Genomic DNA, 57,671 nt, shown 5'->3' on the forward strand with positions numbered 1-57,671 from the left:
CGCCGTTGGCGATGTCGAGCACGGTGAAGAACTTCTCGATGTCGGTGGTCTGCTCACCGGCCACCAGCGGTAGTTTCGGCCGCACCCACACCTCGCGTCCGGCGTCCGCATCGGCCGAGGCCAGCCGACAATCGAGGGTTCCGACAAATCCTCGGGTCGCCCATTCGCCGACCAGCGGCCCGATACCGGTCATTCCGGGTACTGCTTCGATCTCGTCCGGCGCGGGAGTGATCAGTGGCACCGGCATGTGTGCGACCTCTGACGTCTGCGCTGTCGCGATCCGCCAGCCCTGAGCGCGGGCGGCGATCCGGTACGTGCCGTCGGTCTGACGGACGGACAGCTCGGATTGCAGAAGGCTGATCTGCTTGCCGGGCCGCAGTACCGTCGTCTGAATCCGGTTCTCCGTCATCCCGATCGCACCGAGGATGTCGACCGTGATCCGGGTGAACTCCTGCGCAGGATCTGGCTGGTGCCGCAGTAGTGATCGCGCCAGCAGCCCGATGGGCGGACCGCCATGCTGCAGTTCATCGCCCCACACACTGACCGTGTGTTCGGTGGGCATGAAATGTTCGTGATCGCCGTTGCGACCGAGCGGAAGATAGTAAGCGGCTTGTTCGGACACAGTCGTCGATCTTGCCATCCGAGTGGTTCACCGCTCCGGAGTGCCTAACCGCCGGCGATGGGTTCGATACCGGTCGCGCCCGGGACCGTCGGCCATCCGGGATAGGGGAGAACGGTGCCCCCGAACTCGGGACAGTGCGCTTTGTGGTCGCACCATTGGCACATCCGGCTCTTCTTGGGCTGGAAATCCCCGGTCTCGCCTGCGGTCAGAATCGCCTTCCAGATCGCCTTCAAGGTTTTGGCAAAGCGTTCCAGCTCGGCTTCGTCGGGTGTGTAGACCAGCGACTGGCCGTCGGCGAGATAGAGCAACTGGAGCCGTGCGGGCACGATGCCGCGGAGGCGGAAGATGGCCAGCGCATAGAACTTCATCTGGAACAGCGCACGCGATTCGAAACTCTCACCCGGCGAGCGGCCCGTCTTGTAATCGACGACCCGCACCCGGCCGTCGGGCGCCACATCGATCCGGTCGACGAACCCACGCAGGAGGACACCGTCCTCGTCGCCGTCACCGGCCAGGTCGACCTCGACCCGCAATTCGCACGACTCCGGCGTGAACGCGGTGGGGTTCTCGAGTGTGTAGTAGGTGGTGATCAGCTTGTGCGCGTCGGACAAGAACTTGTCGACCTGATCGTCGGGGACCAGGTCATGCAATTCGGGCGACTGCTCGCAGAGAGCGCCCCACGCGCCGTCGACGAGCAGTTCGGCGGATTCCGGCACCCGCAGCCCGGCCGGCATGTCGAACAGGTTCTCCAAGGCGGCATGCACAACCGTGCCGCGCACCTGGGCCTGCGTCGGGGTTTCGGGGAGCCTGTCGATGGCTCGATATCGATAGAGCAGCGGGCACTGTTTGAAGTCTCCGGCCCGGCTCGGAGACAACGCCGGGACCCGTATCGGGTGTGCACCCGGGGTGGTCTCCGACTCACTCTCGGGGTGGGATTCGGTACTCACGCTCACACCTGGCAGGGTATGCCTGACCAACGACAACCCTCATCATTTGCGCCGGACCTGCCGCAGGCGATGTCATCACGCTCTGACATCCCCGGTATTCGCGCTGCGTGTGAGGGAAGTTTTCCGCTGTTCGCCAGGAAGGCACGCTCCCGTAATGTCCACCACAGGCCCGTTTGCCATCGGGGATCGTGTCCAGTTGACCGATGCCAAAGGCCGCAAGTTCACCGTGCGCCTCGAGGCCGGCAAGAGCTTCCACACCCATAAGGGCGGCATCGCCCATGACGACCTCATCGGCGCCGACGAGGGCATCGTGGTCACCTCGACCTCCAACACGCCGTACCTCGCCCTGCGGCCCCTGCTCGTCGACTACGTCCTGTCGATGCCGCGTGGCGCCCAGGTCATCTATCCCAAGGACGCAGCGCAGATCGTCATGGAGGCGGACATCCATCCCGGGTGCACCGTGCTCGAGGCCGGGGCCGGCTCCGGCGCCCTGACCTGTTCACTGCTCCGCGCCGTCGGCGAACACGGGACCGTCCGTTCCTACGAGGTCCGCGACGACCATGCCGAACACGCCGTCCGCAACGTCGAAGAGTTCTTCGGCGGACCGCCGCACAACTGGGATCTGACCATCGCGGACCTCTCGGACTACCCGGGCACCGCGGACGTCGACCGGGTCGTCCTCGACATGCTCGCGCCCTGGGAAACACTCGAAACCGTCAAACGCGCATTGAAGCCAGGCGGGGTCTTGGCCGTTTATGTGGCAACCACCACCCAGCTCTCCCGGGTCGTCGAAGCCCTTCGCGAGCAGACCTGCTGGACCGAACCCCGAGCCTGGGAATCGCTGGTCCGTGATTGGCACGTTGTCGGCCTTGCCGTTCGGCCGAGCCACAAAATGCAAGGTCACACCGCATTTCTGGTGACCGCTCGCCGCCTGGCCGAAGGGACCGTCGCACCACGCCCCCACCGGCGTCCGAGTAAGAACCAGCCGATCCCGGAGCAATCCGAGTAAAGTCGGAAAACCTTGCGGCGACAGACAATTAACACATCGACAACATCACGGTCCGCGAGGCATGGGGCACGGCGGACGTTTCGCCGGTAGCCTCGGGTTACAGGATCGACCGTACGTTCGCCTGGTGATGGTGACGCCGAGTCGACTCGCCGGAGAGGAGTCAGAAATGACGGAATCAGGCAGCAACGAGCCCGTGGGGGGCGACGGTCTGAACGCGGACGTCACGCCCGAAGGAGAGTGGGGTTCGCCCTCACACCGGCCGCCGAGCGTGCCCCGCTCGGATCCCCCGTTCGGACGGGCCGCGAGCGACACCGACCTGCAGGCCCGCATCGAAACGCTGACCACCCGCAACGCCAAGTTGCTCGACACCCTCAAAGAAGCGCGTCAGCAACTGATCGCCCTACGTGAAGAAGTCGACCGTCTCGGACAGCCGCCGAGCGGATACGGCGTGCTGCTGGGTGTGTTCGAGGATTCGACGGTGGACGTGTTCACCTCCGGACGCAAGATGCGCCTGACCTGCTCGCCGAACATCGATGTCGAAACCCTCAAACGCGGCCAGTCCGTCCGCCTCAACGAGGCCCTGACGATCGTCGAGGCCGGCGAGTTCGACTCCATCGGTGAGATCAGCACGCTTCGCGAGGTCCTCGACGACGGGAACCGTGCGCTGGTGGTCGGCCACGCAGACGAGGAGCGGGTGGTCTGGCTGGCCGAGCCGCTCAGTGCTGCCGTGCTGGCCGAAGAAGAGGGCAACCGCAAGCTCCGGCCCGGAGACTCGCTGTTGATCGACACGAAGGCGGGCTTCGCCTTCGAGCGCGTCCCCAAGGCCGAGGTCGAGGACCTGGTCCTCGAAGAGGTGCCCGACGTCGGTTATGAGGACATCGGTGGTCTCGGCAGGCAGATCGAGCAGATCCGCGATGCCGTCGAGTTGCCGTTCCTGCACAAAGACCTGTTCCGCGAATACGATCTCCGGCCCCCGAAGGGCGTTCTGCTCTACGGTCCTCCCGGTTGCGGTAAGACGCTGATCGCCAAGGCCGTCGCCAACTCGCTGGCCAAGAAGATCGCCGAGGTCCGCGGCGACGACGCCCGTGAGGCGAAGTCGTACTTCCTCAACATCAAGGGTCCCGAGCTCCTCAACAAGTTCGTCGGTGAGACCGAGCGTCACATCCGGCTGATCTTCCAGCGGGCCCGGGAGAAGGCGTCCGAAGGTACCCCGGTGATCGTGTTCTTCGACGAGATGGACTCGATCTTCCGGACCCGTGGTTCGGGTGTGTCCTCCGACGTGGAGACCACCGTGGTGCCACAGCTGCTCAGCGAGATCGACGGTGTCGAAGGCCTCGAGAACGTGATCGTGATCGGCGCCTCCAACCGTGAGGACATGATCGATCCCGCGATCCTGCGACCCGGCCGTCTCGACGTGAAGATCAAGATCGAGCGTCCCGACGCGGAGTCGGCGATGGACATCTTCTCGAAGTACCTGGTTTCGACGCTGCCGATACACCCGGACGACATCGCCGAGTTCGGTGGCGATCGCAACGCCTGCATCAAGGCGATGATCGAGCGGGTGGTCGAGCGGATGTACGACGAGAGCGACGACAACCGTTTCCTCGAGGTCACCTACGCCAACGGCGACAAAGAGATCATGTACTTCAAGGACTTCAACTCCGGCGCGATGATCCAGAACGTGGTGGACCGCTCGAAGAAGTACGCGATCAAGTCGCAGCTGGAGACCGGTCAGTCGGGTCTTCGCATCCAGCATCTCTTCGATTCGATCCTCGACGAGTTCGCCGAGAACGAAGACCTGCCGAACACCACGAATCCCGACGACTGGGCTCGTATCTCCGGCAAGAAAGGTGAGCGGATCGTCTACATCCGCACGCTGGTCACCGGAAAGAGCTCGGGCGCCAGCCGGGCCATCGACACCGAGACCAACACCGGCCAGTACCTGTAACCAATACCCGAGGTTCGAACACGGAACAACGCTCCGCATCTGATGATGCGGAGCGTTGTTCTGTTCGGCCGACGGTCAGCCGGCGACCTTGACGACCCCGAGTTCAGCTGTGCTGGTGAGCAATCGGTGATAGGGCATCACCCGCACCGTGTAGCCGACGGGACCGGTCATCGGCAGCGGAACCGACACCTCGAAGATCGCCTCTCCACCCGGCTCTGCATGTTCGGTGACCAGGGACATCGCCGGCGTGGCGACGTGCGTCAGGTTCTCGGCCTCGTCGACGCGCCCGATGACGGCCTGTACGACCACCTGATCGGCGCGCAGACCGGCCAGATCCACATGGGCGGTCAATGTCATCGTCGAACCGAGCAACGGTGTGTCGTCGAGACCTGCGCTGTCCACGTCGAGGATCTTGACCGACGGCCACGACCGGTCGATCTGGGCGCGGAAGCGGGCGAGGTCTTTTGCGCCCTCGAAGTGGTTCTCCGTCGTGGCCTGTCCCGAGATCGCGGCGGGCGCATAGTACTTCTGGGTGTAATCGCGGACCATGCGCGAGGCCAGCACCTGCGGACCGAGCGTGTGCAGGGTGTGCCGCACCATCTCGACCCAGCGAGCCGGGACACCATCGGAACCGGAGTCGTAGAACTTCGGGACCACCACGTTCTCGAGCAGTTCGTACAGTGCGGCCGCCTCGAGGTCGTCGCGGCGCTCGTCGTCGGTCACGCCGTCCGCAGTGGGTATCGCCCAACCGTTGGCGTGGTCGGACATCTCGTCCCACCAGCCGTCCATGATCGACAGGTTGAGGCCGCCGTTGAGTGCGGACTTCATGCCCGAGGTCCCACACGCTTCCATCGGGCGCAGCGGATTGTTCAGCCACACATCGCATCCGCCGTACAGGTACCGCGCCATCGCCATGTCGTAGTCGGGCAGGAACACGATCCGGTGCCGGACATCGTTGGCGTCGGCGAACCGGACGATCTGCTGGATGAGGGCCTTGCCGCCGTCGTCGGCGGGGTGGGCCTTGCCCGCGACCACGAGTTGCACCGGACGATCCTTGTCGAGCAGGAGCGCCTTGAGCCGGTCGGTGTCACGCAGCATCAGTGTCAGCCGCTTATATGTCGCCGCCCGCCGGGCGAACCCGATGGTCAGCACGCGCGACGAGAAAACACCTGCGGTCCAACCCAATTCGGCGGCGGAGAATCCACGTTCGAGTCCGGATCGCCGGAGTCGGCGCCGAACTTCGGCGATCAGTTCGGTACGCAGCGTGTTGCGCGTCGCCCAGAGTTCGGTCGACGGCACGTCTTTCATCGCGGCGAGTGTGGCGGACTCGTCGGGCACATCGTCGCCGCCGTTTGCCGCGAGTTCCGTCCAGCGCGGTGAACACCAGGTCGGCGCGTGAACGCCGTTGGTGACCGATCCGATCGGAACCTGCGAGGCGTCGAAACCAGGCCACAACGCGCCGAACATCTCCCGGCTGACCGCGCCGTGGAGTTTGGAGACACCGTTGGTCCGTTGTCCCAGACGCAGTCCCATGTGGGCCATGTTGAACACGCCGGGGTCGCTTTCGCTGCCCAGTGCCAGGATCCGGGACAGCTCGAGACCCGGCAGGAGAGTCGACTGCCCGTGATCGTCGCCGAAGTACCGCCGCACCATGTCGACCGGGAAGCGGTCGATACCGGCGGGGACCGGGGTATGGGTGGTGAAGACCGTCGACGCGCGGACGGCGGAGAGGGCGGAATCGAAGTCGAGCGCGGCCCCGTCGGGCGAGACCAGCTCCCGAATACGTTCGGCGCCCATGAATCCGGCGTGACCCTCGTTCATGTGGAAGACCTCGGGATCGGCAAGACCCTGGATCCGCGTGTATTCGCGCACCGCGCGCACGCCACCCACGCCGGCCAGGATCTCCTGCTTGATCCGGTGTTCCTGGTCGCCGCCGTAGAGCCGGTCGGTCACCCCGCGCAGGTCGGTGTCGTTGTCGGGTATGTCCGAGTCCAGCAGCAACAACGGGATTCGGCCGACCTCGGCAATCCACAGTCGGGCCCGCAGGACGCGGTTGTCGGGCATCGGCACGCGGATCGTCACCGGGTTGCCGCCCGCATCGTTGACCGTTCGGACCGGCAGCCCTTGCGGGTCGAGGTTGGGGTACCGCTCGGTCTGCCAGCCGTCAGCGGTCAGCGACTGCCGGAAGTAGCCACATCGGTAGAGCAGGCCGACGCCGATCAGCGGCAACCCGAGATCCGACGCCGCCTTGAGGTGGTCGCCGGCCAGGATGCCCAGACCACCCGAGTAGATCGGCAAGACCTCCGAGACGCCGAACTCCATCGAGAAGTAGGCGATGCCGGTCGGGAACCGGTTGCCCGCGGCGACCTGTCCCTGGAACCACCGGGGCTCGGTCAGGTACTCGTCGAGGTCGGCCGAGAGCGCGCCCAGACGGGCGAGGAAGTCGCTGTCGGCGGCAAGTTCGGCCAGCCGGTCGGGTCCGATGTCGCCCAGAAGTCGCAGGGGATCTTTGAGCGTGGACCACAGGGCGGGATCCATGGACGAGAAGAGTTCCTGGGTGGCCGGATGCCACGACCAACGGAGGTTGGTCGACAGTTTTGCCAGGGGCTGGAGGGACGAGGGCAGGTGGGCGCGGACGGTGAAGCGGCGCAGTGCTTTCACCGCGCAAACCCTACCCATCCGTACGCTCGTCCGCGACCGGAAGATGATGCCCCGCTACGCTCAACCCCATGCAGCGCATAATCGGAACCGAAGTCGAATACGGAATCTCGGCTCCGAACGATCCAGGTGCCAACCCGATCATGACCTCGACGCAGGCCGTGCTCGCGTACGCGGCCGCGGCCGGAGTCCCTCGTGCAAAGCGCACGCGGTGGGATTACGAGCCCGAATCGCCCCTGCGTGACGCTCGCGGTTTCGACCTCGGGCGCGGGTCCGGACCGGCTCCGATCATCGACGCGGACGAGGTCGGTGCCGCCAACATGATCCTGACCAACGGCGCCCGGCTCTACGTCGATCACGCCCACCCCGAGTATTCGGCGCCGGAGGTGACCGACCCGCTCGACGCGGTCATCTGGGACAAGGCGGGCGAACGGGTCATGGAGGCCGCGGCCCGGCACGTGGCGAGCGTTCCAGGAGCCCCGAAACTGCAGTTGTACAAGAACAACATCGACGGCAAGGGTGCGTCGTACGGGACGCATGAGAACTACCTGATGGCCCGGTCGACACCGTTCAACGCGGTGATCACCGGTCTCACACCGTTCTTCGCCTCCCGGCAGGTCTTCACCGGTTCAGGCCGGGTCGGCATCGGTCAGTCCGGCGACGAATCGGGCTTCCAGCTGAGCCAGCGCGCCGACTACATCGAGGTCGAGGTCGGTCTGGAGACCACGCTCAAGCGCGGGATCATCAACACGCGCGACGAGCCGCATGCGGACCCCGAGCGGTACCGCCGGCTGCACGTGATCATCGGTGACGCCAACCTCGCCGAGACCGCCACCTACCTGAAGGTCGGCACCACCTCGCTCGTTCTCGACCTGATCGAGGCGGGCGTCGAGCTGCGGGATCTCGAACTGGCCCGGCCGGTTCACGCCGTGCACGTCATCAGCCACGACCCGACCCTGCAGACGACGGTTGCGCTCGCCGACGGACGCGAGATGACCGCCCTTGCGCTCCAACGGATTTACCTCGAACGCGTCAGTGCGTTCCACGACGCCAATCACAGCGATGACGCGCGCGCCAAGGATGTCATCGACACCTGGGCCGACGTGCTGGACAAACTCGAACGCGACCCGATGGAATGCGCAAACCTCCTGGATTGGCCCGCGAAGCTCCGGCTGCTCGAGGGTTTCCGGCAGCGCGAGAACCTGGCCTGGTCGGCGCCGCGACTGCACCTCGTCGACCTGCAGTACTCGGACGTGCGACTGGACAAGGGACTCTACAACCGGTTGGTCGCCCGCGGATCGATGAAGCGGCTGACCACCGAGCAACAGGTGATGGATGCGATCGGCAGCCCGCCGGAGAACACCCGCGCGTACTTCCGGGGTGAGTGCCTGCGCCGCTTCGGTGCCGACATCGCGGCCGCGAGTTGGGATTCGGTCATCTTCGACCTCGGCGGGGAGTCGCTGGTGCGGATTCCGACGCTCGAACCACTACGTGGGAGCCGCGCGCACGTGGGCGAGTTGCTCGATTCGGTCGACTCCGCAGCCGATCTGGTCGCCCAACTCACCACCTAGAACCGAGTACGGGGGCAGTGAAATCGCCGCCTCCGCACGTGCATATCCGTGGCCAGATCACATTCGACCGGTAGGGTGATAGAACGTACGGTCCCAGCGGGACCGTGGTCTGAAGGAGGCAGCGATGGCGCAGGAACAAACCAAGCGCACGGGCGGTAACGACGACGACGGCGCCGGTGCAGATTCGGGTGCAGGTCAGGAACGCCGCGAGAAGCTGGCCGACGACACCGACGACCTGCTGGACGAGATCGACGACGTGTTGGAGGAGAACGCAGAGGACTTCGTCCGCGCCTATGTACAGAAGGGCGGCCAGTGACCGATCGGATCCGGTCCCTCGGCCAGGACATCTCATCTTTCTCCGACTATTTGCGTAACAACGCACCAGATCTGTTGCCCAGGAACAGGGTTTCGCCGGATATGGCTGCAAACATCCCGCACGGCACCACCATCGTCGCCGTGGCCTATCCCGGTGGTGTGGTCCTGGCCGGTGACCGGCGCGCCACCTCCGGCAACCTGATCGCCAGCCGCGACATGCGCAAGGTCTTCATCACCGACGAGTACTCGGCTGCCGGTATCGCCGGTACCGCAGGTGTGGCCATCGAGATGATCCGCCTGTTCGCCGTCGAACTCGAGCACTACGAGAAGATCGAGGGCGTTTCCCTCACCCTCGACGGCAAGGTGAACCGGCTCGCGTCGATGGTCCGGTCGAACCTGCAGGCCGCAATGGCCGGGCTGGCCGCGATCCCACTGCTCGTCGGGTACGACCCCGACGGTGTCGATCCGGCGCGTCCGGGACGGATCTTCTCCTTCGACGTCGCCGGCGACCGCCACGAGGAGCACGGCGGCTATCAGGCCATCGGCTCCGGATCGGTGTTCGCCAAGTCGGCCATCAAGAAGCTCTACCGCAGCGATCTGACCGCGGACGAAGCCTTGGCAGTCGCCATCGAGTCGCTGTACGACGCGGCCGATGACGATTCGGCAACCGGCGGCCCCGACATGGTGCGCGGTCTGTATCCCACTGCCGTGACCGTCACCGCGGATGGTGCCGCAGAGGTCTCCGCCGCCACGATCGAGCAGTCGGCACGCGGTGTCATCAGCAGGCGATCGGCGGATTACCACGGCACCGACGACGACACCGCCAACCGCGATTTCCAGAAGGGCGGTGACGCATGACCTTCCCGTATTACGCCAGTGCCGAACAGATCATGCGCGATCGTTCGGAGCTGGCCCGCAAGGGCATTGCCCGCGGTCGCAGCGTCGTCGCACTGACCTACGCCGACGGGGTCCTGTTCGTGGCGGAGAACCCGTCGAACACGTTGCGCAAGGTCAGCGAGATCTATGACCGCATCGGATTCGCCGCGGTCGGCAAATACAACGAGTTCGAAAGCCTGCGCAAGGCCGGGATCCAGCATGCCGACATGCGCGGATACAACTACGACCGCGCCGACGTCAGCGGACTGTCACTGGCCAATGCCTACGCCAGCACGCTCGGGGCGGTGTTCACCGAACAACCGAAGCCCTATGAGGTCGAGTTGTGCGTGGCCGAGGTCAGCCGTCCCGGCAAACCCGGTCCGTCCCAGCTGTACCGGATCACCTACGACGGCTCGATCGTCGACGAGACCCGCTTCCTGGTGATGGGCGGTTCCACCGAGTCGATCACGGCCTCGATGAAGGATTCTTACGATCCGGAGGCAGACCTGAGGGCTGCGTTGGCATCGGCGGTCACGGCTTTGGAAACACCACCGGCCGGCAATGGTTCGTCGTCTTCGTCGAGCAGTTCGTCGACGCCCGAACCTCGCACACTGCAGCCGGGTGACCTCGAAGTGGCCATCCTCGACCACGGTCGCCCGCGCCGCGCGTTCCGGCGTCTGACGGGATCGACCCTGGTCGACCTCCTTCCGGCCCGCGAAACCAACAACTGAAGAAGTTCTTCTCTGGTCACACGGCAGTAGGGTTGTAAACGTGCAGCGACGAATCATGGGTATCGAAACCGAGTTCGGTGTCACGTGCACTTTTCACGGACATCGGCGGCTCAGTCCCGACGAGGTGGCGCGGTATCTGTTCCGCCGCGTGGTGTCGTGGGGCCGGTCGTCCAATGTGTTCTTGCAGAACGGGGCGCGCCTCTATCTCGACGTGGGCTCGCACCCCGAGTACGCGACCGCCGAATGCGACAACCTGCAACAGTTGATCGAGCACGACCGGGCGGGCGAGTTGGTCCTGGAAGACCTGCTGATCGATGCCGAGCGACGGCTGGCCGACGAAGGCATCGGCGGCGACATCTATCTGTTCAAGAACAACACCGACTCCGCGGGCAATTCGTACGGCTGCCACGAGAATTATCTGGTGGTCCGGGCCGGGGAGTTCTCGCGGATCTCCGACGTCCTGTTGCCGTTCCTGGTCACGCGGCAGTTGATCTGTGGTGCGGGCAAGGTTCTGCAGACGCCCAAGGCCGCGACATTCTGCCTGTCGCAGCGGGCCGAACACATCTGGGAAGGTGTCTCGTCGGCGACCACCCGTAGCCGTCCGATCATCAACACCCGCGACGAACCCCATGCCGACGCCGAGAAATACCGGCGCCTGCACGTGATCGTGGGGGATTCGAACATGGCCGAGACCAGCACGATGCTCAAGGTCGGGTCGGCGGCGCTGGTGCTGGAGATGATCGAGGCCGGGGTCGCGTTCCGCGATCTGGCTCTGGACAACCCGATCCGAGCCATCCGCGAGGTCTCGCATGATCTCACCGGCAGCCGTCCGGTCCGGCTCGCCGGCGGACGTCAGGCCACCGCGCTCGACATCCAGCGCGAATACCACTCACGCGCGGTCGAACATCTCAAGACGCGTGAGCCGAATCAGCAGATGACCCAGGTGGTCGACCTGTGGGGCCGGATGCTCGACGCGGTCGAGACCCAGGATTTCGCGAAGGTCGACACGGAGGTCGACTGGGTGATCAAGCGCAAATTGTTCCAGCGCTACCAGGACCGGTACTCGATGGAGCTGTCCGATCCCAAGATCTCGCAGCTCGATCTGGCCTACCACGACATCAAACGCGGGCGCGGCGTGTTCGATCTGTTGCAGCGCAAGGGTCTGGCCGCGCGGGTCACCACCGATGAGGCGATCGCGGCTGCGGTGGACACGCCGCCGCAGACCACCAGGGCCAAGCTCCGTGGAGACTTCATCGCGGCCGCGCAGAAGGCTGGTCGTGACTTCACCGTCGATTGGGTGCACCTCAAGCTGAACGACCAGGCCCAGCGCACCGTGCTCTGCAAAGACCCGTTCCGCAACGTCGATGAGCGCGTCGAACGCCTGATCGCATCTATGTGAAGGTCTGTGTCCTAGGCTGATCCCGTGGCGACCAACAAGGTTGAACGGCTGATGAACCTGGTGATCTGCTTGCTGTCCACCAGTCAGTATCTTTCCGCCGATCAAATCCGCAACAGTGTGATCGGATATCAGGATTCGAAGTCCGATGAGGCCTTCAACCGGATGTTCGAGCGCGACAAGAACGAGCTGCGCGACCTCGGTATCCCGGTGGAAACCGGCCGTTCGTCGGGATTCTCGTCAGTCGACGGCTACCGGATCAACCGGGCCGAGTACGAACTGCCCGATATCTCGCTCGACCCCGACGAGGCTGCCGCGGTGGCACTTGCCGCGGCACTGTGGGAATCGCCGGAGCTCGCGGCCTCCAGTCACAGCGCCTTGATGAAGTTGCGTGCGGCCGGCGTCCAGATGGATCCGGGATCGGCGTTCGACGAGAACTCCACGGCGATTCATTCGAGTGCCCCGCAAGGTATCGGGTCGCCTGCGGTGCTCGGTGCATTGCTCGCCGCGCTCGACGAGAACCGCCCGGTCCGTTTCGAGCACCGGCCGGGGCCGACGTCGCCCCATGTGACCCGGACCGTCGAACCGTGGGGTGTGGTCACCCATCTCGGGCGCTGGTATCTCGTCGGACATGACCGGGACCGCGGACAGACCCGTACCTATCGGCTCACCCGCATCCTGTCGGTGACCCCATTCGGCAGGGCAGGCGAACTGACCCGGCCCAGCAATGTCGATCTTCGTCAGATCGTCGCCGAAGCCGTCGATCGATCCGGACCGGCCGTCACGGCCCATGTCTGGGTGGCCGAGAACCGGGCCGCCGGTTTGCGCCGCATCGCGACGTCGTCGCAGCCCGGGAAACACGAGGGGCGGGCCGGCAGCATCCTGAGCATCGCGATGAGGTCGACCGATGGTCTGACCCGTCAGGTGCTCGGCGCAGGCACCGACGCGTTCGTCCTCGATCCGCCGGAACTGCGTGAGAACGTCATCGAGGAACTCGACATACTCAGCGAGGCGGCCCGATGAGTGCGGGAACCGATCGACTCAACCGCATGCTGGCCATGGTCCCGTACTTCTTGGCCCATCCCGGCGTCAATGCCGCCAAAGCGGCCGTCGACCTGGGCACCACACCCAAGCAGGTTCTCGAGGACCTGCAGCAGCTGTGGATGTGTGGCCTTCCCGGATACACGCCGGGCGACCTGATCGACTTGTCCTTCACCCCCGACAGCGTCGAGGACGGTGTCGCGGTGACCTTCTCGGCCGGCATCGACCGGCCGTTGAAACTGACCGGGTCCGAGGCCGCTCCGCTGCTCGTGGCCCTACGTTCGTTGATCGATGCGTCCGGGGTCGTCGATCCCGCCGCGGCCAGGCGAGCCATCGCAAAGATCGAGAACGCGATGGGATCGAGTCTCGGTGAGGCGGTCACCGAGACACCGGCCGACCTGTCCAAGACCGGTGACTCCGAAGCGGTGACCGCGGTTCGTGAGGCGGTCCGCGGCCACCGGGCGGTGCGGTTGCGGTATTACTCGGCCACCCGAGACGTCGTCGGAGAGCGGGTGGTCGATCCGATCCGCATCCAGGCGATCCAGGGTCGCGGGTATCTCGAGGGTTGGTGCCGGAGCAGCGAGGGCATCCGGCTGTTCCGCTTCGACCGGATCGAAGCGGCAACGGTGCTCGACGAGACCAGTTCGCCGCCGCCGACGACCGATGGCAGCGCCTTGGCCCTGTTCGACAGTGACTCCGACCTGCCCGAAGCGGTGGTCGAGATCGATCAGGACGTGGTCTGGGTTCTCGACTATTACCTGATCGAGCCTTTGGACCCGGACGGTCTGGCCGGTTCGCAGGGGCCGGTTGTCGCCACCATGAGGTACGGGTCGGCCGACTGGCTCATCCGATTCATCCTCGGCTTCGGTGGCAAGATCAGGGTCCGTGATCCGGAGATGGCCGACGAGGTCCGGGCACGGGCCACTGCCGCGCTGTCCATGTACCGCTGAACCTGACTTGTCCATCCGCTGACCGCTCGCTGTGAGGCCGTTGTTCGACCCGTTAGGGTTGGCCCGAGTCCGGTAGCATTGCGGAGGAACTCAACGGGAGAGGTAACTGCACAATGAATGCATTACAGCCATGGCACATCATTCTTGTGGTGGTCGTGTTCTTGATCCTTTTCGGATCGAAGAAGCTGCCGGACGCCGCGCGCGGTCTGGGACGTTCGATGCGCATCTTCAAGAGTGAGGTCAAGGAGATGCAGAACGAGAACAATTCGGACAAGCCCGCATCGGCGCAGACTCCCGAGTCGCGGCCACAGATCACTTCGGGTCTTGACGGAACACCGACGAATACCCCCGAATCCGAACGTCGTTCCGCCTGATCCTCGTCCTCGCCGTTCTGGTGGGTGGGTCACTTGTGTCCAGGTGACCCGCCTACAACCGACCCCTGAGTAGTCGACCACGTGCGCATACCTTTTGACCCTCGGCGCCGTAAGCGCAAGGTGAATCCTGACGGCACCATGTCGTTGGTCGACCACCTTCGCGAGCTGCGTAACCGACTGTTGATCTCTGTCCTGGCGATCGCCCTGACCACAATCCTCGGATTCGTCTGGTATTCGCACGGGTTTTTCGGCCTCTCGTCCCTCGGCGACCTGCTGCGCCAGCCCTACTGTGATCTGCCGGCGTCGTCCCGTGCCAATCTCACCGGCGACGACACGTGTCGCCTCCTGGCGACGGGCCCGTTCGACCAGTTCATGCTGCGCCTCAAAGTCGCTCTGACCGCGGGCATCGTCATGGCCTGCCCGATCTGGTTCTACCAACTGTGGCAGTTCATCACCCCCGGCATGGTCGAGAAGGAACGCAAGTACGCGGTCACGTTCGTCTCCTTCGCCGCAGCCCTGTTCCTCGCCGGAACGGCGCTGGCCTACCTGGTGATGGCGAAGGCGTTCGAGGTCTTGTTGACGATCGGCGACAACGTGCAGATCACGGCACTGGCCGGTGATCAGTACTTCAGCTTCCTCATCCACCTGCTGATCATCTTCGGTGTCAGTTTCGAACTGCCGTTGCTGATCGTCGCGCTGAACATGGTTGGCGTCCTGACGTATGCGCGATTGAAGGCGTGGCGACGTGGCCTCATCTTCGGCATGTTCGTCTTCGCGGCCTTCTTCACCCCGGGCTCGGATCCATTCACCATGCTGGCACTGGCCGGCGCGCTCTCGATCTTGCTCGAGATCGCCATCCAGGTCGCTCACCTGCACGATTACCGTAAAGCGAAGCGTGAGGCCCAGGAATGGGGCAACGTGAGCGACGACGAAGCCGCTCCGATCGATCCGGCAGGCCCGGTCGGGCATGTTCCTGATCCGGTGCAACCACCAGAACCGGTGTCGGCGACGTCCCGAGGCAGTGGAGCCGATCTCTACGATGACACTCTCTGAAACACGCACCGAACTCGAGAAGTTCGCCGGGCGACAGGCGTTTGCCCTTGATCCATTCCAACGTGATGCCTGCATAGCGCTGGAAGACGGTCATGGTGTCCTCGTCTGCGCGCCGACCGGCGCCGGCAAGACGATTGTCGGTGAGTTCGCGGTACACCTGGCGCTCGCCGGTGGGTCGAAATGCTTCTACACCACACCCATCAAGGCGCTGAGCAACCAGAAGTTCGCCGATCTGGTTCGCGCGCACGGTGCCGAAAACATCGGTTTGCTGACCGGTGATTCGTCGATCAACTCCCACGCCCCGGTCGTTGTGATGACCACCGAAGTGCTGCGCAACATGATCTACGCGAACTCACCCGCGCTGCAGAACCTGTCGCATGTGGTGATGGATGAGGTCCACTTTCTTGCCGACCGGTTCCGCGGAGCCGTCTGGGAAGAGGTCATCCTGCATCTCGAACCCTCGGTACGGGTGGTGAGTCTGTCGGCCACGGTCAGCAACGCCGAGGAATTCGGGTCCTGGATCCAGACCGTTCGCGGCGACACGACCGTCATCGTCGACGAGCACCGGCCCATCCCGCTCACTCAGCACATGCTGGTCGGCAACCGGTTGTTCGATCTGTTCGATCATCGCGACCCCAAGGACCCGAACAAGAAGCCGGCGGTCAATCCGGAGCTGACCCGCTACATCCGCCAACGGGAACTGGCAGCGCGGCGCGATGACGACTTCTCCATCCGCGGTCCACGGGGACGTGGTCAGCGAAGCGATCACCGTCGCAGCGGCGTCCGTCCGGTGTCGCGGCCCGAGCTCATCGCACGTCTGGATCGCGATGGCCTGCTTCCGGCCATCAGCTTCATCTTCTCGCGGGCCGGCTGTGAGGGCGCGCTGAGTCAGTGCCTGCGTTCGGGTTTGCGGCTGCTCGAACAGGACCAGGTCGAGCAGGTGAATCTGATCGTCGACAAGTATGTCGCCGAGCTGACCCCCTCGGACCAGGACGTGCTCGGTGTTCACAGCTGGCGGGAGGGATTGACACGCGGTTTCGCCGCGCACCATGCCGGACTGCTGCCCGCCTTCCGGCACGCGGTTGAAGAGCTGTTCGTCAAAGGTTTGGTCAAGGTTGTATTCGCCACCGAGACACTGGCTTTGGGCATCAACATGCCCGCCCGTTCCGTGGTGCTGGAGCGATTGATCAAGTACAACGGCGAGTCACACAACGACCTGACGCCGGGGGAGTACACCCAGCTGACCGGCCGGGCCGGGCGGCGTGGGATCGACGTCGAAGGCCATGCCGTGGTCGTCTGGACCGAGGACCTCGACCCCACCCGGGTCGCCGGACTCGCCGGTGCTCGTACGTTCCCGTTGCGCAGTTCCTTTGCGCCGGAATACAACATGGCCGTCAACCTGATCGGCCGTCTGGGACTGGCCGGTTCCCGTAACCTGCTCGACCGCTCGTTCGCACAGTTCCAGGCCGACCGGTCCGTGGTCGGACAGGCCCGGCAGATCGACACCGCACGCCGCCAACTCCGCAAGATCGAGGTGGAACTGGAGGCGCGGGCCGAAGGCCGCGGCCTCGACGCCGGCATCGACGGCTTTCTCGGGTACACCCGTCTTCGTGAAGAGATCCGGGCCCGTGAACGTTCGCTGAAGTTCGAGAACCGAATGGCTGTGCAGCAGAGCACGGTTGAAGACCTCGCCGCGCTCAAGCGTGGTCAGGTCATCGGCCTGGCCGGTGGTCGGCATCGTGGGCTGGCGGTGGTGTTGGAGCCCGCAACCGACTTGCGCGACCCAAAACCGTTGGTGCTCTGTGAGGACGGCTGGGCCGGTCGGGTCGGCCCGCGGGATTTCCTCAACCCACCACAGGTACTCGGCCACATGCGGCTGGCGAAGCAGGTCGATCGCCGTACCGGCCGGGGTCGTCGTGACCTCGCCTCGGCGCTGCGTTCCACGGGCATCGAGATGCCCCGCGGCAAGCAGACCAGGCGCACCCGGGCCGCCGATGACCCTGGCCTGAACCGTCTTCGCACAGAGTTGCGTGAGCACCCGGCGCATCAGATCCCCGCTCACGACGAGTTGTTCCGGCTCGCCGAACGCCGTAACCGGGTGTCGCGGGAGATCGCGGCACTCGAAGAATCGGTGTCGGCCCGCACGTCCACACTGGCCGTCAACTTCAATCGGGTCGTCGCGGTTCTCACCGAGTTGGGTTATCTCGAACAGGTCGAACACAAGTCGAACGGCGACATGACCGTGACGCCCGCCGGCGAAGTCCTGAGTCGGGTCTACAGCGAGAGCGATCTGCTCATCTGCGAGTGCATCCGCACCGGGCTCTGGGACCACCTCGGCGCAGCCGAACTCGCGGCCGTCGCCTCGGCGGTGGTGTACCAGTCACGCCGAGACTCGTACGGTGGCGCTGATCTGGTGACCGGTGTCTCCAGTGTGCGAGAAGCGTTGAGTCGCACGCATGCAGCATGGAAAGACCTGGCGCGTGTCGAGATGAGTCACATGGTGGAACCGACCCGCGAGCCGGATGCCGGTTTCGCCACGGCCATTCACCTGTGGGCGACCGGTCGCGGCCTGACCGAGGTACTCGCGGCAGCGGGCGAGCAGGGCACCTCTCTGCCTGCCGGAGATTTCGTTCGCTGGAGCCGTCAGGTCATCGACCTCCTCGAGCAGATGCGGGTCGCAGCCGGGCTCGGCGGATCGGATCGCTCGAAGCTGGCCCGTTCGGCGGCAGCGGCGATCACGGCGATTCGGCGCGGCGTTGTGGCTGTCGAACTCGGCTGAGCGCCCGCGAGTTTTCGCTGAGCGCCTGCCCGAACGGCAATAGGTTGTGCGGTATGTTCGGGGTTCGGAAGTCCTGGACTTGCGATCGCGCGACGCGAACAGGTGGAGGGAAATACATGAGCGGGCCCAACGACCCGAACAACCAGGGTGGCGGTTCCGCACCCGGGCAGTGGCAACCAGGACAAGGGCAGCCAGGGCAAGGGCAACCGGGTCAGGGTTCTGACCCGTGGAACCAGCAGACCTACGGCTACCCGGCCGGCGGCCAGCCGCCGCAAGGTCAACCCGCCCAGCATGGTTGGGGCCAGCAGCCTCCGCAACAGCCCGGTCCATACGGTCAGCCGGAGCAGTACGGTCAGCCCGGTCAATACGGCCAGCCGGGACAGCCTCCTCAGTACGGACAACCAGGTGCACCGCAATACGGCCAGCAGCCGCAATACGGTGCGCCCCAGGGTCAACCGGGCCAGTACGGCCAACCCGGCCAGCCGGATCAGTTCGGGCAGTACGGCCAGCCGGGGCAGTTCGGGCAGCCCGGTGGCGACCAGTTCGCGGGTATGACACCACCGAAGAAGTCGAAGAGGCTGCCGCTGATCATCGGTGCCGCAGTGGTCGGTGTCGCCGCCGTCGTCCTGGCGGTCACCGCATTCTGGCTTCCGGGATTCGCCGTGACGAAGGTTCTCAGCCAAGACGCGGCCCAGAAAGGTGTGGCGTCGGTTCTGGAGAACGACTACCAGGCCAAAGACGTCGAGAACGTCCGGTGCCCCGCCGATCAGGAGATCAAGAAGGGCAGCAGCTTCACCTGCACCGCGACCGTTGCCGGCGCGAACCAGCAGGTCAAGATCACGTTCCTCGACGATGAGGGCAAGTACGAGGTCGGTCAGCCGACCACCCAGTAGGCAGTTCGGACGGCCGGTGGACGCGTCAGCCCATCTGCCAGCCGAGTGCCTTGCCCAGTCGGCCGATCGATGAGCCGATACCGAGTTCTTCGATCAGGTCGGCAAGCGCTGCGGGGTCGGCGGGTGCGGCGGGGAGGCGACCTTCGGTGTCGCCGATGATCTCCGCGTCGGTCTTGACGAACACAACGGTGCGGGCCCCGCGCAGGTAGTCCGCGCCCTCGGCGAGCGACTTGCGTTGACGCGGTGAGATCCGCTTGTCGCTCGTTGTCGATGCCGCGCGTTCGAGTTCGTCCAGGTTTCCGAACTCGTGAAGCAGCTTCGACGCGGTCTTCTCACCGATGCCCGTCACCCCTGGCAACCCGTCCGACGGATCTCCGCGCAGGATCGCCATCTCGGCGTAGGCCGAACCCGGATTCGCTGTTGGTACGTCGTACTTCTCGGCGAGTTCCTCCGGCCCGAACATCTCGGCCTTGGCCAGGCCGCGTCCCACGTACAGCACGCGCACCGGAACCGGGTCGTCGGAAACCACCTGCAGCAGGTCGCGATCACCGCTGACCACCACCACCGGATCTTTGGCTTCGGAGTCGGCGAGGGTTCCGATCACGTCGTCGGCTTCGCAGCCCTCCGCTCCCGCCGTGGCGATCCCGGCAGCGGCCAGAACTTTCATGATCATGTCGACCTGAGGTGTCAGGGTGTCCGGGACCTCTTCAGACCCGTCGCTCGCACCTGCGGCCACGCGATGCGCCTTGTACGACGGGATGAGATCGGTGCGGAAGGCCGGCCGCCAGTCGAGGTCCAGGCACACGATCAGTCGTTGCGGATGCTCCCGGGTGACCAGAGAAGCGATCATGTCGACGAATCCGCGGACTGCGTTGACCGGACGCCCGTCGGGTGCCGTCATCTTCTCGGGCAGGGCATGAAAGGCCCGAAACCAGAGGCTGGCACCATCGAGCAACATCACTGGGGCAGTCATGCCTAAACCATGCCAGATCGGCGCCGATCATCGGAGCACTGCGGTCAGGTGGCGCTGCGTTCGTCCGAACCCAGGACATCGAGCACGGCCAGTTGCGACTCGGCATCGCCGGTGAGCGGCTGACTCGAAGGACCCTGTCGCAACGCGATTTTCACGTCGGCCCGACTGATGTTCGCCGGGGCCGTCGAGGCCACGAAGGACAAGAGCAGGTCGATGAAGCGGTTCGGGTCATCCCGGAACGGAAAATGACCGGCCTTGTCGAAGATGACCATCTGAGAGCCGGGCATCGCGCTGTGGAGCATATGGGCGTGCTGCACCGGGATCACCTGATCGTCCGAGCCCCACACGATCAGGGTCGGGATACCGGCGCTCAGGTAACAGCGGTCGAGCATGGTGACCACCTGACCGCGCCAGTCGACAGCTGATCGCAAGGTCCGGGCGAAGACCTCGGCCGATCCCTTTTCCGGCATCCGTTCGAGCACCCGGACGATCTCGTTGTTGTCACGGAACAGTGCAAACGGCAGACGATCGCGCAACGTGCGCGAAGCCGTTGCAAATGCGGAGAACACTCCCGGGACCGAGACCACCCCCAGGGCGTACTCGGAGAAAGGCAGTGACAACGCTCGCAGGACCGGATTGACATCCTTGGTGACACCGCCGGTGCCCACCAGCACCAACCGTTCGACCATCTCGGGGAACTGATACGCGAACTGCCCGGCCACACCACCGCCGAGTGAATGACCGACGATCGTCACCCTTTCGATGTCGAGGTACGTCAACAGATCGCGCATTCCGTTGGCAAAAGCGGGTACCGAGTAGTCGGCACGTGGACGGTCCGAGAAACCGTGTCCGAGAAAGTCGGGTGCGATCACCGTGTATTTCTCGCTGAGCTGCGTGAACACAGGTTCCCAGGCCAGGGAGTTGTCGCCGATTCCGTGCAACAACAGCAACGCCGGACCCGAGCCGGCCATCCGATAGGCACGCTTGTATCCATGCAGGTTTGCGAACTGGACCTGAGAATCATCGGTAGGAACAGCCCGTAGTCGACGTCGGACGCCTTCGCGGTCCACGGTGACCTCCTGGGGGTATGTTCAGAACTGATATCTTCCGTTGCCTGCATTCTCCGCGTAAAACGGTGTTTTCGCCCGGTTAGAGATCGCTCATTGCATGTTGTGATTCGACTGGAACACACCTCCGCCGCGTTGTGACACGCGTCCGGCGGCCGGCCACATCACGAGCGGTGCGACCGATAGCCTTGAATCCATGGCAGATCAACGATTCTCGGCAGCGGTGTACAAGTCACGTCTGGATCGGGCGCAGGAGCTCACGGCGCAAGCGGGCCTGTCAGCGCTGTTCATCACTCCCGGACCCGACCTGCGGTATCTGACGGGCTCTCGGGCCAGCACATTCGAACGGCTCACCGCCCTGGTGATCAGTCCGGGCCGGGCTCCCGAAGTAGTTGTGCCACGGCTGGAGTTGGCGGCGCTGCGCGAGTCGGCCGTCGGCGAACTCGGCTTGACCGTCCACGATTGGGTTGACGGCCAGGATGCCTATGCACTCGCAGTTGTTGCTGCCGGAGGAGCAGGCGACCGATACGCCGTCTCCGACGCGACGCCTGCGCTGCACACGGTCCCACTGGCAGGCCGATGGGGCGGCGCACCAGAACTCGCCACTGCTGTCCTGCGTGAATTGCGGATGATCAAGGACGACGCCGAGATCGACGCGTTACGCCGGGCCGGCGCCGCGATCGACCGAGTACATGCGCGGGTCGGGGAGTGGCTCAAAGCCGGTCGCACCGAACGTGAGGTCGCTGCGGACATCGACGCCGCCATTCTCGCCGAAGGGCACACCCGAGCCGAGTTCATCATCGTGGGATCCGGCCCCAACGGTGCCGACCCCCATCACGAGGTGTCGGACCGGGTGATCGAGGACGGCGACATGGTTGTCGTGGATATCGGCGGACCGGTCGCGCCGGGATACAACTCCGATTGCACCCGAACCTACTGTGTCGGTACACCTTCCGATGTCATCGCGCGTCAGTATGAGTGGCTGCAACAAGCCCAGCGGGCCGCTGTGGCCACAGTGCGCCCCGGCGTCACCGCCGAGGAGGTCGACGCCGCGGCCCGGGACGTATTGGCAGCCGCCGGACTCGCCGACAAGTTCGTTCACCGCACCGGTCACGGCATCGGCCTCTCGGTTCATGAAGAGCCGTATATCGTTGCGGGCAACAACATTCCGCTGCGTCCGGGCATGGCATTCAGCATCGAGCCGGGCATCTATTTCCCCGACAGTTGGGGCGCACGCATCGAAGACATCGTGGTCGTCACCGAAGATGGCTGCGAAGCGTTCAATTCCCGACCACACGAGCTGAAGTCGGTCTGATCCAGGCCTCAGATCGGCTCGATCAGTTCGGATAAATGTTCGACTTATTGAGCCCTCCAGGGTACACTGATTGAAAGCGTTCTGATCAGATGTGCTGGGGGGCATGATGACTGACGATCCGCCTGTTGAATCTTCGGTTGACTCTTCGGTTGATTCCTCGCCGGTTCCGGTATTGGTGCGCAAGTACCTCGAGTTGGAGTTGCTCGTTGCCGATATCGCGGACTGCGCTGATTCCGATATGTCTGGCGCGGAAGTCAATGAGCTTGTGCGGGTGCATGAACGGATCGCCCGTAAGGTCGAGTTCACCGGGTTGCGTCACCTGTTGCGGGTCTCGGATCGGTCATCGTTTACCGAAGCCGGGTATTCGTCACTGTTCGGTTTCACCCGTAGCGAGTTGCGGTTGACCAAAGGGCAAACCATGTCCCGGATCCGGGCCCTGGAGGCGGTGGGCCGGTTTCATACGTTGCAGGGTGAGGTGTTGGCGCCGAAATGCCCTGCGGCCGAGCAGGCGTGGTCGAAAGGTTTGATCGGGGCGGCGCATATGGATGTCATGTTGGATGTGCGCAAACAGATCCCGTCGGCCTCTGATCCGGCAGTGTATGACGTGGTGGATCATTGGATGACCGAAGAGGCCGTCGGCCAAGATCCCACCCAGTTGACCGCCGCCGGTCGCGCGGTGTTGGCCCGGGTCGACCCTGATGGTCGGTTGACCGATGATTCGGATCGGGCTCGTAAACGGTCGATGGGTATCGGGGATCAGGGGGTGGATTTGATGGCCAAGATCACCGGCACCCTGGACCCGGAAACGTTGGCCTTGTTGCGGACGGTGATGGATGTGTGGGCGGCGCCGGGGATGAACAATCCAGCCGACCCGAACTCGCCGACCGGTGCGTCCGATGATCCGAAACAGGATGCGGAGCTGGTCAGAGCTGCTGCTGAGCGGGATACCCGTTCGAAGGGCCAACAATGTCACGACGCGCTCAAGGCGATCCTGAAGACCATTTTGGAGTGCAATCTGCTGGGCAAGTCGCATCGTGGTTTGCCGGCGCAGTTGGTCATCACGATGACCAAGCAGCAGCTCGACGAGTGTGCGGGGATCGCCAGAACGGCGTCGGGGGTGGATATTCCGGTCGAAGAGGCCCTGGATCTGGCGGCGCGGTCGGACAAATATCTGGCCGTCTTTGCTGACCACAGTGCTGAGGTGTTGTATCTTGCCCGGACCAAACGGACCGCGCAGAAGGGGCAACGGTTGGCGTTGTTCGTCCGGGATCGGGGTTGTTCGCATCCTGGTTGTACCAATCCGGCGACCTGGGTCGAGGCCCATCATCTGCTTGCCTGGATCAATGGGGGTTTGACCGATATCGACATGATGGGATCAGCCTGCCCGCCGCACCACAAACTCATCGGTGATGGACCGCATCAGTGGCAGACGATCATGATCACCGAAGGCCCCGACACGGGTCGGGTCGGGTGGATACCGCCGGCGTCGGTGGATCCGGAACGAAAACCGCGGGTCAACCGGGCCCAGCATGTCAACGAAACCCTCGCAGCAGCCTGGGAGAAGGTACTGGCCGATCGCCGGGCGGTGTTGGCCGAAAAGTTGGCGGAACTGACGGACCGCGAACCTGAGGTCCAACCCGATCCCGAACCGGATAGCCCGCACCAAGATGCCTAGCTTATTGCTCAGGCGGTGACCATCAGCGACTGCGAGCCCAATACACGCTCTACGTTGATCTGGATGACCACGCGGCGTGGGTTCACTTTGGGCTCTTTGTAGCGAGCCGCGTAGCGGCGAACACCTTCGGCGACAGCCTCTGGGTCACGGTGGACTGATGCTTCGCCTTCCAACGTCAACCACTGTGGACCGTTCACCTGAAATACCGCCGCGTATCCGGAGCGGTCGACGTTCTTCACCTTCTGGCTGCCTTCGAAGGTGATCACTCGCGCGATCTTCGCCTCGGCGTCGTAGGTGAATCCCACAGCGACAACATGGGGGGTCCCCGACGCACGGACGGTGGTCAGACTCCCGAGGTGGCGTTCGGTGAGGAAGTCCAGTGCTGCGGGGGTGAGGTCGTCTGCTGTTTTGGGCACAAGTCGACCTTAGCCAACGCTACGAAGTTCAATTGTTCGGATCACTCACTAGATACCGTGTGCATGAAATCATCAGTCGATGACTGACCTCGCCAGCGCACCTTTGGAACTTATTCGCGGACAGAATGTTTCCATCGAATCCTTGGGTGGTGGTGACGATGTGGTCGCCGTAAGCGTGGTCAGCAGATTTCCCGGAGAGGAAGCGCCGACGCCCGATGCCAGCATTCTGTTGCTGGACGCAAGCGACAAGGTCCGATCGAACGCCGATTTTGTGTTCTACAACCAACGTGAAGGCGCCGGCGGAGCTGTCCGACTCGATGGAAACGAGGCCTCCGATGAGGATTCAACCGCTGATCCATCGCCGATCGACGACCTCCTATACGTGGATTTTGCCCGTTTACCGGACGAAATCGAACGAATCGTCGTAGGCGCCAGCCTCGACGATGGCGCCAACTCGACCTTCGCTCATGCTGAGAGCCTCGAAATCACCCTTATGCCAGGCGATTCGGATAACCCAACAGCACGTTTCAATCTGTCAGTCGACGAGCCGGTCCGGGCATTGCTGTTCGGCGAGTTCTATCGTCGGGATTCCCTCTGGAAGTTTCGGGCGATCGGCCAGGGATACTCGGGCGGACTGGCCGCGTTGGCGGCTGAGTTCGGTGTGGAGATCGACGACCCCGCCGAATCTGGCGAGAACGGTTCACCTGGGGCGGACACTGTCGCGGTGGACACTCAGGAAACCGCACCGGCAGATGTTGATGTGACTCCTGCTGACATCGCGGTGGTGGCCGAGTCAGTTGCGACCAAGCCCTCGGTGAAATCTTCAATGACCACCAGAAAGGCACTCCGTCCACCGAAGTTGCCATCGTGGTCGCTGGTTCCCGAACTGGCCGAAGGCGGCGCGGAGTGGGATCGCTCTCGCTTGTTCTCGGTGTCCGCAATCGGTACCGGCGATGAACGCGAACGACGCGCGGTCTCAGCGCTCTTGGCCGTGATGGCCGGAGTGCGGGAATTCGGTCGCGAGATGGTGGCGCGCAGCGGTGGACCGGCCGGATCGATCGAGACGTACATCGAGCCCGAGTTCGAATGGAATGACAAGAAGCTTCGTCCGGATGGATTGATCAGAATCACCCGCGGGGCGAAGCAATGGACCGCGCTGGTCGAAGCCAAGTCCTCGTCATCCAAGCTCACCACCGATCAGGTTGAGACCTATATCGACATCGCCCGTAGCCTCGGATTCGATGCGGTGATCACCGTCAGCAATCAGTTGTTGGGTGCGCATGATCAGCATCCCGTGGTGGTGGACAAGCGCAAACTCAAAAGGGTCTCGCTACAGCATCTTTCGTGGGACGAGATTCGATCGGTTGCGATCCAGATGTCGATGCACAAACAAGTCCAAGACTCGACTCAGGGTTGGATCTTGCAGGAGTTTGTCAGGTACCTACAGCATCCAAAGTCTGGACTACATGGCTTCACCGACATGGGGGCGCAGTGGGGCCAAGTTCGCGATGCGGTGAAGACCAAAACCCTGAGTGCCGACTCAAAAGGCGCGGTTGAGGTATGCAATCTATTTGATCAGTTGGTCCGGCATATCGGCCACGATCTCTCGTGTCTGCTGAGCGCGGACGTGCGACCGATCTTCCCAAGGTATCGACCGGACAGCACCAGCCGGATTCAACAGTTGGCGGACTCGGGCTTCATGTTCGGCTCACTGCGTATCCCAGGCGCGACCGGAACATTGACGCTGGCCATCGACCTTCGGTCCGACGTCCTGGAATGCTCGACCATCATCGATGCCCCTCGGGAAGGACGTCCCGCGACTCGCATCAATTGGATCGTCAAACAGATCCCCGATGCGCATGCGGACACCCGGATCGAATCGATTCTGGCCGGGCGTACGTCTTCCAACGTAGGTGCGTTGTTGGGAGTCCTCCGCGATAAGCCCGAGGCGCTGCTTCCCGCGGATGGAAAGCTACCCAAACAGTTCAAAATCACTCGCTCCCACACGCTGGCCCGGAACCGCGGAAACGTCGTCATCTCAGCGAACAAACTGGTCGAAGAATTCTATCGGGACATCTTGCAGGTGATCCGTGCGCCGAAGAAGCCCAGCCCTGTGAAGGAGTGACTGCAGCCCCAAATTTGGTCGTTTGGGATACTGGCCCGGTGAGTAATGGGCGAGTGGTTGTGCTGTTCGGTGGTCGCAGTGAGATCGGGCTGGAGGTGGCGGCCCGGATCGCTGCCGGGGCGACGGTGATCTTGGCGGCTCGCCGATCAGAGGACCTCGCTGATCAGCGCGAACGGCTGGAGTCCGAGAATGCGGCGGCAGTCCACACCATCGAGTTCGATGCGAACGACACCTCGGCGCATGAGGGCCTCATCCAGCAGATCGTTGCCGAGCACGGACCCATCGACGATGCGATCGTGGCCTTCGGCATCCTGGGCGATCAGGCGCGGGCAGAGGTCGACAGTGCCCACGCCCTGCAGATCGCACACACCGACTATCTCGCCCAGATCAGCGTCCTGACCCCGTTGGCCGTCGCGATGCGCGCCGCGAAGCGCGGCAATATCATCGTCTTCTCTTCTGTGGCCGGCGTCCGGGTCCGCCGCGCCAACTACGTCTACGGCTCCACCAAAGCCGGACTCGACGGCTTCGCCAGCGGATTGTCAGATGCCTTGCACGGCAGCGGGGTACACCTCCTGCTGGTGCGCTCCGGTTTTGTCATCGGCAGCATGACAAGAGATTTGATGGCCTCCGGTACCAAACCTGCCCCGATGTCGAGCACCGCACCACAGGTTGCCGACGCAGTGGTGAAAGCGTTGCACCAAGGTAAGCGTGTGGTGTGGGTGCCCGGAAAACTGCGCCCGGTCTTCTTCGTGATGAAACTCCTGCCCCAGGCCATCTGGCGGCGGATGCCGCGATGAGTGAACCGAGGTTTGTGGTCGTCGGTATCGGCGCCGACGGCTGGGACGGCCTGTCCGGGAAATCGCAGGACGAATTGCGCTCTGCCACCGACATTTACGGTTCCACTCGCCAGCTGGATCTGCTTGCACCTCTGGAAGCCACACGTCACCGGTGGGACAGCCCGATGTCCGAACACTTGCGGCGACTATTGGCCGAGCCACACCCGCAGACCGTTCACATCCTTGCCTCGGGCGATCCGATGTTCCACGGCGTCGGGGCCTCGATCGTCAAACAGGTCGGCGCCCAACATGTTCGCATCCTGCCGGCCGTCTCGAGTGTCAGCCTGGCCTCGGCCCGCCTCGGCTGGGACCTGGCCACGACCCGTATCAGCAGTGTTGTCGATCGACCGATTGACTCGATCCTCTCCGATGTCTCCGATAGCGTTCGCCTGCTGATCCTGAGTCGCGACAACACCACTCCGGCAGCCGTCGCCGACCTGCTCACCGCTCATGGGTTCGGCTGGTCGCAGATGACAGTTCTCGAACAGCTCGGTTCCGACCGGGAACGCCAGGTCACCGGTATCGCGCGAACCTGGACGGGACCTGCCGGCGACCAGCTCAACATTGTTGCCGTTGACTGTCTTGGTCCGGCCGTCAGCAGCCAGGCAGGTCTACCGGACACCGACTTCAGCCACGACGGGCAACTGACCAAACAGGCGGTGCGGGCGCTGACAGTCACCGCCCTCCGGCCTGCCGCACGCCAACTGCTGTGGGATGTCGGTGCGGGCGCGGGTAGCGTCGCCATCGAGTGGCTGCGCACCGACCGGACCTGCTCCGCAATCGCCTTCGAATCGAACGACGTACGCCGGGGACGCATTGCGCACAACGCGGCCCAGCTCGGTGTGAGCGCAGGATTGACCGTCCTCGGGGCGGCACCCGATCAGCTGGGTCATGCACCCGATCCCGACGCGATTTTCATCGGGGGAGGGGTGACAATCCCGGGGGTCGTGGAGGAGTGCTGGGATGCCCTGCTCGACGGTGGACGGATCGTGGCGAACGCCGTCACCCTCGAATCCGAGGCTGTTTTGGTGAAATGGCATGCTGCCCTGGGCGGTACGCTTCGTCGATTCCAGATCGACCACGCCGAGCCACTGGGATCGATGACGACCTGGCGTCCAAACCTACCGGTGACACAGTGGATCGCCGACAAGCCGAGGATCAACTCATGACGGTGTACTTCATCGGAGCCGGACCCGGCGCCGCCGATCTGATCACACTTCGCGGTGCAAAGCTGCTCTCGCGGTGCAACACCTGCCTTTATGCCGGGTCGCTGGTCCCGGCTGAGATGCTCGAGCATTGTCCCCCCGGCGCCACATTGATCAACACCGCGAAGATGCCGTTACCGCAGATCATCGAGCACATCGTGACCGCGACCCGTGCCGGCCATGACGTGGCGCGCTTGCATTCCGGCGACCCCGGACTGTATTCGGCGGTGGCCGAACAGATCAGATTGCTGCAGCCGCAAGGAATCTCGTACGAGATCGTCCCGGGTGTTCCGGCCTTCACCGCGGCGGCTGCGGCATTGGGACAGGAACTCACCGTGCCGGGAGTCGGTCAGTCGCTGCTGATTACGCGAGTGTCCACGCTCTCGACCGATATGCCCGAGGGGGAGCAACTCGAGGAGCTCGCCCGCACGGGTGTCACGATGGCGATCCACCTGGCAGCCCATCGAGCCCTACAAATCGTGGATGCATTGACGCCGCATTACGGCAGCGACTGTCCGACGGCAGTGGTCGCCTTCGCCGGCCGCGACAACCAGCAGATCGTTCGGTGCACGTTGACCGAACTCCCGAACCAGCTGGAACGACACGGTATCCAGCGCACGGCGGTCATTTTCGTCGGACGCGTCCTGGCCGCCGCAGAGTTCCCGGACAGTTATCTCTATTCATCTGCCAGGATGACCAAGCTGCGCACCGACCCCCATCTGTCATGAGCGAGGGGACGGTCCTCATCCTGGGCGGTACCGCCGAAGCCCGCGCTCTGGCAGCGCAGCTCGTCGGGGACGGAGTGCAGGTTGTCACCTCACTCGCCGGCCGGGTCAAGAATCCGGCGCTACCGGTCGGTGATGTCCGGATCGGCGGGTTCGGCGGCATCGACGGTCTGCGAACGTGGCTGCGTGACAACACCTGCACGGCAGTGGTCGATGCGACGCATCCGTTCGCCCGTCAGATCTCCGCCAATGCCGGAGCCGCAACTGCGAGTCTCGATGTGCCGATGCTGACACTGCGACGACCCGAATGGTCGGCGCAACAGGGGGATCACTGGATCGACGTCCCGGACATCGCCGGCGCTGCCAGAAGCGTCGCGGAATCGGCCCATGAAAAGGGCGATATCCGAGTCTTCCTCACCACCGGTCGCCAAGACGTCGATGCTTTCGCCGACATCGACGACGCCTGGTTCCTGATCCGACTCGTGGACCCGCCCGAGCGGTCGGTGCCGTCCCGGCATCAGATCCTCCGCAGCCGCGGCCCGTACACCGTCGAAGGTGAACTGGCCCTGTTGCGCGAACACCGCATAGACGTGGTCGTCACGAAGAACAGTGGAGGCCAACTGGTTCAAGCGAAACTTGAAGCAGCGCGGTGCCTTTCGCTACCGGTCGTCATGGTTCGGCGACCGTCCCCACCCGGCGGCGAAACCGTCGAAACGGCTTCGGCCGCCGCGGACCGGGTCCGTCAGTTGCTCTCGTAGCGGCGGTTGGTGAACGCCAGCGGACCACCGATACGGTCCACGACCGTGGTGGTCGACGAACCGATGATCAACAGTGTCCGCATGTCGACCACGGCCGGATCGAACTCCCCGACGGTGGTGATCACCACCGACTGCTCGGGGCCACCGACGTCGCGCCCGAGGATGATCGGTGTCGACGGGTCCTTGGATTCCAAGACGATGTCCTTGAGTTCGGCGACCTGCCAATTCCGGCTGACCGATCCCGGGTTGTAGATCGCGAGCACCAAATCCGCGGCCAGCGCGGCACGCACGCGCGCAGTGATCACGTCCCAGCTCTTGAGCCGGTCGGACAACGAGATCACCGCATAGTCGTGTCCAAGCGGCGCGCCCGCCAGACTGGCAACGGCGTTCGCCGCGGTCACCCCGGGCACGACCCGCACCGGGACATCGCGCCATTGCGGGTCGGCCGCTTCTTCCACCACCGCAGCCGCCATCGCGAAGACACCGGGGTCGCCGGACGACACCACAACGACCCGGGCGCCGTTCTTCGCCAGATCCAGCGCCATGCAAGCCCGTTCGGACTCGACCCGATTGTCGCTGGGGTGCATACGTTGTCCGGGGCGGGGGGTCACCCGATCGAGATAGGTCTTGTAGCCCACGAGGTCGGTGGCCTGGGCCAGCTCCGCGCGCACTTCCGGAGTCGTCCACCGGTCGGCGCCTGGTCCCAAGCCCACGACAACGACCTCGCCGATGGCACCGGAATCCGCTGCCGGTGGTTGCGCACTGTTGAGCTCGCCCGGGATCACGACCATCGAGAAGTACGGCACCGTCGATGCGTCGACATCGACGACAGGCATCACCTTCTGTGCGCCCGTCGAAGCTCGTTCGACATACCACGCCCGGCTGAGGACACCCGACTCACTCAACGCTGCAACCACTTCCGGGAAGGTGCGGCCCAGTTTCATGATCGCCACCGCATCACTGTCCCGCAGTCGGCGAACCAGTTCGGCCTTCGGAAGCGTGCCAGGCAACACGGTCAGGGTCTCATCGGCTTCGACCAACGGCAGCCCGGTGGCGGCTGCCGAAGCACTGACCGATGTGACGCCCGGGATGATCTCGGTGTCGAACCGGTCGGTCAGTCGCTTGTGCATGTGCATATACGAGCTGTAGAAGAGCGGATCACCCTCGGCCAGCAACGCCACCGAGCGACCTGCCCGCAGATGTTCGGCAAGAACCTCCGCGGAGGCGGCATAGAAGTCGTCGAGCGCTCCGCGATAGCCGCCGGGATGATCGGTCGTCTCGGTGGTCACCGGATACATCAGCCGAACCTCCAGCTGACCATCCCGAAGATAGGGTTCGGCAACCGACCGGGCGATCGAACGGCCGTGGCGTGCACAGTGATACGCGATCACATCGACCTCACCGATGACCCGCGCGGCCTTCACGGTGACCAGCTCGCTGTCCCCGGGTCCCAACCCCACGCCCCACAATTTTCCGCTGCTGGTCATCGTCATTCCACCTTCGAGGCAAGTGCGTTGAGGGCGGCGGCGGTGATCGCCGATCCGCCGCGACGGCCGAGTACGGTCAAGTACTCCAGGTCGTTCCGATCGGCAAGCGCTGCACACGATTCCGCGGCACCGATGAAGCCGACCGGCGCACCGATGACCGCGGCCGGCCGGGGTCCGCCGGCATCGATCAGCTCGAGGAGTGCGAACAGTGCGGTCGGTGCGTTCCCGATCGCCACCACCGATCCCTCGAGCATGGGACGCCAGAGTTCCACCGCCGCAGCGGTTCTTGTGGTCTCCAGCTCGGCAGCCAGGTCGGGGAGCCGATTGTCACCCAGCAGGCAGAGCACCTCGTTGCCCGCAGGCAACCGCTTGCGGGTGACGCCGGAAGCGACCATGTTCGCATCACAGAGGATCGGCGCACCGTCCTCGAGTGCCGTACGTGCTGCGGTCACCAGATCGGCACTGGCCCGGACGTCGGTGGTCAGATCGACCTGTCCGCAGGCGTGGATCATCCGGACTACGACCTGCGAGAGGTCGTCTTCGAACATTGAAAGATCGGATTCGGCACGAATCGTCGCGAATGACTGCCGGTAGATCTCGGCGCCGTCTCGAATGTAGGTGTACATAGTGCTCGTCACCATAGATGCCGATCAGAGTCGGCGACGCTTGTACCCCGACGGTGTTGCCTCGACCCGAAGATGGTTCCCTGGCGGCGAGCCACACCCGCGTTCACAACCGACCCAGTGCTGACGGTCGTCGACGGCAGCGCCACCAGAGGTCAGGTGCAGTTCGAGGTCGCCGCGGACATCGGCGTGCGACTTGTCGCAGCCCGGCGAGCCGGTGCAGTCGGTGACCTTGGTCCACGGTGAGTTCTCGTCGAAGATCAGGCCCATCGGCGCCAGCACCCGAAGTACGGTGTCGGCCATGCCTTCTGACAGGTCGACGATCAAGATCTCTTTCCGTGGTGTCAGGTAGATGTCGCGTTCGATGGCAGCCAGGAACTCTCCGACGCGTGCCGGGATCCGGCCGTGCGCGACCACCGAGCCGAGTGCCACCAGGTCATCGGTGTCCTGCGCGAGCCAGCCCACCTGCGGTGTCGACGTGGGCTTCGACCTCGAATATTCGCCGGTTTCCGGCAGGGTCGCCAACACTTCGTCGATCGCGGGGCGGTCGGCGACATCCTGGACGCGCCACTCGTCGGTCCGGTCGGCGAGAAACGCATGGGCCAGATCGATCATCAGGTCCGCGGCGCCGTCGGCCGACACCCGCCGTCCGGTGGGCGTTCCGCCGATGAGCACGTCGAACGCCCGCTCATCCAACGCCAAAACGCCGATGTCGGGACCCTGGGTCACGATGTCGCCACGACCGTCGTCGAAGCCGAACAGGATCCTGGCCGGAAGCTCCGCGAGTGTGGGATCGGACTGCAATGCGGCGTCGAATTCTTTCAGGATCGGTCGCGCGTCGACCAGGCCTCCTCGCCGCCCGGTCAATGCCGAGAGCTGCAGGTTGCGGACGCGTTCGTGACTGGGGGACGGGATCAGGCCGGCCTCGAGGATGCGCTGACCGGCACCGTCCACGTCACCGATCCCACGCAGCTGGACGTTGCCGCGCGAGGTCAGTTCGAGATGACCGTCTCCGTAGTCGTCCGACACTCCTACCAGGGATTTCATCTGGCTTGGTGTGATCAGTCCGCCGGGTAGCCGGATCCGTGCGAGGTGGCCATCTGCCGCCGGGTGCGCCGAGAACACACCAGGGCAACGATCGGACGGTCGACTCATGGGGTCCACGGTACTGGCGGTCAATTGCCCGGCCGGGACCCCGTTGAGAACTTGTGGAGTTCGAGATCTGTGGCAGAGCTGCTCATTTCTGGTCCTCTTCTGGTGCCAGGGGGTTCTTGTCCAGGTGTGTTCCCAGGGCATCCGGGCCGGTGTTCCACATCGGGCGATAGGGCGCGAGCCAGCTGTCGATCTCGGCCAGCGCAGACGGTTGGGCCTGGTAGACGCGACGTTGTGCATCTGCGTGAACGGTCACGAGGCCGGCCGCACGAAGAACGCCCAGGTGTTTGGACGTCTGCGGTTGCGCCAGTCCGACGCGTCTGGCCAGCTCGCCCACGGCGCAGGGCTGCACCCGCAGGACATCGAGCATTCGTCGACGATTCGGTTCCGCCAGAGCCGGCCAGATCAGTTCGTTCACAACGAGTATTTTCTCTCCTGGGTATATATCGGTCAAGGAATACAAGGCAGAAATGCGTTCTTATATGCTGATGCCATTCCGCAATGAGGAAGCCGGTGAGAGTCCGGCACGGTCGCGCCACTGTATGGGGGAAACCCCAAGTCAGACCCTTGTTGCTCCGCTGCTACACCCCAACCGCCGGGCGCGCATTCCCGGCAAGGAGGTCCTCGTGATCTTGCTGCTGTCCACCTCGGACACAGATCTGCTGACCGCCAAGGCCAGCGGCGCCGACTTTCGTCTTGCGAACCCGTCCCGCCTGCTCGTCGACGAAGACCTGCCCGGACTCCTGGACGGCGCCGACCTGGTCGTTGTTCGAATTCTGGGTGGCCGGCGGATGTGGGAACAGGGTCTCGACGCGGTGATCGCCGCCGGGTTGCCAACTGTGGTGGTCTCCGGTGAACAGCTTCCCGATCCCGACCTGATGTCGATGTCGACGGTGGCTCCCGGTGTGGCCGCCGATGCTCACAACTACCTGGCCCAGGGCGGACACGACAATCTCGCGAACCTGCACGCATTCTTGTCCGACACCGTGCTGCTCACCGGTCACGGCTTCAGCGCTCCGGCAACAACCGCGCAGTGGGGGATCCTGGAACGGAATGCCCAGGTCGAGGCCACCGGACCGACGATCGCGGTGCTCTACTACCGAGCCCAGCATCTGGCAGGCAACACCGCCTACATCGACGCCCTCTGCGACGCGATCGAGGACAAGGGCGGCCGATCGCTGCCGATCTTCTGCGCATCGCTGCGGGCTGCACCTGGTGACCTGCTCGAACAGCTTGCGGTGGCCGATGCACTCGTCGTCACGGTGCTCGCCGCCGGTGGAACGACGCCGGCCACCGCGTCGGCCGGCGGCGATGACGAGAACTGGAACATCGAACAACTCGCCCGGCTGGACATCCCGATCCTGCAGGGCCTGTGCCTGACGTCCTCCCGCGCCGGGTGGGCCGCGAATGACGACGGCATGTCGCCGCTGGATGTCGCCACACAGGTCGCGGTCCCTGAGTTCGACGGACGGATCATCACGGTTCCGTTCTCGTTCAAGGAGATCGGTGAGGACGGTTTGCCCTGGTACCGTCCCGATGCCGAACGGTGCGCCCGGGTCGCCGGAATCGCCGTGCGCCACGGCCGACTTCGGCATATCGCTCCGGCGGACCGCCGGATCGCCGTGATGCTGTCGGCCTACCCGACCAAACACGCGCGGATCGGGAACGCGGTGGGACTCGACACCCCGCAGAGCCTGCTCCGGCTGCTCGAAGCCATGCGGGACGCCGGATACGACATCGGGCCGGAGTCGGGCGACGGCTCGGTTCCCGGCCTGGCCGAGGATGATTCGGACAAGCTGATCCACACGCTGATCGCGGCCGGCGGACAGGACCCCGACTGGCTGACCGAAGAAGCCCTGGCCGCCAACCCGATCCGGCTGTCCGCCGCGGACTACCGGCAGTGGTTCGACACGTTGCCGCAGGACCTCCGCGCGTCGATGATCGAGCATTGGGGTCCGGCACCCGGCCGGCTGTTCGTCGACCACTCGGCCAATTCGGACGGCGACATCGTCATCGCGGCAATGCAATTCGGCAACATCGTGTTGATGGTCCAACCGCCGCGTGGTTTCGGCGAGAACCCGGTGGCGATCTATCACGACCCCGATCTGCCGCCGAGTCACCACTACCTGGCCTGTTATCGCTGGCTGTCGTCGCAGCAGCACTTCGCCGCCGACGCGGTCGTCCACGTCGGTAAACACGGCAACCTCGAGTGGCTCCCGGGCAAGACCCTGGGTATGTCGGCCTCGTGCGGCACCGACGCCGCCATCGGTGACCTGCCGATGATCTATCCGTTCCTGGTCAACGATCCCGGCGAAGGGACACAGGCGAAGCGGCGGGCGCACGCCACGCTGGTCGATCATCTGATCCCACCCATGGCGCGGGCCGAAAGTTACGGCGACATCTCACGTTTGGAGCAGCTGCTCGACGAGCATGCCAACATCTCCGCGCTCGACCCGAACAAACTCCCGGCGATCCGCCAGCAGATCTGGACCCTGCTGCAGGCGGCCAAGATGGACCACGACCTCGGGTTGTCCGAGCGTCCCGAAGAAGACGTCTTCGATGACATGCTTCTGCACGTCGACGGGTGGCTGTGTGAGATCAAAGACGTGCAGATCCGCGACGGCCTGCACATCCTCGGACAACCACCGGCCGGTGACGTCGAGGTCGACCTGGTGCTGGCGATGCTCCGGGCGCGGCAGCTCTGGGGCGGCACGCAGAGCCTGCCGGGGCTGCGAGAAGCACTGGGACTCACCGAAGACGGCACGGCCGGCCGTACCGCCACCGACAGCATCGAAGCCGTCGCGCGGGAGCTGGTGGTGGATTGCGCCAAGGGTGATTGGGACCCCGCCACCATCGCGGCCGTCACCGAAGGCCATCCGGCCGACGTCCGCGAGATCCTCGACTTCGCCGGCAACGAGATCGTGCCTCGGCTCCGCCAGACCGACCAGGAGGTCCCACGGATCCTCCATGCGCTGGACGGCGGGTTCATCCCGGCCGGACCGAGCGGATCACCACTACGTGGACTGATCAACGTCTTGCCGACCGGCCGCAACTTCTATTCGGTCGATCCCAAGGCGGTGCCGTCGAAACTCGCCTGGGAGACCGGCCGCGCGATGGCGGATTCGCTTCTGGCGCGGTATCTCTCGGACCACGGCGAGTATCCGAGGTCCGTCGGCTTGTCGGTGTGGGGGACCAGCGCAATGCGGACATCCGGTGACGACATCGCCGAGGTTCTCGCACTGCTCGGAGTGATGCCGATCTGGGATGAGGCATCTCGCCGGGTGACAGAACTCGACCTGATCGGCCTCGCCGAACTCGGCCGTCCCCGAATCGATGTCACGGTTCGCATCTCCGGATTCTTCCGGGACGCGTTCCCCCACGTGATCACGATCCTCGATGACGCCGTTCGGATGGTCGCCGGGCTCGACGAACCCGATGAGTCGAATTACGTTGCCGCCCATGCCCGTACCGACCTGACCGCACACGGTGACACCGACCGCGCCACCAGTCGCATCTTCGGGTCGAAACCCGGAACCTACGGCGCCGGACTACTCCAGCTGATCGACTCCAAGGACTGGCGCAGCGACGCCGATCTGGCCGAGGTGTACACGGCGTGGGGTGGTTACGCGTACGGCCGCGGACGCGAAGGTGTCGCCGCGGTCGACGACATGCGTTCGGCGTATCGACGAATTGCCGTCGCCGCGAAGAACACCGACACCCGCGAACACGACATCGCTGATTCCGACGACTACTTCCAGTACCACGGTGGCATGGTCGCCACCGTCCGGGCGTTGACCGGCAAAGATCCAGAGGCCTACATCGGCGACAGCACCAGTCCGGACAACGTGCGCACCCGCACACTCTCGGAGGAGACCACCCGCGTCTTCCGGGCCCGGGTGGTCAACCCGCGCTGGATCGCCGCGATGCAGCGCCACGGCTACAAGGGCGCGTTCGAGATGGCCGCAACAGTCGACTATCTCTTCGGCTATGACGCCACCACCAACGTGATGGCCGACTGGATGTACGAGCAACTCACCGAGTCCTACGTCCTCGACGAGGCCAACCAGGAGTTCATGAACAAATCGAACCCCTGGGCCCTGCACGGCATCGCCGAACGTCTGCTGGAGGCGGCGCAGCGGGAAATGTGGTCGGCACCTCCACCACAGATGCTCGATGAGCTCCGGCGGGTCTTCCTCGAGACCGAGGGCGATATCGAGGGAGCCTGAAACGCCCCCGCGTTCGACGCCATCCGGCCTGGTGCGATTGAATTTCGTGAGATCGGGAGAAAACTGCGCGTCCTGATCGTTGACCCTGTGTACGCACTGCCGATGATCGGGATGGACTCATGAAGCTCGCACTCTTTCTCACCTACGTGGCGATCGAAATAGCCGCCTTCGTGGGGCTCTGTTTCGCGATCGGTTTCGCGTGGACGGTGTTGCTGATGATCGCCACGGTGGTCCTGGGCTTCTGGTTGCTGCGCCGCCAGGGTGGCAAAGTTCTCGCCAACCTCCGGGCCGCCGGACAGAACGCGGCCGCCGGAGCGCCGGCCGGCCCCGCCGGTTCGGCAGCACCGGTCGCCGATACCGCGTTGCTGGCCGGTGCGACCATCGCCATGGTCGTGCCCGGCCTGGTCACCACCGTCATCGGTATCCTGTTGCTGCTCAAGCCGGTTCGATTGATCCTGCGCCCATTGGTGATCGCCGTCGGTACCCGTAAGGTCGTCGGCGCGATGGAGGGTTACGCCCGATACGGTCGCGGGATGGCCGGGGTCACGGTTGTCGACGGACAGGTGGTCGACACCACCTACCGTCCGGGCGACCACGACCCGACCCGCCGCCAACTGCCCAAGTCGCACCCCGACTTCTGAACCCCGGGCATCCCGTCGGTAGCCCTGACAACAGCCCGCCACCGTTCGGCAGGCAGACTGGACGGTCGTGGAGAGTCAACTGCTGATCGGCGGGCACATCTATTCGCCGGTGGCCCCCGATGCAACTGCTATTGCAATCGAAGATGGTGTGGTCGTCTGGGTCGGTTCTGATCCGGTCGGTCGTGCGCTGCATCCCAAGGCAGAGGTCATAGAACTCGACGGGGCGCTGGTTGCACCCGCGTTCGTCGATTCTCACGTCCACCTGACGTCGACGGGGCTCGCGTTGCGCGGACTCGACCTCAGTGACGCGGTCAGCCGGGACGACTGCCTCGCGAGGCTGCGCCGCTACCACGCGGAACACACCGATACCGACCTCATCTGGGGGTTGGGCTGGGACGAGTCGACCTGGCCCGACGGCCACCCCTCGACGGCCGACATCGATGCCGTCGTCGGCGACCGGCCGGTCTATCTGGCGCGGATCGACGAACATTCCGCTGTCGCATCAACCGCCTTGCGGGTTCGCGCCGACGCGCTGACCGATGCCTTCGGATACGACCCGCAGGGCCCGGTGACCGCCGACGCCCACCATCGGGTGCGCGGCGCGGCGCGGGCGCTGCTCAGTACCGCCGGACGTGGTCGCGCCCAGCAGGCAGCACTCGACGATGCCGCCGCGAACGGGATCGTCGCCGTCCACGAAAACGGTGGACCCGACATCAGCGGATTCGACGACTTCCTCGCCCTGGCCGACCTGACCCACGATGTCGAGATCCGCCGCTACTGGGGTGCTGCGGTCACGAGCTCCGACGAGGCCAGGGCATTGCTGGAGGCCACCGGTGCCCACGCGCTCGGCGGCGATCTGTTCATCGATGGCGCGATCGGGTCGCACACCGCGTTGCTTCGCGAGCCGTACGTCGATGTCGACACCTGCGGTGTCGGCTATCTCGATGCCGAGACCGTGACCACCCATCTGCGCGCATGCACCGAGGCCGGCATCCAGGCCGGCTTCCATGTCATCGGAGATGGGGCGATGGACGTGCTCGCGCAGGCCGTTGCCGATGTGGCCGCCGAGGTCGGGGGACCGGCCCTGGCGCGGCTGGGCCACCGCATCGAACATGCCGAGATGGTCACCGCCGCGCAGGCTGCCACGCTGGCCGCGGGCGGGATGATCGCCAGCATGCAACCGATGTTCGACGCTCTCTGGGGTGGCCCGGGTCAGCTCTACGAACAGCGCCTGGGTGCCGAACGTGGTCGTTCGCTCAACAACTTCGCGCAACTCGCCAAAGCCGGCGTGGGCCTGTCCTTCAGTTCGGATGCCCCGGTGACGTCGATGCGCCCGTGGGCCGCCATCGCTGCGGCCGCCGATCACAACAATCCCACCAGCGCGATCTCGGTACGTGCAGCCTTCGCCGCCTCCACCCGCGGTGCCTGGCGGGCCGGCGGTCACCGCGACGGTGTTGCCGGGACGCTGGTTCCCGGTGCGCCTGCCGACTACGCGGTGTGGGAGGTCGAGGATCTGGTGGTCGTGGGCTCGGCCGATCCCAAGGTGGCCCGGTGGTCGACCGATCCGCGATCGCGGGTCCCGGCGCTGCCGGATCTGCGCCCCGGACGCAAACTCCCGGATTGTGTCCGGACCGTCCGCGGCGGACGAACGATCTACGATCGGGCCACCCGGTGACCTCTGGCACGGTTGAATCACGCGGATCGGCAGTCTCGGCCCGCGTCGGTGCTCTCGTCCGTACGCCATTGGTCCTACGGACCGTTGCCGCCGCAATCGGTGGCCTGTTGATGTGGGCGGCGTTCCCGCCGCGCGATCTCTGGTTTCTGGGCATCGCCTCCCTGATGGTGTTGGCGCTGTCGCTGAAGGACGTCACCCGGTACCGCGACGGCTTCTTGCACGGGTTCGCGTATGGGCTGGGGTTCTTCCTCCCGTTGCTGCCGTGGGTCGGCGTCTACGTCGGCCCGTTGCCCTGGGTGGCCCTGGCCGTGGTGATGTCGCTGTACACCGGCGTGTTGGGGGTCCTGGCCATCCGGCTGCTCCGACTGCCTGCCTGGCCGCTGTGGTTCGCGCTGGCGTGGGTCACCGTCGAATGGGCGCGGTCGTCGTTCCCCTTCGGCGGCTTCCCGTGGGGCCGCGCTGCTTTCGGTCAGCTCGGTGGTCCGATGGTGTCGCTGGCCTCGCTCGGCGGGGCGCCGTTGGTGTCGTTCGCCGTGGCGTTGACCGGCGCCGGCCTGGCGGCGGTGCTGCTGTGGGCCGCCACCGCGCCGCGGCAGTGGAATCGGCTGGTTCCGGCACTGATCATGACTCTGCTCACCCCGATCGTGGCGGCGTTCCTGTGGCCTTCCGTCGATGCGCGCAACAGTTCCGACAATCAGATCACCGTGGCCGCCATCCAGGGCAACGTTCCGCGCCTCGGTCTGGATTTCAACGACCAGCGACGCGCCGTCCTCGACAACCACGTGCGCGAGACCATGGCACTGGCCGCCGCGGTCCAGGCGGGTGAACAACCGCAGCCGGACATCGTGATCTGGCCCGAGAACGCCTCCGACATCGATCCCACGACCAATGAGGACGCCGCCGAGCAGATCACGATGGCGTCCATCGCCGTCGATGCCCCCATCCTCGTCGGAACGCTCGTCCGAAATCCCGATGGCCGCCCCACGAACACCGTGTTGGTATGGGATGGGCGCGAGGCGTCGGACGGAACCCAGATCCAGGGTCGCTACGACAAGCAGATCATCCAGCCCTTCGGCGAATATCTGCCCTGGCGAAGCTTTTTCACGCATTTCTCGTCGTACGCGGAGTCGGCCGGCAACTTCAAGCCGGGCACCGGACCGGGTGTGGTGGACGTCGAGACCAACAGCGGCAAAACCGTGCGGGTCGGTGTGTCGACGTGCTGGGAGATCGCCTTCGACCGATCGGCACGTAAGGCGGTCCTCTCGGGTGCGGAGTTCCTGTCGGTACCGACCAACAACGCCACTTTCGGACGCACGCAGATGACCTACCAACAGCTGGCAATGTCACAGTTGCGGGCGATCGAGCACGGGCGGGCGGTGGTTGTCGCGGCGACGAGCGGTGTCAGCGCCATCGTCGCGCCGGACGGCCACACCACCGCACGCAGCGGGTTCTTCGAGCCGGCGATGTTGGTGGAGACGATTCCGCTTCATACCGACGAGACGGTGGCCACCACGGTCGGACCGTGGCCGGAGCGGCTGGCCGTACTCTTGACGGTCTGCGGATTTTTGGTCCTGGTGGTACAAGGCATTAGGTTACGGGGATGGTCAAAGGAGGAGCATGGTGACGGGGCCTGAGGACAACTCACGCACTACCGATCCGGTCGTGGGGGTGGACGGTGCGGGAACCCTGGTGATCATTCCGACCTTCAACGAGATCGAGAATCTGCCGCTGATCGTGAAGCGGCTCCAGGCGGTTCAGCCCGCGGCGCACGTCCTCATCGTGGACGACAGCAGCCCGGACGGCACCGGTGAACTCGCCGACGAACTGGCGGCCGCAGACGGTGACGGACGAATCCACGTCCTGCACCGCACTGTGAAGAACGGTCTGGGCGCCGCCTACATCGAGGGCTTCAAATGGGGTCTGGCCCGCGACTACGCGGTCCTGGTCGAGATGGACGCCGACGGCAGTCACGCTCCGGAGCAGCTGCACCGGCTGCTCGACCGGGTCAACGAGGGCGCTGATCTGGTCATCGGCTCGCGCTATGTACCGGGCGGCACCGTCGTGAACTGGCCCCGGCGCCGGGAGATCCTGTCCCGCGGGGGCAACATCTATTCGCGGCTCGCGCTCGGTGTGTCGATCAAGGACATCACCGGCGGCTACCGCGCCTATCGCCGTCACGTCCTCGAGACGCTCGATCTCGGTGCCATCGAATCGCACGGCTACTGCTTCCAGGTGGATCTGGGCTGGCGCACGATCCGCGCCGGGTTCGATGTGGCCGAGGTGCCCATCACGTTCACCGAACGTGAGCTGGGGGAGTCGAAGATGAGCGGAAGCATCGTCCGGGAGGCCGCGTTCAAGGTGCCGCGCTGGGGCCTGACCCATCGCCTTGACAAGCTGCGGAAGAAGTAACCCCACCCGCCCAACAACAAACGAGCCACATATACGAAGACGAGCCACATATTTGTGGCTCGTCTTCGTATAAGTGGCTCGTTTGCGTTTGAGCCGATCTGTCAGACCTCTAGCTGCTGGTGCCGCGACGGCGAGCCTTGAGGAGGTCGAGACGCTCGGTCAGGAGCACCTCGAGCTCTTCTTCGCTACGACGCTCGAGAAGCATGTCCCAGTGCGTGCGCGGCGGCTTGACCTTCTTCTCTTCGGTGACCGTACCTTCGAGAATTGTGCCTTCCATACCGTTCTTGCACGGCCATGTCGACGGGATCTCGGCTTCGTCGGAAAACGGAATATCGAAGATCTCGCCGTTGTCGGTGCGGTACTTCACCATGCGCCGCGGCGCGAGGTCATGATCGCGATCGGTCTCGTAGCTCACCGCTCCGAGGCGGCTGCCGCGTAGAACTCGATCTGCCATAACTACTATCCCTTCGTTGGATTACCTATCCATCTTACGCGTGTGTGCGGATGTCCTGCTAAGTTCCCCGCCGTCGTGCCGCAGACGGAGAATTGGTGGGTGGTGCCCCCCGGTGTGGTCGGCGGTGCGGAGTAACCTCACTGGTTATGGAACCCCAGGCCACAGCGTCTCGTCGCGGGACCGCACGCAACAATTGCGCGTGGTGTGGACGCGAGATCGTCGAGTCCGAGGTCGGCCGCCGCCGCAAGTACTGCAAGCAATCCTGTCGTCAGCGCGCATATGAACAACGCAATTTGGTCGCCGGAAGTTCCATCCCCGCAGATTCGGTGGTTCTCAGTGCCGGCGAGGCCGAGGATCTGATCGAACGCCTCTTCCGGCTACGGTGCGCCGCCGAGGACATCGCCACCGCTGTCGATGAGGACGCCGATCGCAGCGAGTTGGCGGAACTGGGTGCTGAACTGGTGGCGCTGGCCAAGGAAGCCGAGCGCTGGCGGTAGCTGCCGGCCGGTCAGCTCGGCGGTCCGGTGATCGACCGTGACTGGGCGCTGCGCAGGCTCTCCACGATCTGTTGGGCTGTCGCCGATTGCGGATCGAGCAGTTCGGCCGTGAGCGTCCACTCCAGGCCGACCCAGGGGTCGTGCGCCCGCGCATCTTCGGTCACCGGTAGCACGAGGGTGGTGTCGGCGATCGCGGCAACCAGTGGATCGCTGTCGTGTTCGTCGAGTGATCCGGCAAAGACGAACGACCATCCGAGACGGGTACCGCGATCGACAATGCGCAGGAGGCGGGCGAGGTCGGTCGGTTCCCAACCGAACGGCAGGTCCGCGATGACCACCACCCGGACACCGAAGTCGTCGTGGCCGCCCTGCGCATCGGTCCCGGCCTGCAACGACATCAAATTCAGATCTACGGCCGATTCGAGCACGTCCAGACGCGCACCGACCGCGTCGGGTGTGGTGACGGCCGGAGCGAGCATCACCGGCGCGAGCAGCTCGGTCAACGCGACCAGCTTGCCCGTCAGGTCGACGATGTCGACGGTCACATCGTCGTGGGACACCGAGGTGAAGGCGCGCGCGGCGGTCACCAGGCGCAAGGTCAGGGAGGTCACCACCGGCACCACCGATTGACCGTTCTCGAGCACCCACAGCGGGCTCGGGATCGGCGTCGGTACACAGAAGGGAAGTCGCAGCTCGCCCCGCTCCGGCGCGGAGAGCTCACCCAGTCGTAACCCGCTGCCGGTGTGCGCATCGGTTCGTGACCATGCACTCGACCGCCACGTCGCCAACGCCGGCGGAAGCTGGGGGTCCAGGGCAGCGAGTTCGGCCATCAGGAGCCGGGAATCGGAATCGAACCGCTCCTGCGCTGCGGCCACCAGGTCATCGCACCGTTTCTGTGCGGCTTCACGTAGGCGGGCCGTCGCCGGCGAGTTCCGCTGCGCCGGATCGGCCAACGTCTCGGCGAGTTCGCGATCGAGACGGTCGTGCGCAAATCCTTCGGACTGGACAAAGCCCGCAGCCGAGCGGGCAGCATCCTCGAAGATGGCGTGGGCGCGGGCGATGGCGGCCCCGTAGTCGGTTCCGAGCCGCACCATCTCGGGCGGCACATCGTCCGATTCGAACGCTGAAACAGGCTGGACTGCAGTGGTTTTTGATGCCGACGGGGCGGCGTCGTCGACCTCGACGCCGTGACTGGACAGCAATTCGGCAAGACCACCCTGGTACCCCTGGCCCAGCGCGCGAACCTTCCACTGACCGGCTCGCAGATACAACTCAAAGCAGAGCATCGCGGTTTCGCCATAGGTCGGTCGCAGGTTGAACCCGAACCCCGGACCCTGCTCGGCACCGGTCAGCTCCGCACGCAGCCCGGTGCCCGCGAGCTCGGCGGGGACGTCATCGAAGCCGACAACGCACAGCACGCGGGCACCCGGACGCAGTGCGTCGAGGTCAATCGACAACCGGCCGTCCGCCAGCGTGACACCGCCGGTCGCCGGCTGGTTGTAGAAGACGACATCGTCCGAGCCGAACACGTGGAGACGGTCGTCGACGACGAGGCCGACGACATCGACCTCGAACCCCGTCGCCGCTACCGAAAACCTCAGCGTGTGTTCACCGGCCGGAGCGTTCTGACCGGCGACCAGCTCGTTCATCTGACGAAAATTCCTCTCGGACCCGCACCCGGAGTGGGTCTACTTCATGAAGTCGTTCGACAGGAATCGCTGCAGCTGCGGCAAGGCCTCACCGGCGTGACGCGCGGTGATTCCCTCGCCGATGGCCTGAAGCTTCCAGGTTCCGCCTTCACGGAACACCTTGGCCATCACCACACCCGTGAACGGCATTCCACCGGCAAGCGTGTACCGGGCCAACTCGGAGTTGGTCGTCTGGTCCAGCAGACGGCAGAACGCGTTGTCGACCTGCTCGAACGTCTGGCCCTGGTAGGACGTGACGATGAAGATGAGCGCATTCACGTGCACCGGTACGCGGGTCAGATCAACGGTGACCACTTCGTCGTCACCTTCGCCTGCTCCGGTGAGGTTGTCACCGAGGTGGCGGATCGAGCCGTCCTTGGACGTCAGCTGCCCGTAGTAGATGACGTCGGCGGCCTGGGTGTCGGCGAACATGATGACCGACGCGTCCAGATCGATGTCTGCGCTGCGGTTACCGAACCGCTTCTTCACCACAACGGGATCCCAACCGAGACCCATCTGGATGTTGGTGAGCGCAACCCCGCCGTCCTTGTTCAGCGAAACCCGTTGGCCCTTGGTCAAACTGACCGGGTGGCCTTTCCTCAGGCTGACCTCCGGCCGGCCGGCCGGTGCTGCCGGCTGCGCAGGAGGTGCGGAGGGCGCGGCCGGAGCCGATGGCTGGGACGGATAACTCGGCGCCGAGGCGGCCTGCGGCCGCGAGTAGCTGGGCGCCGGTGCGGCCGGGGCCGGGGGTGCCGGAGCGGCAGCGGGTGGGGCAGGCGGTGCCGGCGCATCGTCCACGGACACACCGTGGTCGGTGACCAACGCCGCGAAACCACCGGCGTAGCCCTGACCGACAGCGCGGACCTTCCAGTCGCCGCCGCGGCGATAGATCTCGAGCGCGATCACGATCGACTCACTGGCCAGACCCTCGATGCGGTATTCGTACAGCGGTTGCCCACCGGACAGCACCCGCGCGACGGGGGGAGCGATCGCACCGAACGTCCCGTTCTCGAGGGTGATCACCGCTCGGACCTGGGCGATGTCGGCCGGGATCGAACCCAACGCGATCGACAGGGTGCCGATACCGGAACCCGTCTGCAGGGTCACACCTGGACCCGAGGGCTGGTTGAAGAACACGAAATCGGCGTCCGTCCGGACCTTGCCGCTGTCGGTGACGAGCAACGCCGAGAGGTCACCTGCCGCCGCAAGATCGACGGCGATGTCCACCGTCGATGCGTTGAGCGGACCGTTCTGCCCCTTGACCAGTGTTGTTGTCATCACCTGTGCCCTTCGTTGGGTATTGATTCGATGGCCCCGTCCACGCCTGTCGGCGCGTTGGACGGCATGTCCGGTTTAACGGCTCCCACCATTGTGCCTGCCCGCCCCACCAGCCAGTCCAGCATCTCCTCCGAAGCGGCCAGACCCCGTCCGCTGGTGATCGCGACATTCGGGTGCTGCCAGCCGAGTTCCTCCAGCTCACCGTGCCGAGGCCGGATCGCGGCGTCGGCCCCGACCAGGATCGGCTGATCCAACACGCCGTCCCCGGCCGCCAAGCTGATGTGAGGCCACACCGCCATCCGTCTGCGCACCTCCTGAACAGCCATGTGCTTTGTGACCGGGTTGGGCATGACATACACCTTTCGGCCCTGCCGTGAGACATTCCAGCCCACTTCGGCCGCCCAACTCGCCCACGCCGGCACGACATCCGGTGGCAGCAGGTCGAGTTCGACGACCGCGTAACAAAACAGTCCATCGGCGATCCGGAGCGTGCGTAGCCAGGGGGAGCCGTGTGCATCGACGTTCAATCGCGCATGGACATCCTCGACCCCGGCACCCAGCTGACCCAGCAACCCGGCGACGTGCGCAGCCCAGGCCGCATCGGGCCGCCCGTCGACCAGGATGTTCCCACCGTTACTCGTGATCGCGAACTCGGTTGTACCCATGGGTAGTTCGATGCGCCGGAACTGCTCGATGGTCCTGGTTGTCGTCGGTACCACCTGCGCGATCCGGTCCAGTTCGAGTAGCAAGGCGATCGATGCCTCCGACATGTATGACTGCGGCTTTCCCTGGTACAGCTCCACACAACGCGCCGCAGCCAACAGCTGCCCTGCGCGCGAGGGGTCCGCGGCGCCCTGCGTGATCGCGTTCGCGGAATAGACCAGCGTCCGATCCATGTCCAACGCCACCAATGCCGGTGAGGTGGGCACCGCCGGGAGACAACCGCTCACATGACCTCTTTCACCAGGCCCACGGCGCTGTACGCCAGCTCCGGGACCACCTCCACGGGCACCGATCGAGCCTCGGCGAGTGCTCGGATGTGTTCGTGCGCGGGATCATCGGCGTCCTGGACCAGGACCCGCCATGGCACCCGGCGCAGGAGAACCCGGGTGGTCTCACCGACGCCGGGTTTCACGAAGTTCACCGACGAGATCCCGTACTGCTCGCGAATGGCCTCGACGGAGCGCCATCCCGACCAGGTCGGGGATCGGTCCGACGACACGATGTCCGCGAGCCGTGCCGCGGCTTCGGTTGCAGCTGAGTCGAAATGGGCAGTGACCGCATCCAGCAACACGGCCGACACGTCCTGCCCGATCAGTTCCGAGTAGAATTTCGCGCCATGGAAATCATCGGGTCCGATGAGTTCATCGTTCAACACAGTTCGCGAAACCAGGCCCGACACAGTCGAATTCAGGCAGGCGGAGGCGATGAGGAAGTCGTCGCGGGTCCCGTATGTACGAACGCACGCACCCGGATCGGCGAGCACCGCCAGATCGGGGTTGAAACGGGGGCCGCCGGCCTGGGCGAGTTCGTCCAGCGCGGCTGCGAGCTCTCGGGTGATCGCACCTTTGCCGGTCCAGCCGTCGACGAAGACCACCTTCTGCGGATCGTGATGTGCCGCCAGATATCTCATCGCGTTGGCGTCGATTCCACGGTCGCGGACAATCGAGACCGCATAGTGCGGCAGTTCCACGCCGTGATGATGGCGAGCCCATCGGCGCATCAGGACACCGACCGGCGTACCGGCGCGGGCGAGTGAGGCCAGCACCACGTCGTTTCCGCGCTCGGCGAGCACCAGATCGGTGACCGCTCCCACCGCGACCGCCAGGCGATGCGCACTCTCGTCGAGAACTCGATGGAAGAGTTCCTGGTAGGCCGCGTCGGGCTGGAACTCGACCGGCAGCGTTTCGGCGTAGTGCGCGAGCCTGGCCTGGATCCGCTGTTCGCGGGAGGCGACGTCGGCTTCGAGAGCCACCTGAGACAGATCCTTGAGGAGCCACCGCACCTCGTCGGGGGCGTAGCTGCCGAAGTCCGGCCCCACCAGTGGGACACCGAATCCGGCTTCTGGCTGCACGCTCATCGCTGCCCTCGCCTGGCCTGCAGAGCCCGGTAATCGGTGCCGGGAACGATCACCGCGAAGACGTCGTCGCCACCGGCACGCAGCGTTTCGACCAGCCCGCCCGCCGCGGTCAGTGTGGGTGTGTCCGCTGGGGAATCGAGCACGACGACAAGCTGGGACCCGGGGTGCTCCCGGGTTGCGTTGTACAGGAATCGATCCGTTGCCACATCGGACTCGGGTGCATCGAAGCGATAGCCACGACGCAACGGATAGCCGCCATGATCGATGACGTGTGCGGGGGAGCGGGTGGTGGTCTGACTCAGGACAGGGCCGTCCAGTATCGAGGACAGCTCACCGGCGATCCGCTGAGGCAGATACATCAATTCTTCATGCCCGATGACGATTACCGGGCGCGCCGCGTCCAGCGCCGCGGCCACCTGTGTGGTCAGCACGGTCACGGCCTGATCGAACTCGGCCCAATCGCTGTGGTCGAAGCCATATCGCCCACCATCGGGAATGTGCTGCGGCCACGACACGTCCAGCCGCACGAACCGGCCCGGACGCCCGGCCTGATGCAACGGCCCGGGCGGGAGCGCCACAACCTGTGCGGGCAGGTCCTCGGGAATGCTCGTGACACCCTGCGCCAGACTGATGAAGTCGATGTCGATGCCCAGCTCTTCGGCCCGCTCCCGGCACCGGGCCACATCGCCATCGGTGCGCATGTCGACCAGCGACGCCACGACGTACAGCGACCGATGATGGATTTCCTGCATCGACCTGATGGCGTCGAGCGCCGTGGCCCCGGTGGAGATCTCGTCGTCGACGAGCACCACCGGAAGGTCGGTGAGCAGGCTCTGAGAATCGGTCGGGACGACCAGATGGTCGGTCGCGTGTGAGTGGCCTTCTTCGAAACGGGCGACGACCGGCACATGTGATTCGCTGCGCCGCGTGGACTGCAGATAATGTCCGGCACGCATCCGGTGAGCGACCGCATGCCCCAAACCGGTTGCCGTCTCGGCAAATCCGAAAACCAGCGCATCGTCGGCACCACGCGCGTGCAACGCCGAGGTCGCCAGCTCACCGAGTTCCCCGGCGGCGGCGAAGATCACCTCCGGTGAGACCGGGATGTGTTTGCCCAGCACCGTCGACACCCAGAGATGAGCACGTTTGGGATTGCGGCGCAGGCCCGGTCGGACGAGATCCTCGACCCGCCGGCCACGATGGCCGCTGACATGTTCGGCACGCAGACCGAACTCAGATGTCGCGTACGGCACGGTGGGGGTGACGACCGCCCGGTTGTCGGTTTCGCTCACGGCTCCACCACCGAGGCCAACAGGTCCACAACGCCGATCTCCGGTTGCAGGACGCCGAATGCCTGGGCCCGGACAAGCGTTTTCGCTGCCCACGCACGATGTGGGCGACGCTCATTCATCTTGTTCCGATAGATCGAGGGTTCCACTCCGCCGGAGTCATCGACACCGAGTACCGCCACCGCGTCGACGTATTCCTCGTGCGAGACCGCACTCATCGCATGCACGACGTTGACGTGGGACGGATGGATGACGGTCTTGCCCTGCAGGCCGTTCGCATGGTCGAGCACCAGCTCCCGCAGCAGTCCGTCGAGGTCTCGACTGACCAGATGGGTGCGGAACCTCACGGCGTCGATCTGCTCGAATGGGGTGTGTCGCAACAACGGCCGGAACATCCGCTCATGGGTGTTGTAGTACTCCCACACCGGTCCGGTGATCGTGTAGCCGGTGCCATCGGCCCGTCCCAGGACGTTGACGATTGCCCCGATCACCTCGGCGACCGGTTGCACGTCATAGATGGTCAGGTCGGGATCGCGCCGGATCCCGAGCGCGCCACACATATCGGTGCCACCGATCCGGACGGCGAGGACCTTGTCCCGGTGCCTGGCCAGCAGGTCCCGAATACTGCTCAGCGCATACATCCTGGTTTCCAGGTGCAGCACCGACGTCGACTCGATGATCGGCATCGCGTACAACATCCGGCCCGCCTGGGCCGCCGCGCCGTCGATCCGACTCAGGTAGTCGGCCCCGGTGACGGCGGTGAACTTCGGCAACACGAATCCGGCGAGCGCATCGATTCCGCGTCCGAGCCGGCTGACCAGCTCATCGATCTGTTCGGCGTTGCGAACCCGAACGAAGAGCAACGGCGCATTCGCCGCGTGGTCGGCGAGATGATCGAGTGCCTCCACCAGATTTGTCATGGCCGCATGAACCCGATGGTCCGCGACCGCGTCTTCGAGGTCTATGACCATCGACGTCGAGCCGTCACGGCCCTGTCGCAGGATCAGCTCGGCCAGCCGGTCCCGAATCGCCGGAATGTAGAGGGTCGCTCCGATCGCGACGCTGAGCAATTCCGGCCCGGCGTCCGCGTCGATCGTCTCGGGGAACAAATGGAACAGTCTTTCGCGTTCGACGTCGTCCAGGGCCGCGAAGTGCTGGATTCGATTGGCGCCGTGCACTGTTCCACCAGAGTCCGTCTTCTGTTCATCCACTTTCCCGGTGCGGCCCCCGTCGCCGCCGGAGATGGCCTGTTCGATCATCAGCGCCGTGCCTCATCCTTCATTTTGTTCACGACTCCGGTCACGAAGTCAGAGATGGCTCGCAGGTCGACCAGATAGCCCCAGTAGTCGGGGTGCCGCCCGGTCAATGCGGCAACAGCGCGATCCACGCGCAGCACCTGCGCGTCGAGCACCGAACCCCATTGTTTGACCAATCCCAGGTTCACTGCAAGCAGTTGTGCATCACGTATCTGAAAACGAACTCTACCTGCGGCCGCCGAAGGGTCCTGCTGGACCACCCGAAGTTCATTCAATCGGTCGGTGACCCCGTCGACCAGTTGCTCGGCGTCGGCGAGCACCGCACGGGCCCGCGTGATCGCAGCCAGCGACGCTTCCGGATCGGATGCGAGTTCGATTGCTGCGGTATCTATTTCAGCTTCGGCCCGCTGAAGATCCGCGGCGCTCCGCTGGTCGTCGCCGATCAGATCCGCCGAACATGCCGCACTGAACTCCCTCAGGAGAGCCGAGTACGCCTCTGGCATACGGGCGCTGCGATTGCGGACCGCCGCCAGCCGCGTCCGCACCGATGCCAGCGCCGCGCGCGCCTGGCCCTCCTTGCCCGGCGCCTCGGCGATCGCCTGCTGCAACTTCTCGATCGCCGCCCTCATCGCGGCGGTGCTCGCCTGCAACTCGGCACGATCACCACCCTGGGACACCTGGAGCTGCGCGGCCTCGAGCCGGCCCTGTGCTTGATCGAACTGTGCCACAGCAGTTTTGACGGAACCGTAACCCAGCTGGTTGGCCGTCAGGTTACCGAGTTGGTCCACGAGACGGTCGGACTCCTGGCGAACCCGGATGGCCTCGTCCGGAATGGCCGCGTATGCCGTCCTGGCGTGTTCGACCTGGGTCGAGTTCTGCTCATAGAAGCGGTCCAACCGCTGGATGGATTTGGTGATCCGCTCGGACGTCTGCTGGTAGTCGGCCAGCGAAGCAGTGGCATCGGGATCGCTGAGCGCCAGATATTGATTGATGGTCTCGTAGCAGTCATCCCGGATCGGGGCGAAGGATCGGATCAGCTCGGGGGACAGGCCCAGGGCGGCTGCGGCGTCGACACCGTCGGCCAAGATGGACAGCCGCTGATCGAGTTCCAGGAACCCGGCAACCATGTCATTGCGGGCACGGGTCAGAACGTCGGTGGACCCGCCACCGACGTCACGGCTATCTCGTCGAAACCAGCGCCCGGCCACACGCGCATCCTACTGGGAGCGGCGACAATCGCCGCCTGTTGCGGTCGACTTCGGCGGTCAATGCGCCCGCTGTCATTCGATTCGCGCATAGATCACGCAAAAATGTGCAGGTAAGGGAGCGGACTGTCCCAACCATGTCCACATTCACGTACGGTTGACCACAAGGCTCGGCTCCGCGCCAGCATTTGGCATGGAGCCGGCTCTACTCAACTTATGAATCAACCTCAGGAAGGTACTGACATGGGCGTCAGCTTGAGCAAGGGCGGCAACGTCTCTTTGACAAAAGAGGCACCGAATCTGACCGCAGTGGCGGTCGGACTCGGCTGGGACATCCGTTCCACCACCGGCGCAGACTTCGACCTTGATGCCAGCGCCATCGCCGCCGGAGCCGACAAGAAGGTCATCTCCGATCAGCACTTCATCTTCTTCAACAACCTGCGGTCGCCGGATGGATCGATCGAGCACACCGGTGACAACACCACCGGTGAGGGCGAAGGCGACGACGAGGTCATCAACGTCGACCTGTCGGCGGTCCCCCCGAACATCGAATCAGTGGTCTTCCCCGTCTCGATCTACGACGCCGATTCGCGCTCGCAGTCGTTCGGGCAGGTCCGCAACGCCTACATTCGCGTGACCGACCGCTCCAACGGCACCGAACTCGCCCGCTACGACTTGTCCGAGGACGCGTCCACCGAAACCGCCATGGTGTTCGGCGAGCTGTACCGCAACGGTGCAGAGTGGAAGTTCCGCGCCATCGGCCAGGGCTACGCCTCCGGGCTCGCGGGCATCGCTCGCGACTACGGCGTCAACGTCTGATCGACCGACCGGCGAATAGATAACTGAAGTCGTATGATTCAGCACTATCGCGGAACCTTCCGGGGTTCCGCGATAGTGCTGTTGACACGTAAGAGCAAGAATTAAGGAGCAGGTGTGGTCATCCGCACATTCGGGATTTCGATCCTCGTCACGATCGTCTCGTTGGGCGTTGCATTCCTCTACGGGGGTTGGACCGCACTGGCCCTCTGCCTGATCCTCGGAATCCTCGAGGTGTCGCTGTCATTCGACAATGCGGTCATCAATGCGACCGTGCTCGAGAAGATGAGTGAGTTCTGGCAGAAGATCTTCCTCACCATCGGCATCCTCATCGCCGTTTTCGGCATGCGCCTGCTGTTCCCGCTGCTGATCGTCTGGGTCACGGCCGGTCTGAATCCGGTTGAAGCCTTTGATCTGGCCATGAACGTGCCGGAGGAGGGCTCCGGTAAGGAATCGTATGAAGAGATCCTCACCGCTGCGCATCCGCAGATCGCGGCGTTCGGCGGCATGTTCCTGTTCATGCTCTTCCTCAACTTCATCCTCGAGGACAACGAGATCAAGTGGCTGACCTGGCTCGAGAAGCCACTGGCCACAATCGGCAGGCTCGATCAGCTCGCCGTCGTCATCTCCGGTGGCAGCCTGGTACTGATCGCGGAGTTCCTCGCCCCCGACGACCAGCGGGCAACGGTGATGGTCGCCGGTGTCCTGGGCATCATCACCTACATCGCGGTCAACAGTCTCGGCGAGTTGTTCCACACCGATGAACTCACGGCCGAACACGAACAGGCCGAGAAGTCCGGCGGTCCCACCGACCTGGCGAAGGCGACCGGTAAAGCCGGCTTCTTCCTCTTTCTCTACCTCGAGGTCCTCGACGCGTCGTTCTCGTTCGACGGTGTCATCGGTGCGTTCGCGATCACTGCCGACCCGATCATCATCGCCCTGGGTCTGGGCTTCATCGGAGCGATGTTCGTCCGTTCCATCACGGTGTACCTGGTCCGTGCCGGCACGCTCTCGGAGTACCGCTACCTCGAACACGGCGCTCACTGGGCCATCGGCGCGCTCGCTGCGATCCTGTTCTTCTCGATCAAGTGGCACATCAACGAGATCATCACCGGCCTGGTAGGCGTGGCCTTCATCGGGGCGGCGGCGTTGTCGAGTATCTACGCCAACCGCCGCGACGACGCCAACGGTGCAGACTCGGACAGCCCCGAGAAGGATGTGGCCACAACCAGCTAGTTCCAGAGTCGGCCGGACGCTGATCGGCCCGCCCATCCGGTGTACACATGTACACTCGAACTCCTACAGGTGATGGCGGCACACACCCGCCATCGGATTCCATCCGCGGCGATGAGCGAGGGAGTGGGGGGTAGTGGGCTTCCTGAAATGGAGCAAGCGTCCGGCCGAGCAGGTACAGGCTACGCGGCCGCAGGTCAATGTCGCGCGGGGACTGGTGGCCAGAGCGACAACACCCTTGCTGCCCGACGACTACCTGCATCTGCTCAACCCACTGTGGTCGGCGCGTGAGTTGCGGGGCAAGATCGTCGAGGTCCGCAAAGAGACCCGTGACACCGCCACCGTCGACATCAAGACGGGATGGGGATTCGACCACGAGTACCGGCCCGGACAATATGTGGGAATCGGTCTTCAGATCGAAGGTCGCTGGCACTGGCGCTCATATTCTCTGACATCCATCGCAGGCGACGGAAAAATCATCTCGGTGACGGTCAAGGCCAATCCTGACGGGTTCCTGTCCAGCCACCTCGTCGATGGCGCCGAGCCGGGCACCGTCATCCGACTCGCTGCACCCAAGGGCGATTTCTCTCTGCCGAATCCGCCGCCGGCAAAAATCCTCTTCATCACTGCGGGATCGGGCATCACGCCGGTGATGGCAATGCTCCGCGCATTGGACGGCCGGGGGCCGATGCCTGATGTGGTGCACATTCACTCGGCACCCGATCGCGACAGTGTCATCTTCCACGACGAACTCGTCGAATTGCAGGACCGTCGCGACGGGTACGCGTTGAACATGCATCTGACCCGTCAGGATGGCAAAGTCGACCTCAACGACCTGTCGTCCGTCGTACCCGATTGGCAGGAACGCGAATGTTGGGCCTGCGGCCCGGTGCAGATGCTCGATGTGGCCGAGGAGGTGTGGGAACGCCATGGGCTCCGCGAACGGCTCCACATCGAACGGTTTGCCATCGCCCGGACAGACAAGGGCGGAGAGGGTGGCACGGTCACCTTTGCCAAGTCCGGTAGAGAAGCACATATCGATGGGGCCACAACACTTTTGGAGGCCGGCGAAGAACTCGGGATCCAGATGCCGTTCGGCTGCCGAATGGGCATCTGTCAATCGTGCGTGGTCCCACTGGACGGCGGATACGTTCGCGATCTGCGCTCGGGGGACGAGCGCAGGGAAGGGGACCGGATCCAGACATGTATCAGCACCGTGTCTGGTGAATGCACGCTGGATCTCTGAGCCGGCACACGTGCGAACCGACAAGACAAACAGGGGGTAGTTGCAATGGCCATCACCGACATCGATCGATACGCACACCTGTCCGAGGCGGACGTGGAGGCTCTCGGCCGAGAGTTCGACGCGATACGGCGCGACATCGAAGAATCCCGCGGCGCTTCCGACGCCCGCTACATCCGCAGAACCATTGCGCTGCAACGCGGTCTGGCCGCCGGCGGACGGGCGGTGCTGTTCGCGAGCAACAAGAAGCCGGCCTGGGTCGCCGGCGCGGCAATGCTCGGCGTCGCCAAGATCATCGAGAACATGGAACTCGGGCACAACGTGATGCACGGGCAATGGGACTGGATGAATGATCCCGAAATCCATTCCTCGTCCTGGGAATGGGACACCACGTGCCCGAGCATTCAGTGGAAGCACTCCCACAATTTCATCCATCACAAGTACACCAACATCGTCGGCCTCGACGATGACGTGGGTTACGGGATCCTGCGGGTCACGCGTGACCAGCGCTGGGAGTGGTGGAACCTGGGCAATCCGGTCTACAACTTCCTGCTCGGCACCTTCTTCGAATACGGCGTGGCGCTGCATCATGTCGAGACCGAGAAGGTCCGCAAGGGCGAGAAGAGCATGCGCGACGTGGCCAAGGATCTCAAGATCATCGGCCGTAAGGTCGGCAAGCAGGCCGCCAAGGACTATCTGATCTTCCCGGCGCTGTCCGGTCCCAACTTCAAGCACACGCTGACCGCGAACCTCACGGCGAACTTCATCCGGAATTACTGGACGTACGCGGTGATCTTCTGCGGACACTTTCCCGACGGCGCCGAGAAGTTCACCAAGGCCGAGTACGAAAACGAAGACCAGGCCCGCTGGTACCTGCGACAGATGTTGGGGTCGGCCAATATTCGGGCCGGACGGTTGATGCGATTCATGACCGGCAATCTCAGTCACCAGATCGAGCATCATCTCTTTCCGGATCTGCCGAGCAACCGCTACGAGGAGATCGGGGTACGTGTCCGCGAACTGTGCGACAAATACGATCTGCCGTACACCACGGGGTCGTTGGCACATCAGTACTTGCAGACCTTCCGCACCATCGCGAAGCTGGCGTTGCCCAACGCCCTGCTCTCGGCAACCGCCGACGATGCACCGGAGACCGCTTCAGAGCTCCGTTTCAACGTTCGTCAGGGCATGCAGACGTCCTTCGGCCCGGACCCGGATACCGGCCGTCGCCGGGGACTGCGCACCGCCTTGCGTGAACTCCGCGAGTCGAAAGTGAAGGTGGCCTGACATCGCCGGTCGCCTCGCCCGGACACGCCACGGGGCCCGCCAGGCGGGAGAGTTCCTGTCCAGGTCTGACAGCAATGCGACCGCGGTGCGGATCGCGCGTGCCGTTCGGGTCAGAACCCCGGGCGCCGGCGCCGAGGTGACCGCGGACCGGATGCGCGGATCAGACCGGATCGCCGGTCTGATCGCGCAGGCGCGGGGCGAAAACCCCAGTGCCGTGCGAGAACTCGGTCTGGCCGCTGTCGAATCGTGGCAGGCATTCGTGTCGCGTCGCGGCCGGTCCGGGCCGGACGACGGCGGCCCGGTCACGATCCTGTTCACGGACCTGGTGGGATTTTCCACCTGGGCCCTCGGTGCGGGCGATGACGCCGTCCTGAAATTGCTCGGCGAGGTCAATCGCGCCAGTGAGGAGATCATCAGCAGGCGCGGCGGCACGGTGACCAAGTACCTCGGTGATGGATTGATGGCGGTGTTCCCCGATGGTACCGACGCCATCGAGGCCGCTCATGAAGCCGGGGTCGCGGTCAGCGCCATCACACTCGACGGCTATCGGCCGGCGCTGCGCGCGGGTCTGCACACCGGCCGACCACGCCCCGTCGGTGACGACTTCCTCGGTGTCGATGTCAACATCGCCGCCCGCGTGGCCGACGCCGCGTCAGCCGGTGAGGTCTTGGCAACCGAAGCGACCCTGGCCGCCACCGACCAGACCAAATACCTCAAGCGGCGCAGACGCTTTCGCGCGAAGGGTACTCCCAGAGATCTCGTCGTGTATGCCGTCGTACCGCGCTACGACGACGTCGCGGAGGGTCGTTGATCAGTTTTGGGTAGTGAGCGGTAGAGCACCTTCAACTGGTCGGCCGCGATATCGAGTGACCTG

The 57,671-nt window shown here is 64.5% G+C and carries 50 protein-coding genes and 1 riboswitch (2 of these 51 cut by a window edge); of the genes, 31 read left to right on the forward strand and 19 right to left on the reverse strand.

The window, feature by feature from the left end:
• Together AC51GR_RS15455 and AC51GR_RS15460 are read right to left on the reverse strand one after the other, a co-directional pair.
• Positions 1-562, reverse strand: partial view of a thioesterase family protein gene (locus AC51GR_RS15455; RefSeq protein WP_496325521.1) — the 5' portion only. Its footprint begins 212 nt before the window's first position; the window shows 562 of its 774 coding nt (coding positions 1-562); it begins with the start codon at positions 560-562; its stop codon lies off the left edge, out of view.
• Between the two features lie 104 nt (positions 563-666).
• Positions 667-1,575 (reverse strand): RecB family exonuclease, encoded by a 909-nt coding sequence (locus tag AC51GR_RS15460; RefSeq protein WP_496325522.1) that lies wholly within the window; start codon positions 1,573-1,575, stop codon positions 667-669.
• A 148-nt stretch (positions 1,576-1,723) separates the two neighbouring features.
• On the opposite strand from AC51GR_RS15460, the gene AC51GR_RS15465 reads away from it, so the two are divergent.
• Both AC51GR_RS15465 and arc read left to right on the forward strand, forming a co-directional pair.
• Complete coding sequence (locus AC51GR_RS15465) at positions 1,724-2,578, forward strand: tRNA (adenine-N1)-methyltransferase (protein WP_496325523.1); 855 nt, start codon at positions 1,724-1,726, stop codon at positions 2,576-2,578.
• A 166-nt stretch (positions 2,579-2,744) separates the two neighbouring features.
• Entirely contained in the window at positions 2,745-4,526 is a 1,782-nt protein-coding gene (gene arc / locus AC51GR_RS15470) for a proteasome ATPase (protein WP_496325524.1), read from the forward strand.
• Between the two features lie 75 nt (positions 4,527-4,601).
• On the opposite strand, the gene glgP is transcribed toward arc, so the two are convergent.
• Positions 4,602-7,187, reverse strand: coding sequence for an alpha-glucan family phosphorylase (gene glgP, locus AC51GR_RS15475; protein WP_496325525.1), 2,586 nt, complete (start codon positions 7,185-7,187; stop codon positions 4,602-4,604).
• Between the two features lie 68 nt (positions 7,188-7,255).
• Here glgP and dop point away from each other — a divergent pair, with 68 nt between their 5' ends.
• The 11 genes from dop (at position 7,256) to AC51GR_RS15530 (ending at position 19,163) form a co-directional block, all read left to right on the forward strand.
• Positions 7,256-8,755: a depupylase/deamidase Dop gene (gene dop / locus AC51GR_RS15480; RefSeq protein ID WP_496325526.1), complete on the forward strand. Its 1,500-nt coding sequence runs from the start codon at positions 7,256-7,258 to the stop codon at positions 8,753-8,755.
• Between the two features lie 124 nt (positions 8,756-8,879).
• A complete protein-coding gene (locus tag AC51GR_RS15485; RefSeq protein WP_331885465.1) occupies positions 8,880-9,071 on the forward strand; it encodes a ubiquitin-like protein Pup in 192 nt (63 codons plus the stop codon).
• Positions 9,068-9,928 (forward strand): proteasome subunit beta, encoded by an 861-nt coding sequence (gene prcB / locus AC51GR_RS15490; protein ID WP_496325527.1) that lies wholly within the window; start codon positions 9,068-9,070, stop codon positions 9,926-9,928. Before AC51GR_RS15485 ends, prcB begins: the two co-directional genes overlap by 4 nt.
• Entirely contained in the window at positions 9,925-10,677 is a 753-nt protein-coding gene (gene prcA, locus AC51GR_RS15495; RefSeq protein WP_496325528.1) for a proteasome subunit alpha, read from the forward strand. The genes prcB and prcA overlap by 4 nt, the downstream gene beginning before the upstream one ends.
• A gap of 40 nt (positions 10,678-10,717) precedes the next feature.
• Positions 10,718-12,076, forward strand: coding sequence for a Pup--protein ligase (gene pafA, locus AC51GR_RS15500; RefSeq protein ID WP_496325529.1), 1,359 nt, complete (start codon positions 10,718-10,720; stop codon positions 12,074-12,076).
• Positions 12,077-12,100: 24 nt separating this feature from the next.
• Positions 12,101-13,096, forward strand: a complete 996-nt coding sequence (locus AC51GR_RS15505; RefSeq protein ID WP_496325530.1) for a helix-turn-helix transcriptional regulator — start codon at positions 12,101-12,103, stop codon at positions 13,094-13,096.
• Positions 13,093-14,064, forward strand: a complete 972-nt coding sequence (locus AC51GR_RS15510; protein ID WP_496325531.1) for a helix-turn-helix transcriptional regulator — start codon at positions 13,093-13,095, stop codon at positions 14,062-14,064. The genes AC51GR_RS15505 and AC51GR_RS15510 overlap by 4 nt, the downstream gene beginning before the upstream one ends.
• A 113-nt stretch (positions 14,065-14,177) precedes the next feature.
• Positions 14,178-14,438, forward strand: a complete 261-nt coding sequence (gene tatA / locus AC51GR_RS15515) for a Sec-independent protein translocase subunit TatA (RefSeq protein ID WP_496325532.1) — start codon at positions 14,178-14,180, stop codon at positions 14,436-14,438.
• 81 nt (positions 14,439-14,519) lie between these two features.
• Positions 14,520-15,491 carry a twin-arginine translocase subunit TatC gene (gene tatC / locus AC51GR_RS15520; protein WP_496325533.1) on the forward strand — a complete coding sequence of 324 codons (972 nt, stop codon included), beginning with the start codon at positions 14,520-14,522 and terminating at the stop codon, positions 15,489-15,491.
• Positions 15,478-18,270 (forward strand): DEAD/DEAH box helicase, encoded by a 2,793-nt coding sequence (locus AC51GR_RS15525; protein WP_496325534.1) that lies wholly within the window; start codon positions 15,478-15,480, stop codon positions 18,268-18,270. The genes tatC and AC51GR_RS15525 overlap by 14 nt, the downstream gene beginning before the upstream one ends.
• A 116-nt stretch (positions 18,271-18,386) precedes the next feature.
• Positions 18,387-19,163 (forward strand): DUF4333 domain-containing protein, encoded by a 777-nt coding sequence (locus AC51GR_RS15530; RefSeq protein ID WP_496325535.1) that lies wholly within the window; start codon positions 18,387-18,389, stop codon positions 19,161-19,163.
• Positions 19,164-19,188: 25 nt separating this feature from the next.
• On the opposite strand, the gene AC51GR_RS15535 is transcribed toward AC51GR_RS15530, so the two are convergent.
• A complete protein-coding gene (locus tag AC51GR_RS15535; RefSeq protein WP_496325873.1) occupies positions 19,189-20,121 on the reverse strand; it encodes a 5'-3' exonuclease in 933 nt (310 codons plus the stop codon).
• 59 nt (positions 20,122-20,180) lie between these two features.
• Positions 20,181-21,206 carry an alpha/beta fold hydrolase gene (locus AC51GR_RS15540; protein WP_496325536.1) on the reverse strand — a complete coding sequence of 342 codons (1,026 nt, stop codon included), beginning with the start codon at positions 21,204-21,206 and terminating at the stop codon, positions 20,181-20,183.
• Positions 21,207-21,399: 193 nt separating this feature from the next.
• Between AC51GR_RS15540 and AC51GR_RS15545 the strand changes: the two genes are divergently transcribed.
• Positions 21,400-22,518: a M24 family metallopeptidase gene (locus AC51GR_RS15545; RefSeq protein ID WP_496325537.1), complete on the forward strand. Its 1,119-nt coding sequence runs from the start codon at positions 21,400-21,402 to the stop codon at positions 22,516-22,518.
• A 175-nt stretch (positions 22,519-22,693) separates the two neighbouring features.
• Positions 22,694-24,193, forward strand: a complete 1,500-nt coding sequence (locus tag AC51GR_RS15550; RefSeq protein ID WP_496325538.1) for an HNH endonuclease signature motif containing protein — start codon at positions 22,694-22,696, stop codon at positions 24,191-24,193.
• 8 nt (positions 24,194-24,201) lie between these two features.
• On the opposite strand, the gene AC51GR_RS15555 is transcribed toward AC51GR_RS15550, so the two are convergent.
• Positions 24,202-24,609: a PPOX class F420-dependent oxidoreductase gene (locus AC51GR_RS15555; RefSeq protein WP_496325539.1), complete on the reverse strand. Its 408-nt coding sequence runs from the start codon at positions 24,607-24,609 to the stop codon at positions 24,202-24,204.
• Between the two features lie 79 nt (positions 24,610-24,688).
• Between AC51GR_RS15555 and AC51GR_RS15560 the strand changes: the two genes are divergently transcribed.
• The 5 genes from AC51GR_RS15560 to AC51GR_RS15580 are packed head-to-tail and all read left to right on the forward strand — an operon-like array spanning position 24,689 to position 30,258.
• Positions 24,689-26,734: a TerD family protein gene (locus AC51GR_RS15560; RefSeq protein WP_496325540.1), complete on the forward strand. Its 2,046-nt coding sequence runs from the start codon at positions 24,689-24,691 to the stop codon at positions 26,732-26,734.
• A 38-nt stretch (positions 26,735-26,772) separates the two neighbouring features.
• Complete coding sequence (gene dprE2, locus AC51GR_RS15565) at positions 26,773-27,531, forward strand: decaprenylphospho-beta-D-erythro-pentofuranosid-2-ulose 2-reductase (RefSeq protein WP_496325541.1); 759 nt, start codon at positions 26,773-26,775, stop codon at positions 27,529-27,531.
• Positions 27,528-28,739: a precorrin-6y C5,15-methyltransferase (decarboxylating) subunit CbiE gene (gene cbiE / locus AC51GR_RS15570; protein ID WP_496325542.1), complete on the forward strand. Its 1,212-nt coding sequence runs from the start codon at positions 27,528-27,530 to the stop codon at positions 28,737-28,739. Before dprE2 ends, cbiE begins: the two co-directional genes overlap by 4 nt.
• Positions 28,736-29,503, forward strand: a complete 768-nt coding sequence (gene cobM, locus AC51GR_RS15575; protein WP_496325543.1) for a precorrin-4 C(11)-methyltransferase — start codon at positions 28,736-28,738, stop codon at positions 29,501-29,503. The genes cbiE and cobM overlap by 4 nt, the downstream gene beginning before the upstream one ends.
• Positions 29,500-30,258: a cobalt-precorrin-6A reductase gene (locus AC51GR_RS15580; RefSeq protein ID WP_496325544.1), complete on the forward strand. Its 759-nt coding sequence runs from the start codon at positions 29,500-29,502 to the stop codon at positions 30,256-30,258. Before cobM ends, AC51GR_RS15580 begins: the two co-directional genes overlap by 4 nt.
• On the opposite strand, the gene AC51GR_RS15585 is transcribed toward AC51GR_RS15580, so the two are convergent.
• The 4 genes from AC51GR_RS15585 to AC51GR_RS15600 form a co-directional block, all read right to left on the reverse strand.
• Positions 30,243-31,751, reverse strand: a complete 1,509-nt coding sequence (locus tag AC51GR_RS15585; protein ID WP_496325545.1) for a precorrin-2 C(20)-methyltransferase — start codon at positions 31,749-31,751, stop codon at positions 30,243-30,245. The genes AC51GR_RS15580 and AC51GR_RS15585 overlap by 16 nt on opposite strands.
• Entirely contained in the window at positions 31,748-32,371 is a 624-nt protein-coding gene (locus AC51GR_RS15590; protein ID WP_496325874.1) for a precorrin-8X methylmutase, read from the reverse strand. Before AC51GR_RS15590 ends, AC51GR_RS15585 begins: the two co-directional genes overlap by 4 nt.
• Positions 32,372-32,395: 24 nt before the next feature.
• Positions 32,396-33,523 (reverse strand): precorrin-3B synthase, encoded by a 1,128-nt coding sequence (cobG, locus tag AC51GR_RS15595; protein WP_496325546.1) that lies wholly within the window; start codon positions 33,521-33,523, stop codon positions 32,396-32,398.
• Between the two features lie 82 nt (positions 33,524-33,605).
• On the reverse strand, positions 33,606-33,938 hold the full coding sequence (locus tag AC51GR_RS15600) for an ArsR/SmtB family transcription factor (protein ID WP_496325547.1): 333 nt from the start codon (positions 33,936-33,938) through the stop codon (positions 33,606-33,608).
• Between the two features lie 80 nt (positions 33,939-34,018).
• A riboswitch (adenosylcobalamin (AdoCbl) riboswitch) is annotated at positions 34,019-34,094 on the forward strand.
• A 52-nt stretch (positions 34,095-34,146) separates the two neighbouring features.
• Here AC51GR_RS15600 and cobN point away from each other — a divergent pair.
• The 5 genes from cobN (at position 34,147) to AC51GR_RS15625 (ending at position 42,471) form a co-directional block, all read left to right on the forward strand.
• The gene (gene cobN, locus AC51GR_RS15605; protein ID WP_496325548.1) at positions 34,147-37,746 is read left to right on the forward strand and encodes a cobaltochelatase subunit CobN; all 3,600 of its coding nucleotides are present in this window, start codon (positions 34,147-34,149) and stop codon (positions 37,744-37,746) included.
• 119 nt (positions 37,747-37,865) lie between these two features.
• Complete coding sequence (locus tag AC51GR_RS15610) at positions 37,866-38,387, forward strand: FxsA family protein (RefSeq protein WP_496325549.1); 522 nt, start codon at positions 37,866-37,868, stop codon at positions 38,385-38,387.
• A 67-nt stretch (positions 38,388-38,454) separates the two neighbouring features.
• On the forward strand, positions 38,455-40,062 hold the full coding sequence (locus tag AC51GR_RS15615) for an amidohydrolase (RefSeq protein WP_496325550.1): 1,608 nt from the start codon (positions 38,455-38,457) through the stop codon (positions 40,060-40,062).
• Positions 40,059-41,696: an apolipoprotein N-acyltransferase gene (gene lnt, locus AC51GR_RS15620; RefSeq protein WP_496325551.1), complete on the forward strand. Its 1,638-nt coding sequence runs from the start codon at positions 40,059-40,061 to the stop codon at positions 41,694-41,696. Before AC51GR_RS15615 ends, lnt begins: the two co-directional genes overlap by 4 nt.
• Positions 41,680-42,471, forward strand: coding sequence for a polyprenol monophosphomannose synthase (locus AC51GR_RS15625; RefSeq protein WP_496325552.1), 792 nt, complete (start codon positions 41,680-41,682; stop codon positions 42,469-42,471). Before lnt ends, AC51GR_RS15625 begins: the two co-directional genes overlap by 17 nt.
• Positions 42,472-42,580: 109 nt before the next feature.
• On the opposite strand, the gene AC51GR_RS15630 is transcribed toward AC51GR_RS15625, so the two are convergent.
• Entirely contained in the window at positions 42,581-42,925 is a 345-nt protein-coding gene (locus AC51GR_RS15630) for an RNA polymerase-binding protein RbpA (RefSeq protein ID WP_496325553.1), read from the reverse strand.
• Positions 42,926-43,071: 146 nt separating this feature from the next.
• On the opposite strand from AC51GR_RS15630, the gene AC51GR_RS15635 reads away from it, so the two are divergent.
• Positions 43,072-43,422 (forward strand): hypothetical protein, encoded by a 351-nt coding sequence (locus AC51GR_RS15635; RefSeq protein ID WP_496325554.1) that lies wholly within the window; start codon positions 43,072-43,074, stop codon positions 43,420-43,422.
• An 11-nt stretch (positions 43,423-43,433) separates the two neighbouring features.
• Here the strand turns inward: AC51GR_RS15635 and AC51GR_RS15640 are convergent, their stop codons facing one another.
• Genes AC51GR_RS15640 through AC51GR_RS15670 form a run of 7 tightly spaced genes read right to left on the reverse strand, consistent with a single transcriptional unit; the run spans position 43,434 to position 52,221 of the window.
• Positions 43,434-45,071, reverse strand: coding sequence for a TerD family protein (locus tag AC51GR_RS15640; RefSeq protein ID WP_496325555.1), 1,638 nt, complete (start codon positions 45,069-45,071; stop codon positions 43,434-43,436).
• A gap of 39 nt (positions 45,072-45,110) precedes the next feature.
• The gene (locus tag AC51GR_RS15645; RefSeq protein WP_496325556.1) at positions 45,111-46,388 is read right to left on the reverse strand and encodes a TerD family protein; all 1,278 of its coding nucleotides are present in this window, start codon (positions 46,386-46,388) and stop codon (positions 45,111-45,113) included.
• On the reverse strand, positions 46,388-47,317 hold the full coding sequence (locus AC51GR_RS15650; protein ID WP_496325557.1) for an HAD family hydrolase: 930 nt from the start codon (positions 47,315-47,317) through the stop codon (positions 46,388-46,390). The genes AC51GR_RS15645 and AC51GR_RS15650 overlap by 1 nt, the downstream gene beginning before the upstream one ends.
• Positions 47,318-47,334: 17 nt before the next feature.
• Complete coding sequence (locus tag AC51GR_RS15655; protein ID WP_496325558.1) at positions 47,335-48,468, reverse strand: cysteine protease StiP family protein; 1,134 nt, start codon at positions 48,466-48,468, stop codon at positions 47,335-47,337.
• Entirely contained in the window at positions 48,465-49,760 is a 1,296-nt protein-coding gene (locus AC51GR_RS15660; RefSeq protein ID WP_496325559.1) for a phosphoribosyltransferase family protein, read from the reverse strand. Before AC51GR_RS15660 ends, AC51GR_RS15655 begins: the two co-directional genes overlap by 4 nt.
• The gene (locus AC51GR_RS15665) at positions 49,757-51,016 is read right to left on the reverse strand and encodes an HpcH/HpaI aldolase/citrate lyase family protein (RefSeq protein ID WP_496325560.1); all 1,260 of its coding nucleotides are present in this window, start codon (positions 51,014-51,016) and stop codon (positions 49,757-49,759) included. Before AC51GR_RS15665 ends, AC51GR_RS15660 begins: the two co-directional genes overlap by 4 nt.
• On the reverse strand, positions 51,016-52,221 hold the full coding sequence (locus tag AC51GR_RS15670; RefSeq protein ID WP_496325561.1) for a hypothetical protein: 1,206 nt from the start codon (positions 52,219-52,221) through the stop codon (positions 51,016-51,018). The genes AC51GR_RS15665 and AC51GR_RS15670 overlap by 1 nt, the downstream gene beginning before the upstream one ends.
• A gap of 240 nt (positions 52,222-52,461) precedes the next feature.
• Between AC51GR_RS15670 and AC51GR_RS15675 the strand changes: the two genes are divergently transcribed.
• From AC51GR_RS15675 to AC51GR_RS15695, 5 genes are all read left to right on the forward strand, one after another.
• Positions 52,462-53,037, forward strand: coding sequence for a TerD family protein (locus AC51GR_RS15675; protein ID WP_496325562.1), 576 nt, complete (start codon positions 52,462-52,464; stop codon positions 53,035-53,037).
• Positions 53,038-53,151: 114 nt separating this feature from the next.
• Positions 53,152-54,270: a DUF475 domain-containing protein gene (locus AC51GR_RS15680; protein WP_496325563.1), complete on the forward strand. Its 1,119-nt coding sequence runs from the start codon at positions 53,152-53,154 to the stop codon at positions 54,268-54,270.
• A gap of 133 nt (positions 54,271-54,403) precedes the next feature.
• On the forward strand, positions 54,404-55,513 hold the full coding sequence (locus tag AC51GR_RS15685; RefSeq protein ID WP_496325564.1) for a ferredoxin reductase: 1,110 nt from the start codon (positions 54,404-54,406) through the stop codon (positions 55,511-55,513).
• Between the two features lie 45 nt (positions 55,514-55,558).
• Positions 55,559-56,797 carry a fatty acid desaturase family protein gene (locus tag AC51GR_RS15690; protein WP_496325565.1) on the forward strand — a complete coding sequence of 413 codons (1,239 nt, stop codon included), beginning with the start codon at positions 55,559-55,561 and terminating at the stop codon, positions 56,795-56,797.
• Position 56,798: 1 nt separating this feature from the next.
• Positions 56,799-57,608, forward strand: coding sequence for an adenylate/guanylate cyclase domain-containing protein (locus tag AC51GR_RS15695; protein ID WP_496325875.1), 810 nt, complete (start codon positions 56,799-56,801; stop codon positions 57,606-57,608).
• Here the strand turns inward: AC51GR_RS15695 and AC51GR_RS15700 are convergent.
• Positions 57,581-57,671, reverse strand: partial view of a TetR/AcrR family transcriptional regulator gene (locus tag AC51GR_RS15700; protein ID WP_496325566.1) — the 3' portion only. Its footprint extends 536 nt past the window's final position; the window shows 91 of its 627 coding nt (coding positions 537-627); its start codon lies off the right edge, out of view — the gene reads right to left on this strand; the stop codon is at positions 57,581-57,583. The two genes, AC51GR_RS15695 and AC51GR_RS15700, sit on opposite strands and share 28 nt — an antisense overlap.

The organism is Williamsia sp. z71, assembly GCF_059553375.1.

What these genes read in the sequence shown, in the direction of transcription:
- AC51GR_RS15465 (WP_496325523.1), top strand. Translation starts at nt 1,724, where the DNA reads ATGTCCACCACAGGCCCGTTTGCCATCGGGGATCGTGTCCAGTTGACC.
- arc (WP_496325524.1), top strand. Translation starts at nt 2,745, where the DNA reads ATGACGGAATCAGGCAGCAACGAGCCCGTGGGGGGCGACGGTCTGAAC.
- dop (WP_496325526.1), top strand. Translation starts at nt 7,256, where the DNA reads ATGCAGCGCATAATCGGAACCGAAGTCGAATACGGAATCTCGGCTCCG.
- AC51GR_RS15485 (WP_331885465.1), top strand. Translation starts at nt 8,880, where the DNA reads ATGGCGCAGGAACAAACCAAGCGCACGGGCGGTAACGACGACGACGGC.
- prcA (WP_496325528.1), top strand. Translation starts at nt 9,925, where the DNA reads ATGACCTTCCCGTATTACGCCAGTGCCGAACAGATCATGCGCGATCGT.
- AC51GR_RS15510 (WP_496325531.1), top strand. Translation starts at nt 13,093, where the DNA reads ATGAGTGCGGGAACCGATCGACTCAACCGCATGCTGGCCATGGTCCCG.
- tatA (WP_496325532.1), top strand. Translation starts at nt 14,178, where the DNA reads ATGAATGCATTACAGCCATGGCACATCATTCTTGTGGTGGTCGTGTTC.
- AC51GR_RS15525 (WP_496325534.1), top strand. Translation starts at nt 15,478, where the DNA reads ATGACACTCTCTGAAACACGCACCGAACTCGAGAAGTTCGCCGGGCGA.
- AC51GR_RS15530 (WP_496325535.1), top strand. Translation starts at nt 18,387, where the DNA reads ATGAGCGGGCCCAACGACCCGAACAACCAGGGTGGCGGTTCCGCACCC.
- AC51GR_RS15535 (WP_496325873.1), bottom strand. Translation starts at nt 20,121, where the DNA reads ATGTTGCTCGATGGTGCCAGCCTCTGGTTTCGGGCCTTTCATGCCCTG.
- AC51GR_RS15545 (WP_496325537.1), top strand. Translation starts at nt 21,400, where the DNA reads ATGGCAGATCAACGATTCTCGGCAGCGGTGTACAAGTCACGTCTGGAT.
- AC51GR_RS15560 (WP_496325540.1), top strand. Translation starts at nt 24,689, where the DNA reads ATGACTGACCTCGCCAGCGCACCTTTGGAACTTATTCGCGGACAGAAT.
- cbiE (WP_496325542.1), top strand. Translation starts at nt 27,528, where the DNA reads ATGAGTGAACCGAGGTTTGTGGTCGTCGGTATCGGCGCCGACGGCTGG.
- cobM (WP_496325543.1), top strand. Translation starts at nt 28,736, where the DNA reads ATGACGGTGTACTTCATCGGAGCCGGACCCGGCGCCGCCGATCTGATC.
- AC51GR_RS15580 (WP_496325544.1), top strand. Translation starts at nt 29,500, where the DNA reads ATGAGCGAGGGGACGGTCCTCATCCTGGGCGGTACCGCCGAAGCCCGC.
- AC51GR_RS15585 (WP_496325545.1), bottom strand. Translation starts at nt 31,751, where the DNA reads ATGACGATGACCAGCAGCGGAAAATTGTGGGGCGTGGGGTTGGGACCC.
- AC51GR_RS15590 (WP_496325874.1), bottom strand. Translation starts at nt 32,371, where the DNA reads ATGTACACCTACATTCGAGACGGCGCCGAGATCTACCGGCAGTCATTC.
- cobG (WP_496325546.1), bottom strand. Translation starts at nt 33,523, where the DNA reads ATGAGTCGACCGTCCGATCGTTGCCCTGGTGTGTTCTCGGCGCACCCG.
- AC51GR_RS15610 (WP_496325549.1), top strand. Translation starts at nt 37,866, where the DNA reads ATGAAGCTCGCACTCTTTCTCACCTACGTGGCGATCGAAATAGCCGCC.
- AC51GR_RS15625 (WP_496325552.1), top strand. Translation starts at nt 41,680, where the DNA reads ATGGTGACGGGGCCTGAGGACAACTCACGCACTACCGATCCGGTCGTG.
- AC51GR_RS15630 (WP_496325553.1), bottom strand. Translation starts at nt 42,925, where the DNA reads ATGGCAGATCGAGTTCTACGCGGCAGCCGCCTCGGAGCGGTGAGCTAC.
- AC51GR_RS15635 (WP_496325554.1), top strand. Translation starts at nt 43,072, where the DNA reads ATGGAACCCCAGGCCACAGCGTCTCGTCGCGGGACCGCACGCAACAAT.
- AC51GR_RS15640 (WP_496325555.1), bottom strand. Translation starts at nt 45,071, where the DNA reads ATGAACGAGCTGGTCGCCGGTCAGAACGCTCCGGCCGGTGAACACACG.
- AC51GR_RS15645 (WP_496325556.1), bottom strand. Translation starts at nt 46,388, where the DNA reads ATGACAACAACACTGGTCAAGGGGCAGAACGGTCCGCTCAACGCATCG.
- AC51GR_RS15655 (WP_496325558.1), bottom strand. Translation starts at nt 48,468, where the DNA reads ATGAGCGTGCAGCCAGAAGCCGGATTCGGTGTCCCACTGGTGGGGCCG.
- AC51GR_RS15665 (WP_496325560.1), bottom strand. Translation starts at nt 51,016, where the DNA reads ATGATCGAACAGGCCATCTCCGGCGGCGACGGGGGCCGCACCGGGAAA.
- AC51GR_RS15675 (WP_496325562.1), top strand. Translation starts at nt 52,462, where the DNA reads ATGGGCGTCAGCTTGAGCAAGGGCGGCAACGTCTCTTTGACAAAAGAG.
- AC51GR_RS15690 (WP_496325565.1), top strand. Translation starts at nt 55,559, where the DNA reads ATGGCCATCACCGACATCGATCGATACGCACACCTGTCCGAGGCGGAC.